The 57,671-nt window shown below is 70.5% G+C and carries 45 protein-coding genes (2 of these 45 cut by a window edge); 21 read left to right on the top strand and 24 right to left on the bottom strand.

Features of this window, described 5'->3' with window-relative positions:
• From hflX to IT371_15065, 5 genes are all read right to left on the bottom strand, one after another.
• On the bottom strand, window positions 1-435 hold the beginning of the coding sequence (gene hflX / locus IT371_15085; protein MCC6748982.1) for a GTPase HflX. It extends 1,248 nt beyond the left edge of the window; 435 of the gene's 1,683 nt are visible here — the first part of the coding sequence; it begins with the start codon at window positions 433-435; its stop codon lies off the left edge, out of view.
• A gap of 67 nt (window positions 436-502) precedes the next feature.
• Complete coding sequence (locus tag IT371_15080) at window positions 503-3,601, bottom strand: response regulator (protein ID MCC6748981.1); 3,099 nt, start codon at window positions 3,599-3,601, stop codon at window positions 503-505.
• Between the two features lie 122 nt (window positions 3,602-3,723).
• A complete protein-coding gene (locus IT371_15075) occupies window positions 3,724-4,497 on the bottom strand; it encodes a hypothetical protein (GenBank protein MCC6748980.1) in 774 nt (257 codons plus the stop codon).
• A 3-nt stretch (window positions 4,498-4,500) separates the two neighbouring features.
• The gene (locus IT371_15070) at window positions 4,501-5,145 is read right to left on the bottom strand and encodes a sigma-70 family RNA polymerase sigma factor (protein ID MCC6748979.1); all 645 of its coding nucleotides are present in this window, start codon (window positions 5,143-5,145) and stop codon (window positions 4,501-4,503) included.
• 65 nt (window positions 5,146-5,210) lie between these two features.
• Window positions 5,211-6,425 (bottom strand): aminotransferase class I/II-fold pyridoxal phosphate-dependent enzyme, encoded by a 1,215-nt coding sequence (locus IT371_15065; GenBank protein ID MCC6748978.1) that lies wholly within the window; start codon window positions 6,423-6,425, stop codon window positions 5,211-5,213.
• Window positions 6,426-6,698: 273 nt separating this feature from the next.
• Here IT371_15065 and IT371_15060 point away from each other — a divergent pair, with 273 nt between their 5' ends.
• The 7 genes from IT371_15060 to IT371_15030 all read left to right on the top strand — a co-directional run bounded on the left by IT371_15060 (window position 6,699) and on the right by IT371_15030 (window position 13,977).
• Window positions 6,699-7,805 carry a hypothetical protein gene (locus IT371_15060; GenBank protein MCC6748977.1) on the top strand — a complete coding sequence of 369 codons (1,107 nt, stop codon included), beginning with the start codon at window positions 6,699-6,701 and terminating at the stop codon, window positions 7,803-7,805.
• A 160-nt stretch (window positions 7,806-7,965) separates the two neighbouring features.
• Complete coding sequence (locus IT371_15055) at window positions 7,966-8,505, top strand: hypothetical protein (GenBank protein ID MCC6748976.1); 540 nt, start codon at window positions 7,966-7,968, stop codon at window positions 8,503-8,505.
• A 473-nt stretch (window positions 8,506-8,978) separates the two neighbouring features.
• On the top strand, window positions 8,979-9,569 hold the full coding sequence (locus IT371_15050) for an LPP20 family lipoprotein (protein ID MCC6748975.1): 591 nt from the start codon (window positions 8,979-8,981) through the stop codon (window positions 9,567-9,569).
• A gap of 59 nt (window positions 9,570-9,628) precedes the next feature.
• On the top strand, window positions 9,629-10,801 hold the full coding sequence (locus IT371_15045; GenBank protein ID MCC6748974.1) for a hypothetical protein: 1,173 nt from the start codon (window positions 9,629-9,631) through the stop codon (window positions 10,799-10,801).
• A gap of 44 nt (window positions 10,802-10,845) precedes the next feature.
• Window positions 10,846-11,463 (top strand): penicillin-binding protein activator LpoB, encoded by a 618-nt coding sequence (locus IT371_15040; protein MCC6748973.1) that lies wholly within the window; start codon window positions 10,846-10,848, stop codon window positions 11,461-11,463.
• 58 nt (window positions 11,464-11,521) lie between these two features.
• Window positions 11,522-12,907 (top strand): hypothetical protein, encoded by a 1,386-nt coding sequence (locus tag IT371_15035; protein MCC6748972.1) that lies wholly within the window; start codon window positions 11,522-11,524, stop codon window positions 12,905-12,907.
• A 20-nt stretch (window positions 12,908-12,927) separates the two neighbouring features.
• Window positions 12,928-13,977 carry a hypothetical protein gene (locus tag IT371_15030; protein MCC6748971.1) on the top strand — a complete coding sequence of 350 codons (1,050 nt, stop codon included), beginning with the start codon at window positions 12,928-12,930 and terminating at the stop codon, window positions 13,975-13,977.
• Between the two features lie 48 nt (window positions 13,978-14,025).
• On the opposite strand, the gene IT371_15025 is transcribed toward IT371_15030, so the two are convergent.
• Window positions 14,026-15,993 carry a hypothetical protein gene (locus tag IT371_15025; protein MCC6748970.1) on the bottom strand — a complete coding sequence of 656 codons (1,968 nt, stop codon included), beginning with the start codon at window positions 15,991-15,993 and terminating at the stop codon, window positions 14,026-14,028.
• A 58-nt stretch (window positions 15,994-16,051) separates the two neighbouring features.
• A complete protein-coding gene (locus IT371_15020; protein ID MCC6748969.1) occupies window positions 16,052-17,992 on the bottom strand; it encodes a serine/threonine protein kinase in 1,941 nt (646 codons plus the stop codon).
• Between the two features lie 199 nt (window positions 17,993-18,191).
• On the opposite strand from IT371_15020, the gene IT371_15015 reads away from it, so the two are divergent.
• The 7 genes from IT371_15015 to IT371_14985 all read left to right on the top strand — a co-directional run bounded on the left by IT371_15015 (window position 18,192) and on the right by IT371_14985 (window position 27,941).
• Window positions 18,192-20,282, top strand: a complete 2,091-nt coding sequence (locus IT371_15015) for an ATP-binding cassette domain-containing protein (GenBank protein ID MCC6748968.1) — start codon at window positions 18,192-18,194, stop codon at window positions 20,280-20,282.
• 96 nt (window positions 20,283-20,378) lie between these two features.
• Entirely contained in the window at window positions 20,379-22,067 is a 1,689-nt protein-coding gene (locus tag IT371_15010; protein MCC6748967.1) for a protein kinase, read from the top strand.
• A gap of 40 nt (window positions 22,068-22,107) precedes the next feature.
• Window positions 22,108-22,833, top strand: coding sequence for an HAD-IA family hydrolase (locus IT371_15005; protein ID MCC6748966.1), 726 nt, complete (start codon window positions 22,108-22,110; stop codon window positions 22,831-22,833).
• Between the two features lie 60 nt (window positions 22,834-22,893).
• On the top strand, window positions 22,894-25,125 hold the full coding sequence (locus tag IT371_15000; protein ID MCC6748965.1) for a serine/threonine protein kinase: 2,232 nt from the start codon (window positions 22,894-22,896) through the stop codon (window positions 25,123-25,125).
• A 59-nt stretch (window positions 25,126-25,184) separates the two neighbouring features.
• Window positions 25,185-26,057 carry a transketolase gene (locus IT371_14995; GenBank protein ID MCC6748964.1) on the top strand — a complete coding sequence of 291 codons (873 nt, stop codon included), beginning with the start codon at window positions 25,185-25,187 and terminating at the stop codon, window positions 26,055-26,057.
• Window positions 26,054-26,998, top strand: a complete 945-nt coding sequence (locus IT371_14990) for a transketolase family protein (protein ID MCC6748963.1) — start codon at window positions 26,054-26,056, stop codon at window positions 26,996-26,998. Before IT371_14995 ends, IT371_14990 begins: the two co-directional genes overlap by 4 nt.
• Before the next feature lie 4 nt (window positions 26,999-27,002).
• Complete coding sequence (locus IT371_14985; GenBank protein ID MCC6748962.1) at window positions 27,003-27,941, top strand: ribose-phosphate pyrophosphokinase; 939 nt, start codon at window positions 27,003-27,005, stop codon at window positions 27,939-27,941.
• A gap of 6 nt (window positions 27,942-27,947) precedes the next feature.
• On the opposite strand, the gene IT371_14980 is transcribed toward IT371_14985, so the two are convergent.
• Complete coding sequence (locus tag IT371_14980) at window positions 27,948-30,512, bottom strand: amidohydrolase family protein (GenBank protein ID MCC6748961.1); 2,565 nt, start codon at window positions 30,510-30,512, stop codon at window positions 27,948-27,950.
• 178 nt (window positions 30,513-30,690) lie between these two features.
• On the opposite strand from IT371_14980, the gene IT371_14975 reads away from it, so the two are divergent.
• The gene (locus IT371_14975) at window positions 30,691-32,445 is read left to right on the top strand and encodes a right-handed parallel beta-helix repeat-containing protein (GenBank protein ID MCC6748960.1); all 1,755 of its coding nucleotides are present in this window, start codon (window positions 30,691-30,693) and stop codon (window positions 32,443-32,445) included.
• Here IT371_14975 and IT371_14970 read toward each other — a convergent pair.
• From IT371_14970 to rocD, 5 genes are all read right to left on the bottom strand, one after another.
• Window positions 32,436-34,079, bottom strand: coding sequence for a hypothetical protein (locus tag IT371_14970; protein MCC6748959.1), 1,644 nt, complete (start codon window positions 34,077-34,079; stop codon window positions 32,436-32,438). The two genes, IT371_14975 and IT371_14970, sit on opposite strands and share 10 nt — an antisense overlap.
• A gap of 109 nt (window positions 34,080-34,188) precedes the next feature.
• Window positions 34,189-34,785, bottom strand: a complete 597-nt coding sequence (locus tag IT371_14965; protein MCC6748958.1) for a hypothetical protein — start codon at window positions 34,783-34,785, stop codon at window positions 34,189-34,191.
• Window positions 34,785-36,284, bottom strand: a complete 1,500-nt coding sequence (gene tadA, locus IT371_14960; GenBank protein MCC6748957.1) for a Flp pilus assembly complex ATPase component TadA — start codon at window positions 36,282-36,284, stop codon at window positions 34,785-34,787. The genes IT371_14965 and tadA overlap by 1 nt, the downstream gene beginning before the upstream one ends.
• A gap of 417 nt (window positions 36,285-36,701) precedes the next feature.
• The gene (locus IT371_14955; GenBank protein ID MCC6748956.1) at window positions 36,702-38,555 is read right to left on the bottom strand and encodes an acyl-CoA dehydrogenase; all 1,854 of its coding nucleotides are present in this window, start codon (window positions 38,553-38,555) and stop codon (window positions 36,702-36,704) included.
• Between the two features lie 33 nt (window positions 38,556-38,588).
• Window positions 38,589-39,791 carry an ornithine--oxo-acid transaminase gene (rocD, locus tag IT371_14950; GenBank protein MCC6748955.1) on the bottom strand — a complete coding sequence of 401 codons (1,203 nt, stop codon included), beginning with the start codon at window positions 39,789-39,791 and terminating at the stop codon, window positions 38,589-38,591.
• A gap of 177 nt (window positions 39,792-39,968) precedes the next feature.
• On the opposite strand from rocD, the gene IT371_14945 reads away from it, so the two are divergent.
• The 3 genes from IT371_14945 (at window position 39,969) to IT371_14935 (ending at window position 42,864) form a co-directional block, all read left to right on the top strand.
• A complete protein-coding gene (locus tag IT371_14945; protein MCC6748954.1) occupies window positions 39,969-40,880 on the top strand; it encodes an ArsA family ATPase in 912 nt (303 codons plus the stop codon).
• A 52-nt stretch (window positions 40,881-40,932) separates the two neighbouring features.
• Window positions 40,933-42,021 carry a hypothetical protein gene (locus IT371_14940; protein ID MCC6748953.1) on the top strand — a complete coding sequence of 363 codons (1,089 nt, stop codon included), beginning with the start codon at window positions 40,933-40,935 and terminating at the stop codon, window positions 42,019-42,021.
• 150 nt (window positions 42,022-42,171) lie between these two features.
• Window positions 42,172-42,864, top strand: coding sequence for a zinc metallopeptidase (locus tag IT371_14935; GenBank protein ID MCC6748952.1), 693 nt, complete (start codon window positions 42,172-42,174; stop codon window positions 42,862-42,864).
• On the opposite strand, the gene IT371_14930 is transcribed toward IT371_14935, so the two are convergent.
• Both IT371_14930 and IT371_14925 read right to left on the bottom strand, forming a co-directional pair.
• Entirely contained in the window at window positions 42,822-43,808 is a 987-nt protein-coding gene (locus IT371_14930) for an alpha/beta hydrolase (protein ID MCC6748951.1), read from the bottom strand. The genes IT371_14935 and IT371_14930 overlap by 43 nt on opposite strands.
• 121 nt (window positions 43,809-43,929) lie before the next feature.
• On the bottom strand, window positions 43,930-44,895 hold the full coding sequence (locus IT371_14925; GenBank protein ID MCC6748950.1) for a hypothetical protein: 966 nt from the start codon (window positions 44,893-44,895) through the stop codon (window positions 43,930-43,932).
• A 191-nt stretch (window positions 44,896-45,086) separates the two neighbouring features.
• Between IT371_14925 and IT371_14920 the strand changes: the two genes are divergently transcribed.
• Entirely contained in the window at window positions 45,087-46,766 is a 1,680-nt protein-coding gene (locus tag IT371_14920; protein ID MCC6748949.1) for a protein kinase, read from the top strand.
• A 27-nt stretch (window positions 46,767-46,793) separates the two neighbouring features.
• Here IT371_14920 and IT371_14915 read toward each other — a convergent pair whose 3' ends face one another.
• From IT371_14915 to IT371_14895, 5 genes are all read right to left on the bottom strand, one after another.
• Complete coding sequence (locus IT371_14915) at window positions 46,794-47,060, bottom strand: hypothetical protein (protein ID MCC6748948.1); 267 nt, start codon at window positions 47,058-47,060, stop codon at window positions 46,794-46,796.
• The gene (locus IT371_14910) at window positions 47,060-47,656 is read right to left on the bottom strand and encodes a metal-dependent transcriptional regulator (GenBank protein ID MCC6748947.1); all 597 of its coding nucleotides are present in this window, start codon (window positions 47,654-47,656) and stop codon (window positions 47,060-47,062) included. The genes IT371_14915 and IT371_14910 overlap by 1 nt, the downstream gene beginning before the upstream one ends.
• Before the next feature lie 159 nt (window positions 47,657-47,815).
• Window positions 47,816-49,846, bottom strand: coding sequence for an NAD(+) synthase (locus IT371_14905; GenBank protein MCC6748946.1), 2,031 nt, complete (start codon window positions 49,844-49,846; stop codon window positions 47,816-47,818).
• Between the two features lie 19 nt (window positions 49,847-49,865).
• The gene (locus IT371_14900) at window positions 49,866-51,692 is read right to left on the bottom strand and encodes a DUF885 domain-containing protein (GenBank protein MCC6748945.1); all 1,827 of its coding nucleotides are present in this window, start codon (window positions 51,690-51,692) and stop codon (window positions 49,866-49,868) included.
• Window positions 51,693-51,762: 70 nt separating this feature from the next.
• Complete coding sequence (locus IT371_14895) at window positions 51,763-52,278, bottom strand: peptide chain release factor-like protein (protein MCC6748944.1); 516 nt, start codon at window positions 52,276-52,278, stop codon at window positions 51,763-51,765.
• Window positions 52,279-52,328: 50 nt separating this feature from the next.
• Here IT371_14895 and ppx point away from each other — a divergent pair, with 50 nt between their 5' ends.
• Window positions 52,329-53,870, top strand: coding sequence for an exopolyphosphatase (gene ppx, locus IT371_14890; protein ID MCC6748943.1), 1,542 nt, complete (start codon window positions 52,329-52,331; stop codon window positions 53,868-53,870).
• A gap of 18 nt (window positions 53,871-53,888) precedes the next feature.
• Here the strand turns inward: ppx and IT371_14885 are convergent, their stop codons facing one another.
• The 4 genes from IT371_14885 to IT371_14870 all read right to left on the bottom strand — a co-directional run bounded on the left by IT371_14885 (window position 53,889) and on the right by IT371_14870 (window position 57,242).
• Window positions 53,889-54,917, bottom strand: coding sequence for an inorganic phosphate transporter (locus IT371_14885; GenBank protein ID MCC6748942.1), 1,029 nt, complete (start codon window positions 54,915-54,917; stop codon window positions 53,889-53,891).
• A 3-nt stretch (window positions 54,918-54,920) separates the two neighbouring features.
• Window positions 54,921-55,547, bottom strand: a complete 627-nt coding sequence (locus IT371_14880; GenBank protein ID MCC6748941.1) for a DUF47 domain-containing protein — start codon at window positions 55,545-55,547, stop codon at window positions 54,921-54,923.
• An 89-nt stretch (window positions 55,548-55,636) separates the two neighbouring features.
• Entirely contained in the window at window positions 55,637-56,410 is a 774-nt protein-coding gene (locus tag IT371_14875; protein MCC6748940.1) for a hypothetical protein, read from the bottom strand.
• A gap of 22 nt (window positions 56,411-56,432) precedes the next feature.
• Window positions 56,433-57,242 carry a symmetrical bis(5'-nucleosyl)-tetraphosphatase gene (locus tag IT371_14870; protein MCC6748939.1) on the bottom strand — a complete coding sequence of 270 codons (810 nt, stop codon included), beginning with the start codon at window positions 57,240-57,242 and terminating at the stop codon, window positions 56,433-56,435.
• 86 nt (window positions 57,243-57,328) lie between these two features.
• On the opposite strand from IT371_14870, the gene IT371_14865 reads away from it, so the two are divergent.
• On the top strand, window positions 57,329-57,671 hold the beginning of the coding sequence (locus IT371_14865) for a haloacid dehalogenase-like hydrolase (protein ID MCC6748938.1). It continues 422 nt past the right edge of the window; 343 of the gene's 765 nt are visible here — the first part of the coding sequence; the start codon lies at window positions 57,329-57,331; the stop codon falls past the right edge of the window.

The raw sequence follows: 57,671 nt of genomic DNA, 5'->3' as shown, positions 1-57,671 counted from the left end.
CTGCGGGTTCTCCGGGAGCAGGTGCGCGCTGTGCACGAGCGCCGGCCGGCCATCTCGGTACATGGTGATCGCCGAGACCAGATCGAAGCGCAGCAGCGCCAGGTCCGTCAGGTCGTCGTTCGAGAGCCCCTCCCCGCGCAGGTGCGTGTGCACGAGTCGCAGGCCTCGCAGGCGCCCCAGGCCCGCTCGCAGGCGTCCGATGTCGGGCATCCAGAGCTTGTTGGCGTCCCCCACGATCACGTGGTCCGGGTGCCCCTTGCGATCGAAGAGCACCCCGAGCTGCCGCCCGGTCTCGACCGACAGCGCGCAGAGCGCCGACGCCAGCTCCGGCGAGACGACCTGCGCCGGGTCCAGACGACGGCGGTAGAGGCGCTCGGCGGCACGCAGCGCGCTCGCCTTGAGCCCCGTGACGTTCCCGTGCACTTCGGCGGCCACGGTCGATCAGCCCGCAGCGCGAGGGCGCATCGAGAGTCGACTCGCGCCGCGCCGGGGACGCCGAGCGCTACGCCGAGCCCTGGGGTACGTCATCCCCGGCGCTGACCTTCTGCTGCTCCTCGAGGAGCGTGATGGCCACGGCCATGGCTCGCTTGGCCTTGTCGGCGAGCTGCTCGTCCGCCCGGATCTTTTCGTGCGCTTTCCCGAGGCGCTCCTGCAGCTCTCCAAGCTGACCCTCCTGCTCTCGCATGCGACGGTCCTGGTAGACCACCGTCTGCCGGCTCCGTTCCAGATCCTGCTCGAGGCTCCCGATGCGCTGCTGGTGCCCGCCGAGCTCCCCCTCGAGGCGCTCCCGCTCCTCGCGCCGTTCCTCGGCCAGGGCCCCGAGCTCGCCCCGATGGCGCGCGTCCGCCGTCGCCACCTCCTCGACGTGCCGCCGCCGCAGCTCGGTGACTTCCGCCTCGTTGCGGCGCCGCGCCTCGTCCATCGCCTGCGCGTGTTCGGCCTCGAGGCGTTCCTGTTCGGCCGCGTGGTCCTGCTGCTGGGCCTCGCTCAGCGCCCGATACTCGGCCTCCTTGGCCTCCAGCGTGCCACGATGCACCTCTTCCAGCTCGCGGACCTGCCGCGCGTGCTCCTGGCGCACGCGCTCGAGCTCCGCCGCGTGCTCCGTCCGCGCGTGTCCCAGCTCGCGCGTGTGCTCGTCTCGCAGCCGCTCGAGCTCCGCCGCCTGAGCCGCCCGCAGGCTCTCCTCCGCGCGTCGATGCTCCGCAACCTGCGCCGCCCGGTCCGCCGCGGCCTGCTCCGCCTGGCTCGTCAGCGCCGCCTCGTGCTCCGAGCTCAGCCGCGCGAGCTCGTCGGCGTGCCCTTGCCGCAGCGACTGGAGCTCCCCCTCGTACCGCTGGGCCTGCGACCCCAGCGCCAGGCGGTGGTTCTGCTCGAGCTGCGCCACGTGGACGTCGTGGTCGGCCCGCACCCGTTCGAGCTCCGAAGCCTGCCCGCTCTCGAGCCGCTGCCGCTCCTCCGCTCGCTGGCGCTGCTGCTCCTCCATGGCCGCCGCGTGCTCGGCCTCCAGCTCCTGTATTGCCAGGGTCTGTTCGTCGCGCAGCGCCCGGATCGCCGCCGCGTGCTCGGTCGCCAGCTGCTCGAGCTCCGCCCTCGCCTCGTCGACCGCGCGCTGGTGGTCCGAGACCATTCCCTCCACGACCTCCGCGTGCTCGCCGCGAAGCCGCTGCTCGGCCGCCGCGTGCTCGTCGCGCTGGCGCTGCTCGGCCACCCGATGCTCCTCGCGCAACGCGCGCTCGGAGGCGACGTGCGCTGCCTCGAGCTCCTCGCGCTCTCGCTGCGCCTCGTCGACGGCCTGGCGGTGCTCGCCTCGCAGACTCTCGGCCGTCGCCGCGTGCTCCGCTTCGAGCCGCTCCACCGTGGCCGCATGCTCCGCCTGCGCCCGCTCCGTGGCCGCACGGTGCTCCGCCTCCAGCCGGTTCACGCTCTCCGCGAGCTCGTCCTGCAGACGCTGCTCGGTCGCCTGCAGCTCGGCCTTCAGCCGCGTCGTCTCCTCGGCGTAGCGCGCCTTCAGCTCGGCGTTCTCCCCGTAGGCCTTGTCGATCTCGCGCTTGGCCTCCTCGAGCCGCGCCTTGACTCCCTGCTCCCTCTCCACCAGCTTCTGCTTGTCCTGCTGAAGCGCCTCCATGCGCTCCCGGACCGTCATCATCTCCTTCTCGACGACGAGCAGCTTCTCGTCCATGTCGCGCGCCCGGCGCTCCAGCTCGCGAACCTTGTCCTTGTGGTCCAGGATCTGGCGCTCCTTGGCGTCCAGGTCGTCCTTCAGGTCGAGGATCTCTTTTTCCTTCTTGTTGATCACCTCACGCAGGCCGAGCAGCTCCCGGTCCTTCGAGAAGGCGCTCCCCGCGGCGGCCCGGCTCGTCGCCGCCTGCACCTCGTCCTGAAGGCGTCGGTTCTCGCGCTGGAGGTCGTCCAGGCCGCGCCGGGCGTGCCGTTCGACCTCCGCCACCCGACGATCGGCCTCGGCCTGCACGTCCTCGACCCGTCGCCGCAACGCCTCTTCGTCGATCGCCGGAGCTGCCGGCGGCGGGGGCACGGCGACCTCCGCCTGCGAGGCCCGCTCCTCGGCCTCGGCGAGCGCGTCGGTGAGGCGGCCGCGTTCCCGTTCGAGCTCCTCCACGCGGCGACGTAGCGCCTGCTCGTTCTCCGACGGGCCCGGGCGCGCCGCGGCGGCCGCGACGGCCGCGAGCCCCTCGGGGGCCGAACCCCGCCCCACCGCCCCCGTGGCCACCCTGCGCACGGGCGGCTGGTCGAGCGCCGTCGTCATCAGCTCCATCGGCGTCTCGGCCACCTCCCCGAGGTCGAGCGGCTCCGCCGGGGCGATGACCTGCGGCTGCCCCTGCATCCTCATCCCTTCCTCGTGCGCCGCCTCCGCCGCCGTCATGACAGGCGTCGGCTCCCCTGCGCCCTCGTCGAGCCCCCCGAGCTCGAGCGCCGCGAAGGCGTCCTCCGTCTCGCGGTCGATCTCGTGGTCCACCCGCACCGCCGTCATGGCCGCCATGTCGAAGGTGCCGGTGTCGTCGACGTCGATCGCCCCCGGCACCTCGTCCGAGGTCAGCGCCGCCTCCTCCACCACCGCGTCGTCCTCGATGACCTCGATCTCCTCGTCGCTGGTCACGCTGTGCGTGCCCAGGTCGATGATGTTGGCGAGGCCGTCGATGTTGGTCGCCCCCTCGAAATCCTCGGGGCCGTCGTCCATCGACTCGCTCGCGTCGGGCAGCTCCATCAGGCGCGCGAGCTTCTCCATCAGCTCGCCCATGCCGAAGGGCTTGATGATGTAGTCCTCGGCGCGCGTCTTCAGCTTGCGGTGCTGGTCGAAGATCTCCTGCGTCGCCTCCGAGGACATGATCACGAGCGGAACGTCCTTCGTGGCCGGGTTCTTCTTCAGCTTGTTGCAGATCGAGTAACCGCTCATCTTCGGCAGCTCGACGCAGAGGAGGATCAGATCGGGGAGCGGCTGCCTGGCGCGGGAGAGGGCGTCGTTGCCGTCGGTGACGAGGTCGACCTCGAGGCCGCCGCGGCGCAGCGCGTTCTCGATTTGCGAGGCGAAAGCCAGGTCGCTCTCGACCACCATCACACGCGGCGCGTTCTTGTAGGGTGCCATGCGTCCCTGCCTCTCCTGAGGGGCCTGCCCGTCGCGGGCATCGAAAGCTGGAATTTCACGATCTTAGGTTCCGACGGTCGCGCTGTCAAACTGCGGCGACCGCGCGGGTGCGGGACGGCAGGTCAGCGCACGTGCGCGATGAGCCGCACCAGACGATGGCGCTCCATGTCCGACGCCACGGCGTAGCCGGTGCCGCCGTCCACGAACATCGCCACGTTGTAGCCCCTGACCGGGTGCCACTGGACGTCGCGCGTTCCGAGGCGCATCACCTGCCCCCCGGCCTGAGGCAGCGCCCCCTGGTCCACGATGAAGACCGACACGCGATTCCGGCCCACCAGATACGCGAGATAGGCCGCCCGGTGCTCCCGCAGGTTCGAGAGCCTCGCCCCCACGAGCTTGACCTCCGGCTCCCCGAAGGTCGGCGGGCGAATCGCGAACGGGACCTTGTTGCTGAAGAAGCGCCGCACGGACTCCATGCTGGAGCCCACCACGTCGAACGGCACCTCCTGCCGGTGCCACTGCACGCTCTCCTCGGCGAGCGACGCCAGCGCATCCACCTGCGAAAGATCCACGCGCCGCGAGAGCACCACCCCCGTCACGAGGGCCGCCGCCGCCGCCGCGGGAATGATGACGCGCAGCGAGCGCCGCGCCCAGTGCTCGCCCCCGTGCTCCTCGGCCTGGAGCGCGCGGCAGACCCTCGCCCGCAGCTCCGGCGACGCCTGCACCCCACCACCCTGCTGCTCCTTCAGTCGCGCGCGAAACCGCTCCTCGAAGCGCGCGATGCCGCGGCACCGGCAGCAGCTATGCAGGTGGGCGGCGTAGGCCACCCGGTCTTCCTCGGCGAACTCCCCGTCCAGGTAGGCGTGGATGAACTTCTGAAGCTCCTGGCAGTCCATGGCCTACTGTCCCCGCCGCCGCCGGTACGCGTCCAGGTCGGTCGGCGCGTCGGCGCCGCTCGACTCGGCGGGGGCCGGCACGATGCCTCGCTCGACCGCGTAGTGCCAGAGCGCCTTCTGCAGCAGGCGCCGCCCCCGGTAGAGCCGACTCATCACCGTGCCCACCGGACATTCCAGGATCTCGGCGATCTCCTTGTAGGAGAAGTCGTAGACGTCGCAAAGCAGCACCGCCAGCCGGAACTCCTCCGGCAGCCCCTCCACGGCTTCCTTGATCCGCTCGACCGCGATCCCGTCGAGGATCCCGGCCTCCGCGTCCTCTCCGGCCGCCGTCGCCTCGGAGATGAAGCGGTCGTAGTGCCCTTCCACCTCGGCCTCGAGCTCCACGCGCCGCACGCTCTTCGTCTTGCGAAACGTATTGTAGAAGGTGTTGGTGAGGATCTTGAAGAGCCAGGCCTTGATGTTGCTGCCCGTCTCGAAGCGGTCGTAGAAGCGGAAGGCCTTGACCAGCGCGTCCTGGACCAGGTCCTCGGCGTCGCGCTCGTTCCGCGTGAGCCGCAGGGCGAGCCCGTAGAGCGCGTCGAGGTGGACCAGCGCCTCGCTCTCGAACTCGTGTCGCTGCCGACTGGAGGAAAATACCGTGCGACGCATCTGCCTTCAGTACCCGGGCCGCGGTCGTTCTATTCCTCGAGCATGGCCCGGAAGGGGGCTGGACTTCAAGATACGCGTGCGATTCGCGATTGTTGCATGAAGTCGCCAATCGCCGCGAAGGCCCGCCGCAAGGTCTCCTCGGGGGGGAGGAACACCACCCGGAAGTGGGCCGTCCCGGGGCGCTGGCCGAAGCCGGAGCCGTGGACCACCACGACCCCCGTCTCGAGAATCAGCCGCTTGACCCAGGCCTCGTCGGGCTCCTCGATCTCGAGGCGCGGAAAGGCGTAGAAGGCCCCGGCGGGGGCCACGCACGAGACCCCCGGGATGGCGTTCAGCATCTCCACGGTGATCTGCCGGCGCGCGCGGAGCTTCGCCACCACGGTGGCCACGTGGCTCTGATCTCCCTCGAGGGCCGGCACGATGCCGTACTGCACCGGCAGGTTCGCGCACAGCCGCGCCCGCAGGAACTTGTGGATCGCGTCCACGAGCGGCCGAACGCGCTGCTCCGGGCCGCTCACCACGCACCAGCCCATCCGCAGCCCGGGACCGAGGAACGCCTTCGACATGCCGTTGAAGGTCAGGACCGGCACCTCGTCGGTGAGCGAGGCCAGCGAGACGTGCGGCAGCCGGTCGTCGAGGACCAGCCGGTCGTAGATCTCGTCGCACAGGATGACGAGCTTGTGGCGCGCGGCGAACTCCACCAGCGCCTCGAGCGTGCGGCGCTCGCAGACCGAGCCCGTCGGGTTGTTCGGGTTGATGATCACGAGCGCCCGGGTCCGCGGGGTGAGGCGCGCCTCGAGGTCCGCCGGGTCCGGCTGCCAGCCGTTGCTCTCGTCGAGGAAGTACGGGTTCTCCACGACGCCGAGCTTGTTGAGCACCGCCGAGTAGAGCGGGTAGCCGGGCCACGGCAGGAGCACGTCGTCCCCCTCGTCGGCCAGCGCCGAGAGGCAGATCTCGATGCACTCGCTGCCGCCGTTGCCGACGAAGGCGTCTCGCACGGCGCGGATCCCGTTGCGCGCGGCCTGCGCGCGAATGGCCTCGAGCGCCACGGGGAGCCCCTCCGACGGGGCGTAGCCGGTGTGGTTGTCTCGCATCGCGCGACAGATCGCGTCCACGATGTGCGGCGGCGTCACGAAGTCGAACTGGTTCGGGTCGCCGATGTTCAGGTAGAGCAGCTCGCGGCCGGCCGCCTTGGCCTGTCGCGCCACAAGCACCACGTCCCGCACCGCGTACTGGATCCGCTCGGTCCGCCGAGCCGGTTTGATCGCGTCCATCGTCATGAATTCGTCCTCTGACCGGAAGATTCTGATCCGCCGCGCGCGCCCGGCCCGCCTCGCAGCGCAGCGCGCCGCGTCGCTTTCTGGCCTCGGGTCCCTCGATCGCTACAATCGGGGTGCTTGGCCGGCCGCAAAAACTCTACCTTCGCGTACTGCGCGCCCGCTCCACGACGGGCCCGGAGCGCGCTCTGCGCCGTCCGCTCCGCCGCCGGCCTCGCGCTATCGGTGGTCCTCTCAGGAGCGACCGCGGGGAGGGCAGAAACGCCGGACCAACCCGTGTCAGCGGAGTACATCCAACGCCGCCTCCGAAGTCAAGGGAGCGCGGCCCCCTCGCCCGACGCCGCTCTCGCTCGCGTGGCCTCGCAGTACGGCCAAGCGCTCGCCGAGCTCCCCGCCTCCTCTCCCGGCCAGGCCCGGAGCTACCTGCGCTTTCTCCTCGAGCGCGAGGGGGTGCGCGACGCCACCGTGCGCGCCGTGGCCCTGCCCTTCACGAGCGCGGGCACCCTCCGCCGCGCGCTGAACGAGGCGCTCGAACGTCTCCGAGGTAACGAGCTGACCCACTTCGGCCTCGGAACCGCGGCCGCCCTCTCCGCCGCGGCGGGAGTCCCGGACTCCCGGACCGGCGGCTCCCAGCTCCTGGCCCTGCTTCTCGTGCGCCGCCGCGTGGAGCTCGGGCCGCTGAGCCCGACCGTGGGCCGCCCGCTCCGCCTCTGCGGTCGCCTGCTCCGCGGGCGCCGCCCACAGGTCCTCGTGACCTACCCCTCGGGCAGCGTTGCACAACGTCGCCCAGGCCTCGCGCACGGGCGCTTCTGCGTCGAGCTCCCCCCGGTCGAGCGAGGCGAACACGCGGTGGAGGTCATGGTGGACGGCCCCTTCGGCCCCGAGGTCGCGGCCCTCTTTCCGCTACGCGTCGGCGTCTCCGGGCCACGCCAACCGGTACAGAAGCTCTACCCACCCGAAACGACCGACGAGCCGGACACCGCGCGGCGGCTGCTCGCCCTCGTGAACGGGAGCCGCCGAGCCTCGGGCCTTCGCCCGCTCGCGTGGGCCACACACCTGGAACGGGTGGCCCGCGCGCACAGCCGGGACATGCTCGACGGCGGCTTCTTCGGGCATCGCTCTCCGCGAAACGGGGGTCTGGCAGCACGCCTGCGGGCCGCCCAGGTGGAGTACGAAGAGGCGAGCGAGAATCTGGTGCTCGCCACCTCCGCCCGACGGGCCCACGATCGGCTGATGAGCAGCCCGGCCCACCGCCGCAACATCCTGGACCCGGAGCTGACCCACGTCGGGATCGGGGTCGCCACGGAAGGCAGCCGCGCGCCCCTGCTGATCACGCAATGCTTCGCCCGCCTGACCCCGGCGCCGCAGCCCGAAGCAGAGTGACGCGCCGCACGGATGTCAGGCTGTGCCAGCTCCGCACGGCGCGCCCTGACACAACGCCCGCGAAACCCTGCGAAGTGACGCGCCGGCTCCCTGGCGCGCGACTTGCTTTGCCAGCAGTGTGATCACTGCCCCACGCCCCGAGGACCGAGGAGGGAGAGCCATGCCTGCCCGCGCGACGCTGAAGATACCGGAGAGCTTCGACCTTTCAACGGTCTACGTCGTCTCCCCGGAGCGTCGCGACGCCGCCCAGCTCCCCGGCGCGGTCTTCGAGATCGTGGCGCTTTTCGACGGCGAACGAACGCTGCTCGAGGTGTGCGCTCGCGCGCAGATTTCTGAGGCGCGCGGCCTGGCCGCCGTCAGAAAGCTAACAACGCTCGGGGTGCTGCTCGCCCCTCCGGGGAGCGCCGCCGACCTCGCCCACGCGCCCGCGCTGCCGCCTGGGACCGAGTCGTCGCACGGACCGGAGGCGCCGAGCGTGCAGCCCGAGCCCTTCTCCCCGTTCGAGGAATCCTTCTTCGCCACCGAGCCCGCCCCTCTCGATGAGGCCGACCTTCCCGCCGAGCCGCTCGCGGTGCGCCTGCGCGACGCCGTCACGCGCGTGCGTCGCCGGCTCACCACCGGGGCCGCCGCAGTGGTCGGAAGAGCTCGCTCGGTCACCTCGCCCCCTGAGCGCCGCCCGAGTCCACGATCGATCGAATAGCCCCACCTGTCCCGGCCTCGCCTGCCGCGTAAGCCCTGACCCACGGGCGGCGTTTCTGCTCCGATGCCGTCCGACCGTTCGTTCGCAAGCGCGTGCGCTTCGTCACGAAAGGAAGGTCCCTCGGGCCGTCTCGTAGGACAGCTTGCCGCTGCCATGTCGAGCACCCGACCTCATCAGAAGGCCCGCGCCGCAGTCGAGCGGCGAGGCCGCGAGGACTCACCCCGCGGGGCGAGGAGCGCGTTGACTTCCGACCTTCGACAGCCTACGCTCCTGGCAGCTTACGCTCCCCGATCGCACTGTCGAGCGACCAGGGGCGCACATGCGCCGCTGAGCTGTCGTTCTGTTCGGTTCGGACCTCACCGCGTCCCGAGCGGTTGTCCGAGCCCGGGCGGAGGTCCGGGCGTGGTCAGTGCCGGCGTGGTCAGTGCCTACGGTAGAAAGAACGCGTTCGTAACCCTAGGGAGGTTTCCAAGATGAGAGCGACCGCTATCGCAATGCTGCCCTGCCTTCTCGCCATCGGCTGCACCCACGACGGGCCGCCCCCGCAGACCGCGGCCGCGATCCACGGCACCGCCCCCGACGGCACGCCGCGCTGGGTCCGGCGCGGAAGCGGCGCCTACGACGGTGACAACGGGAAGGCCTTCTACGGCGTGGGCATCGTGCGCGGCATCCAGAACCCGTCGCTCTCCCGCCAGACGGCCAGCAACCGCGCTCGCGGCGAGGTGGCCACGCTCTTCGACGCCTACATCGCCAAGATGATGAAGGACTACCAGCGCTCCACCGCCACGGGCGACCTGCGCAACAGCGCCGAGGAGCAGGACGTGGTCTCCGCCCAGAAGACGATCACCGAGGTGACCCTCCGAGGCGTGGAGGTCCGCGACACCTGGACCGACCCGCAGACGGGTGACCTCTACGCGCTCGCGGTGCTCGACCTGAACGGCGTCATGAAGGGGATCCAGGACGCGAACCAGCTCAACGGCCAGGTCCGCGACTACGTGCGCAACAACGCCCGGCGCGCCTTCGGCGAGCTCGACGACGAGCTCCGCAAGCGCAGCAATCGCTAGCGGTCGCTGGGGCTTCCGGTAGGTCCATTTCCTCCCCTGCTCGTCGAGCGAGGTGATCCATGAGAAGGAGCGTGGTCCTGGCAACCCTGGGCATCTGGACGGCCTTCGCCGCTCCGGCCCGGGCCGACGTCGCCCCGACCTCCCACGCGAAGAAGGTCGTCGCGGTGCTGCCCTTCAGCTCGCCGAGCAAGTGGAGCGAACTCGGTCGCAATGCGCAGGAGACCTTCGTCACCCAGCTCGTGAACGCGCGGCAGATCCGCGTGGTGCAGGCGAACCTGGTGGAGCGCATGCTCAAGCGGCGCGGCCTGCACTACACCGGCACCGTCGAGCCGGCCATCCTGCGCGCCGCCGGCACCTGGCTCAAAGCCGACTTCGTGCTGGCCGGAAAGCTGCGTTACGGCGGCGACGCCTACGTCCTCAGCGCCCACGTCATGAACGTGCGCACGCTCGAGACCACGATGGCCGAGGACGTGGACTTCTCCGACCTGTCCAAGATGCGCGTCGCCGTGCGCGCCCTGGCGAAGAAGATCTCCGGGACGATCAGCGGCCAGGGCTCCTCGGGGGGTGGCAAGTCGGCCGACTTCCTCAACGTCAACGCCCGCGCCTTCTACGACACCTCCGACGCCTGCATTCGGGTGACGAAGCTCCTCATGAACCGCTTCCGCTTCACCGGAACCGTCGAGACGGTGGACGACGAGGAGAAGACGATCACGGTCAAGGGCTACGCGGGTCACCTCAAGGAGGGCGTGCCGCTCGACATCTACTCCACGGGCGGCATCGACGGAGATCAGAAGATCACCAGCGCCTGGGTCACGCGAAAGACGCCGGCCGGTTTCGAGGCCAAGGTGCGCTTCATGCCCGACGACGGGATCGAGCTGGGGGCGAAGATCACCAACTACAAGCGGAAGTGGGTCATCGCCGTCGGCAAGGTCGAGGACGAGGTCGAGGACAACGAGAAGCTCGTGGAGAAGTTCCGCGACGCGCTGCTCGAGAAGATGTCCGAGGGTGACGCGTTCGAGCAGATCGAAGGGGACACCACCGACCTCCTGGCCAAGCTCTCCAGCCGCAAGACGCGTTTCTTCGCCTTCAAGAAGCTGCACGAGCGGGGCGTGGACCTCGTGCTGGAAGGGAAGTTCTACGGCTCCTCGGGGAGCCGGCGCGCGCATTTCAAAGTGTATTCCACCGCCACCGGAAAGATCTGGGGCGAGCCGAAGTTCGAAACCAGCCTGTAGCAAGCACGAGACCAGCTAAAGACCATTCAAAGGAGCGTGTGACGATGAGCCCTATTCGTTCGAGTACGGTGTTGGCGTGCGCCGTGGCCCTCACGGCCCTCACCGGCTGCCCGAGCGGCCCCAGCACCTCGGTCGTCCGGACCAACCCCAATGCGCAGGTGGACCTGTCGGGGAACTGGAACGACACCGACGCCAATCAGGTGGCGGCGGCGATGATCCGGGACTGCCTGACCCGGCCCTGGACGAGCAAGTTCAAGGCGGAGAAGGGGCGCGACCCGGTGGTCAAGCTGTACCCGATCCGCAACCGCTCCTCCGAGCACATCAACACCAAGTTCTACACGAAGCAGGTGGAGATGGAGCTGCTCAACTCGGGGGCCGTGAAGGTGGTGGCCGCGCTCGAGGAGGCCGGTGACGCCCGCTACGAGAAGATGGAGCAGTCGGTGCACGCCTCCGACGAGACCGCCAAGCAGCACCAGAAGGAGACGGGCACGGACTTCCTCCTGAACGGCTGGATCGTGTCGCAGAACGACGCGGTCGACGGCCAGGAGGTGCGCGCCTACGTCACGACGATGGAGCTGATCAACGCCGAGACGCAGGAGAAGGTCTGGATCAAGGTGCACCAGATCAAGAAGGTCATCACGCGTCAGGGCTCGCAGTGGTAATCACCCGCGCGCGGCGGCCCCGTCGCGCGCCATCGCATCGCAATCGGAGGAACGACAGATGAGAACCCGCACCTTGGCAGTGTGGACCCTTGCCCTGGTCTTCGTCGGCTGTGGTCAGACCAAGATGGTCCAGACCACGGGCAAGATCCGCGCTCACATGCTCAATTCGAACTACCAGGCGGCGCTGGCCACGCTGCGCATCGACAAGAAGGACGCGTACAAGGAGCAGGACCGCGTGGCCTTCTGGCTGGACGAGGGGATGCTCCTGCACCTCACGGGCAACTTCAAGCAGTCGACGGACGCCCTGAGCCAGGCCGAGAAGCGCTCGATCGAGCTCTACACCACGTCGGTGTCGAAATCGATCACGGCCGCCTTCACCTCCGACGCCGCGAAGGACTACGAGGGTGAGGACTACGAGAAGGTGCTCATCCACGTGGTGAAGGCCTTCAACTTCATGTCCACGGGTGACGAGAACGGCGCCCTCGTCGAGGCGCGCAAGATCAACGAGAAGCTCGCGCTCTTCAACACCAAGTACAAGCACAAGAACGTCTACAACCAGGACGCCTTCGCGCACTGGCTGATGGGCCTGCTCTTCGAGATGGAGAAGAGCTACGACGACGCGCGCATCGCGTACGCCAAGGCCTACGAGGTCTACGGTCACGACTTCGCCGGGAACTACGGCTTCCGTCCGCCAGCGTATGTGGGCGAGGACATCGTCCGCGCCTCGATCCTCGGCAACGCCGCGGACGAGGTGGCCAAGTGGAAGGGGAAGGTCGGCGGCGAGGCCGGCAAGACGGCCGACCTGATGAAGACCCACGGCGAGGTGGTGGTCTTCCACATGAACGGTGAAGGCCCGAGCAAGAGCGACTACTTCGTCAACTGCTGGTTCCTCGGGATCGCCAACTGGCGCTGCGACGGCGAGCCGGGCGGCGAGTTCATGAAGAAGACCACGATCATGATCCCGAAGGGCGGCACGACGATCAAGGTGGCCTTCCCGATCCTGCACGTGCACGCGCCGTCGGCGCAGTACATGGACATCACCGTCGGTGGCCAGACCGGCCGCAGCCTGCCGGCCTATCCGCTGAACGAGATCGCCATGAAGACCCTCGCCGACAAGATGCACCGCATCTTCCGCGACGCGATGATCCGCATCGTCACCAAGCTCGTCACGAGCAAGGCCGCGGGGGCCATCGCCGGCAAGGCGGGGGGCAAGCTCTTCGGCTGGATCGCGGAGAAGGGCTCGAGCGCGATCATGCAGGCCTTCGAGGAGGCCGACAAGCGGGCCTGGACGACGCTCCCCGCGCGCATCGACGTGGCGCGCGTATGGGCCACCCCGGGGACCCACACCCTCACGATCATGCTGTCGAACGGCCGTCGGGCCACGATCCCCAACGTGAAGGTTGCGGCCGGCCAGAAGGTGATTCTGACCTACCGGTCCCTGTAGCCCCTACGAGGAGGTTCTCCATGAGACGGCTTGGGCACGTAATGACAGTGGCGGTGGCGCTCGGTGCGCTGGGCTGTCCACCTCCGCCACCGGCGTACCCGCCCCCTCCGGGGGGCGGTCCCGTAGGAACGCGGCCGCACCCGATGGACGACCGGCCCGGCGGCTTCGCCGAGCTCGAGTACCTGACGGCGGAAGGACGCGGAACGACCGAGATGCTGTGCGAGCAGGACGCTCGCGGGAATCTGGCGAAGATCTTCATCTCGCAGATCCAGCAGGTCTCGACCGACTGGCAGGGGCACTTCTCCAAGGTGGGGCCGATGGGCTCCATGCGCGTAGAGGCGATGAGCGTCAGCCAGATCACGCAGGTGGCCACGGACAAGACCCTTCAGGGGACGCGCGTCGTGCACCGGGGCGCGGCTCCCGAGGGGGGCGTGAAGTGCTTGGGCGTGCTCGAGCGAGCGCCGGTCGAGGCCAACCTGCGCTCGGAGATCGACCGCCTGGACGGGGAGATCGGGACGTACCTGCGCGCAGGCGACGCGGCCACGAGCGCCACGGACAAGTTCATGAACTACAAGAACGCGATGCTCGCCATGCAGCGCCGAGAGGCGCTCAACGTGGACCTGCGCATCGTGAACTCCCGCGGCGTAGGCAAGCCTCCGCCCACCGACTGGGGTGCGCTCGTGGCCAAGTTCACCTCGGCCAAGGGCAAGATCAAGATCGGTCTCATCATCCAGGGGACCGAGGCGCGGAAGATCCAGACCTGCATGGCCGAGGAGCTGACCAAGCAGGACATCTCGGTCATCGAGGGGTCGAGCGACGTGGACATCATGGTCCACGGGCAGCTCAAATACGCTCGCGCGGGCTACGTGCTGGGTTCCGAGATGGTGCGGGCGGACATCAACCTGCGCCTCGCGGACATCGAGAACGGCAAGACGCTCGCGGCGTTCACGGACTACGTGAAGGTGGGGCGGCCCGAGCTGCAGCAGTCGGTGCAGCTCGCCGTGGCTCGCCTCTGCATGCAGGCCGTGCCCCAGCTCGTCTCGAAGGTTCGCGCCGCGCTCAGGCGGTAGGACGCAGCGCGCCAAGCCCCGCGACGCCCGTCGCGGGGCCTCCCTGGGCTACTTGCACATCACCGTGAGCTCGGTCATCCGGCCCGCCTCGACCTGGGCGCGGAAGGCGCCGCCCACGCCCGTACCCCAGGCCTGTAGCGGCTTGCAGGTCAGGCCGGCCTTGCCGGGAACGACCACGAGGTCGTAAACGCTCGGCGGCACGTTGGTCCACACCAGGACCCCGGCCTTCCCCGCCTTGGTGAGCGACTTGTCCGGCGCATTCTCCTCGGTGAGGAAGAACGGGCCGTCCGCCTTCGCCCCGACGAGCGTCGCCGTGGCCCCCTCGAGGCCGGAAAGATTCCCGCCCACGACAGAGAGACGCAGCTCCCCGGTCCCTTGCTTCGGGCTCACCCCCGCCTTGTCGTAGAGCGCCTTGTGCTCCGCGTCGCTATGCATGAAGACGACCGAGGAGGCGTCCTCCTGGTGGACGCCGAGGCTCACCAGGGTCTTCGCGAACCCCTTGAGCTCGACGGAGACGAGCTGGTCGGTGGTCACGGGTACCCCGGGCAAGGTGAATCGCCCGTCGGCGCCGGTCTTCACGCAGGGTATGGAGCTGTTGCCGTAGAGGCAGGCCTCTGCGTCGGCCATGGGCTTGTTCTTCCCGCTCTCCGCAAAGACGACAAAACCCGTGGCGGTCGCGACGGCGACGAGCGAGAAGAGGTTCGTGCCAGCCACGCGCATGAAGATCCCCGTGGCGGGGTCTTCGTCGGCGCCGAGATAGGCGGCCGCCTCGAGCGGCGCCTCCCCGAAGTGCTCGGCCGCCTTCACCCCCGCGGGCAGCCGCGGCAGGACGAGGGAGGTCGTCCCCGGCCGCAGGAGGATCCGCCAGACGGGCACGCCGTCGCGATAGATCACGAGACCGGGCGGGACGGTCTTCTCCGTCGCCTCCCAGGCCAGGGGGCTGTGCAGGAGCGACGCAACGGCCGGGTTCTCCGGGGTCTTGAGGACCGGCACGCCGAGGAAGCCCTGCACCGTGGCCCCGTTCTCGGGGGGACCCTTGCGCGTGACGATGGATTGGGCCCCCGTGGGGAGCCGCAGGCTATACTGCGTGACCAGCGTCTTGGCCGCCGGCACGTTCACGTACTGGCCCTCGTACGCGAAGGACTTGCCCGCCGTGAGCGTGCACTTCGTGTGGACCCCCTGCATGAGCCCCATGAAGGTCTCGAGGCTGGAGACGCGCACGCCCATCGTCGCGCTGTTGATGAGGCTCTCGTCCTGGGTGGGCAGGTTGAGGGTGCCCTTGAACGTGGTCGGCGTAAGCGGCTTGCCGAAGTCGAGCTCGACGCCCGTCGGCCCCGTCACGGCCGCATGGTCGAGCATCGCCCAGCCCTTGACCTCACCCTCGAAGTCGCGCGGGTTGGCGAGCTTCTTGATATCCACGACGAAGCCGAGGAGGGTGAAGGGCTGCCCAGCCTCTACCTTGAGCTCGAAGTCGGTCGTGGCCCGCTCGTAGAAGCTAAAGACGCGCGTCGATGGGGTCACGACGAGGAACCCCGGCGACGCGTTCTTGGTCTGGCCGCTAATCGTCGCCGCCGCCGCGGGGAGCTTGAAGAGGAGGAGGTCCTGCTTGCTCTCGGCCTGGGTCAGCCCCACGTACGAGCCGAGCGAGTAGCCCGCGAGGTAGGCCGTGGCCGTGGCCGTGCCCTTGCTCCAGTCGACGGAGGTGAAGACCGCCTTGCCGGCGGCGTCGGTGGTCTGTTCCACGCGCTTTCCGTCGGGGAGATCCACCGTGACCGTCGCGCCCGCGAGGGGCGCCTTCGGCGCGGCGCCGTCGAGGCCGAGCACGGTGATGGTCAACGTGCCGAGCGGCGGCGCGGCGTCGGACCCGACGGCCGAGTCCACGACGCGCGAGTCCGCGGTCGGGCCCGAATCCGCGGCGGGACTCGACGACGAGCCGCAGGCGAGGAGCGGTGAGACGGCGAGGGCGCAGAGGAGCCCACGCGCTAGGCGCGGGCCCCGGTGAGAGGGGGCAAACATGGTCGCAGCTCCTTTCGATGGAGCGCGGAGTCTAGCCCACGGGTGGCGGCGGCGGAATCTAGAACGGCTTGCCGGAGGGCGCCCCGGGGTCCGAACCCGGGATACCGAGCGCCCCGCCCGCGAAGCCCTTCTTCAGCTTCACGCGCATCGTGCGGTCCTCGTCGTTGGCCGTCACGGTGACCCACTGGTCCTTGAAGCCGGCGCGCGCCACCATCACGCGCACGCTCTCGCCCGGCTTCAGCTTGAAGGGCATCGGGGTCCGGCCCACGCGCTGCCCATCGCGGATCACCGCCGCGTCGGAGGGGACCGTTGCCAGCGTCACCGTGGTAATGCTCGGCTTGGGCTTGGGCGGCGGGTCCTTCTTCTCGGCCACCTCCGGCTTGGGCTCCTTCTTGGGCTTCGGCTCCTCGCCCTTCGGGGCCACCTTGGCCAGGACCTTCTTGGTCTTCGGCTTCGGCTCTTCGCCCTTCGGCTCCTCGCCCTTCGGCTCTTCGCCCTTCGGCTCTTCGCCCTTCGGTTCTTCGCCCTTCGGCGGGTCCACCTTGGCCACGGGCTCTACCTTGATCGCGGCGTCGGGCGTGGCGCTGGCGACCTTGCCCGCGTCGGGGGTCGTGGCGGGGGGGGTCGTGCCCGTCCCCGTCCCGGCCGCGATCGGCTGATCGGTCTTGCCGGTGATCTTGTCCCAGAAAATGGCCGCCGCGGCCGCGCCGCCGCCGAGCACCACGACCACGGCCACGATGGCGATGATGAGGCCCGTGTTGCTCTTCTTGCCCGACGAGGACTGCGCGCGCGCCGGCATCGGCTGCGGTGCCGGCCGTCCCGGCGGCGGATGCACGGGCACGGCGGGCATGGCGGGCGCGGACCCGGCCGCGCCTCCGGCGAACACGGTTTTCGGGATCGCCGCTCCGCTGTCCGCGGGCGACGCGACGGGCGCCGGAGGGAGCGACGGTCCCGTGCTCCCGGGGGCTGCCATCGTGGGAGCCATCGACCCCGGCATCGCCGCCGCCATGCGCGTGGGCTGATACGCGGCCTGCGCTGGCGCCGAGGCAGCCAGTCCGTGGCTCACCGCGAGGAGCGCCTCCTTGACCTCCTGCATGCTCCCGAAGCGCTGCGTCGGGTCCTTGGCCATCGACTTGAGGATGATCTCCTCGATCGGCCTCGGGATGGCCTTCCCCGGCGAGACGGTGCTCGGCACGGGCGGCGGCTTCGTGATGTGCTGCGAGAGGATCCCCATGAAGGACTCGGCCTTGAACGGGACCTGGCCGGTGAACATCTCGAAGAGCATCACGCCCACCGAGTAGATGTCGGCGCGGTGGTCCACCTTCTGGCCGAGGGCCTGCTCCGGGGACATGTAGTGCGGCGTGCCGAACACGGTCCCGGTCTTCGTCAGATTCTGGTTCGCCTCGGTGCCGGAGACCTTGGCGATGCCGAAGTCCAGGATCTTGGCCACCTCGCTCCCGTCCGAGCGCCGCGTGAGGAACACGTTCTCGGGCTTCATGTCCCGGTGCACGATCCCCTTCGCGTGCGCCGCGCCGAGGCCGTCGCAGACCTGCGTCATCACGCGCATCGCGCGCAGCAGATCCATGCCGCCCGGTTCTTGCATCGCCTCGGAGAGGCTCACCCCCTCGAGGAACTCCATGCACAGGTAGACGCGACCGTCATCCATCGTACCGAAGTCGTCGATGATCACGATGTTGTCGTGCCCGATGCTGGAGGCCGACTGCGCCTCCTGCTGGAACCGCGCCACCGCCTCCGGGTTGGAGCTGATTTCGCCGTGCAGCAGCTTGACCGCGACCCGCTTGTGGATGTGCACGTGCTGCGCGGCGTACACCTCGCCCATCCCCCCCGCGCCGAGGAGCTTGGTCAGCCGGTAGCGGCCACCGATGACCTGACCGACGAGCGAGCGCAGAGGCTCCCCATCGGGCAGGAGGGCCGTGCCGTCCTTCGGGCAGAAGGTGCCTTGATCGAACCGTCCGTTGCACGTCGCGCAGAAGGGCATCGCTCTACCTCGAGGGACCGAGAGGGTCTTGGGCCTGCGTGCTGCATAGTACCGCGAGTTGCGCCGCGAGCCCTATGCTAGTAATACGTCACGGCTTTGTAAATCGTCGTGCGGTCCGCGCGCGCGCCCGCGGACGCGTTCCGCGCTCGCCGGTCGAGGCAGTGGTCAAACCGAATACCGCCCGCTATAACAGCCGAGCATGAGTCTGATTGTCCTCGAGCAAGGGGTCCTCTCCTTCGGTGGCCAGGAAATCCTGCGGCACGTCAACCTCCGTGTGGGCGAAGGTGAGCGCATCGGCCTCGTGGGGGCCAACGGCTCGGGCAAGTCCACGCTGCTGCGCGTACTCGCGGGAGCGCAGGGCCTCGACGGCGGGTCGGTGCGACCGCGACGCGGCTGCCGCATCGGCTACCTCCCGCAGGACGTGCTCGAGCTGGCCGGCGAAACGGTGCTCGGCTCGGTCCTCGCCACCGTCCCGGGTCGCGAGGAGATCGCGGGGCGCCTGGCCGCCGCGGAGGAGGCGCTCGCCTCCGAGACCGACGAGGAGGAGCAGCTCGAGCTCGCCCGGCACCTCTCCGAGCTGCAGGAGCAGGTGGATCACTTCGACACCTACTTCAACGAGCGACAGGCGATCCGCCTGCTCGTCGGGCTCGGCTTCCGCGAGCAGGATCTCGGACGGCCGACGCGCGAGCTCTCCGGCGGGTGGAAGATGCGGGCCGCGCTCGCGGGGCTGCTCTTCCAGAACCCCGACGCGCTCTTTCTCGACGAGCCGACGAACCACCTGGACGTGCCGTCGGTGCGCTGGCTGGACGGCTTCCTCGCCACCTGCAAGAGCGCGCTCGCGCTCATCTGCCACGACCGCCAGTTCCTGAACCGCCACATCCACCGCGTGGTCAGCTTCGAGCCCGAGGGGGTGAGGAGCTACAAGGGCAACTACGACGACTACCTCAAGCAGCGCGCCGCGGAGGAGGAGATCCTCGAGGCGCGGGCCCGCAACCGGGACCGCGAGATCCGCGAGCTGCAGCGCTTCGTGGACCGTTTCAAGGCCAAGGCCAGCAAGGCGAGGCAGGCGCAGAGCCGCGCCAAGCAGATCGAGCGCATGGAGAAGGAGATCGAGCAGCCGGTGGCTCGCCCGCGGCGGCTGAACTTCCACTTCCCCCCGACGACGCGCACCGGGCGCGACGCCATCATCATCGAGGGGCTGTGCAAGAGCTACGGGGAGCTCCGCCTGTACGAGAACTTCTCGCGCACGGTCCAGGCGGGGGACCGCGTCGCGATTCTGGGCGTGAACGGCGTCGGCAAGACCACGCTGCTCAAGATGCTGGCCGGCGAGCTCAAGCCCGACGGAGGCACGATCCGCTTCGGCGCGAACGTCGAGGTCGGCTACTACGCACAGCACCACACGGAGCTCCTGGACCGTAAGCGCACCGTGCTCGAGGAGGTCTGGCGCATCGTGCCGAACCTGGGCGAGAGCGCGGTCCGCGGCATGTGCGGCTCGTTCCTCTTCTCGGGGGACGACGTGGACAAGGCGGTCGGGGTCCTCTCGGGGGGCGAGCGCGCGCGGGTCCTGCTCGCGCGGCTCCTCGCCAAGCCGGGGAACCTGCTCCTCATGGACGAGCCGACGAACCACCTGGACATCGCTGCCTCGGAGGCGCTGGCCGAGGCGCTCGCCTCCTTCGACGGCACGCTCGTCTTCGTCTCGCACAACTCGAGCTTCCTGAACCGCCTGGCGACCAAGATCTGGGACCTGACCGGCGACGGCCAGGTGGTCGAGCACCTCGGGAACCTCGACGACTACTTCGCGCGGACGCAAGCCGTGGAGCCGGCGCCCGCCGGGGGCAACAACGGCCGGCGGCCGGCGCCGGTCAAGGGCGACGCGGGTCGCAAGGGCGCGCCGAAACCGCCCGACAGCCCACCGGCCCGCGCCGAGAACCGGGCATCGGCATCGGCCGAGGAAGACGACGGAGCCCGCCGCGAATCCAGCCAGGAGCGCAAGGAGCGCAAGCGGCGGGAGGCCGACCGGCGCAACGAGCTATCCAGGCATACGGGTGAGGCCCGGAAGGTCCTCGCCTCCCTCGAGCAGCGCATCGGCGCGCTCGAAAGCGATCAGAAGGAGCTCGAACCGAAGCTGGCGGACCCCGAGCTCTACACCCACAAGGAGGTCTTCCGGCAGACCATGACCCGTTACGAGGAGAACCGGCGCAAGCTCGAGGAGCTCTACGGCCGCTGGGAACACCAGCAGGCGGAGCTCGAGCGGCTGACGGCCGAGGTGAACGCCGCCGCCGAGAGCTGACGGCTTCCCGCCGGGGGGGCTCGCGCGGCCCGTCTCGAGCGGCCCAACTTGAGCCCGTAGCGTCGCCCGTGCGACAATGGGGCACGAAACGCCGAGATGCCCCAACTCGCCCCCAACACCGAATTCGGCGCCTATCACATCATCCGCCCCATCGGAGGCGGCGGGATGGCGCAGATCTACCTGGCGAAGGCGCGCGGCCTGGCCGGCTTCGAGAAGCTCCTCGCGCTGAAGGTCATCAACCCCGAGTATGCGGGTGAAGACCGCTTCATCCAGATGCTCATCGACGAGGCCAAGATCACCGTCGGCCTGTCGCACGTGAACATCGCCCAGGTCTTCGACCTCGGGCAATCGAACGGCATCTATTACATCGCGATGGAGTTCGTGGACGGCTGCGACGTGCTCGAGCTCGTCAACGGCCTGCACTCCGTCGGCGAGCGACTGCCTATCGAGGCCGTGGCCTACATCGGCCGCCAGATCGCGGCCGGCCTGCACTACGCCCACACGCGCAAGGACAAGACCAACCAGCCGCTGAATATCGTTCACCGAGACATCAGCCCCCAGAACATCCTGGTCTCGCGCGCCGGCGAGGTGAAGGTCGTGGACTTCGGCATCGCCAAGGCCGCGAACATGAGCACCAAGACCCAGGCCGGGGTGATCAAGGGGAAGGTGAACTACATGGCCCCGGAACAGGCCATGGGGCAGAAGGCCGACCGCCGCACGGACATCTTCTCGGTGGGGATCGTGATGTGGGAGATGTTGACGGCGCAGATGGTCTACGCGAGCGGCAACGTGGGCGAGCTCGTCGCGGCCGTGCGCAAGGCCGACATCCGCCCCCCCTCGGCGGTGCGCAAGGAGATCCCGCCCGCCCTCGACCGGATCGTCTTGAAGGCGCTGGCCGCGCGAACGACCGAGCGCTACCAGACGGCCCACGCGCTCCAGGTGGACCTCACGCGGTTTCTGTCGAGCACCGCCCCGGACTACGGCGGGTCGCACCTCGCCGTGCTGGTGGAGCGCGCCATCGGCCAGCGTCGCAACCGAAACGCGGGTCTCGAGGCGGACCACCTGTCGCGCGAGGACCTCCTCGCGGACCGCAGCAGCCTGCGCAACAGCCTGATCCACGACCTGCAGCCGGCGGCGCAGGACCACGCACAACTCGTCGTTCGCACCGATCAGGGAGAGAAGCTGTTGCCGCTCGACCGCGAGCTGATCATCGGGCGCGCCGGGCAGCTCGCCATCTCCGACGCCCGCGTCTCCCGACAGCACGCCCGCATCTATCACGAGGAGGGCGAGTACCTGCTCGAGGACCTCGGCAGCTCGAACGGCACGTGGCTCAACGGCGAACGGATCTCGGAACCGCGTCGGCTCCAGGACCGCGACGAGGTCCGCATCGGGAGCTGCCACATCCGCTTCGTGGCCGGCCGCGGCGCTTCTGCCCCTCGTCCGGCGGCCGAGGCGTCACGGGAGCCCGACGGACCGCCCAAGCTCGTCATCAACTCGGGCGGGGAGCTCAGCGAGCAGCGCATCGACCCCTCGGCCGAGGTGAGCTTTCGCGTCCAGGTCGGCCCGCTCCGGCTCTACGGCGTCTCCGGTCGGCTCGTGCGACGACAGGACGGCGTGTGGCTCGAGCCCGAGGCTGGAAGCCGGCTCCCGGTGCGCGTCAACGGTGATGAATCCTCGCGCCCCGTGCGCCTGAGCCCCGGCGACACCGTCGAGGTCGGCCCCGTCTCCTGCCGCCTGGCGCACGAGACCCGGCCGTTCGAACCCGCGGCCCGCAACCGCCACTGACCGCTACTGACCGCCGCGCACCGCGCGTGCACCGCCGCCCATGACTGACCAGCCGCGCATACGGGCCGTGATCCTCGACGCCGGTGGCGTGATCGTGCACCCCGACATGGACTGGATCGCCGCCGGGACCCGTGCGTACGGCGCGCCCCTGGACGTGCCCACGCTCTACCGCGCCTACTACCGGATGGCCTTCGTCGTCGACCAGACGCCGAACCTGGACCGCCACGGCTTCGCCCTCACGACGGTGGACGTGCGCGCCTGGATGTTCTCGCACTGGCTACGCGGCGCCGGTCTCGCGGAAGAGTCGGTGGAGGTCCTCGCGCGGTCGCTCGCCGAGGCCGCGGCCGAGACCTTTCCCCGGGAGAGCGACATCTACTACTGGGCCCGGCCAGGGCTGCGCGCGCTCCTCGAGGGGCTCCGCGCGCGGGGGTTTCTCCTGGGCTCGGCGTCGAACAACGACGGCGCGCTCGAGGCGCAGCTCCGCACGGTGGGCGTCCTCGACCTCTTCTCGGCCTACCTCGACTCGCGACTGGAAGGGGTCTCCAAGCCGGACCCGGAGCTCCTGCTGCGGACCGCGCAGCGCCTGGGGGTCGCGCCGGCGGAGTGCGTCTACGTCGGCGACCTCGACCGCGTGGACGGAGAGGCGTCCCGCGCGGCGGGGATGCGGTTCGCGCTCCTCGACCCGCTCGCGCAGCCTCGACCGAGCGGGGCGCTCCTCATCCCCGAACTCGACGCGCTCGCGTCGCACTTTCGCGCCGAGCCGTAACCCACCTCCGACGGGTGGGCCCCTGTCGCGGGGGTCTGGGCATCGGGTATACTCCGCGAGGTGGCGCAGATCGCCTTCGGCAAGTACACCCTCCTGAAGCGCCTGGCCCGCGGCGGAATGGCGGAGCTCTTCCTGGCGCGCTCCAGCGGCCTCGCGGGAGTGGAACGGCTGGCGGTCATCAAGGTCGTGGCCAAGCGCTTCGCCGAGGACCGCTCCTTCGTCGACATGTTCCAGGACGAGGTGCGCATCGCCGCCACCCTGAACCACCCGCACATCGGACAGGTTCTCGACGTGGGGCAGGTCGGCTCGTCCTTCTACCTGGCCATGGAGCACATCCACGGCCACGACCTGCGGGCGATGGTGCAGCGCAGCCTGAAGGACCGGGGCGCCGCGCTCCCCCCGGCGTTCGTCGTCTCCGTCGCCGTGCGCATCTGTTCGGCGCTGCACTGCGCGCACGAGGCGCGGGGCCTCGACGGGCGGCCGCTCGGGATCGTCCACCGGGACGTGAGCCCGAGCAACATCATGGTCACCTTCGACGGAGTGGTGAAGCTCGTCGACTTCGGCATCGCCAAGGCGGCGAACCGCATGAGCCTCACCCAGCCGGGGCTGATCAAAGGGAAGGTGCGCTACCTCTCCCCCGAGCAGGTGCTGGGCGACGAGGTGGACCGCCGGAGCGACGTCTTCACCCTCGGCACGACGATCTGGGAGAGCACCGTCGGGCGACACCTCTTCGACGGCGATCAGGACATCCAGGTCTACGAGGCGATCAGCAAGGCCTGGGTGCGCCGCCCGTCCGCGCTGATCCCGGGCTACCCGCCGGGCCTCGAGCAGGTCCTGCTGTGCGCGCTGGCGCGGGATCCCGCCCAGCGCTTCCCGAACGCCCAGACGATGCAGCGCGAGCTCGAGCGCTTCGCGCAGAAGCAGGGCTACAGCCTGAGCGACATTGAGCTCTCGCGCCACGTGCGGCGGCTCTTCGGCGCGGAGTACGAGGCGTGGCAGCAGGCGGAGCAGCGCGGTGAGAGCCTGCTCGACTTCCTCTGCCGCGAGGGTGCCGCGCCACCCGAAGACCTCGGTGAGGCGTTCGGTGTGACCGACGGGGATCCGACCGTCGCGCAGCAGCCGGAGGCGCCCCCCGAGGCCACGCCCGGCCTGCAAGAGCGGCGCACCGTCATGTTCGGAGAGATCGTCACGCCGCAGGTGGCCGGGCCTGCCGCGGCGGTGGTGAAGCCCAAGGCCTCCGCCACCGGGCCGATCACCCTGGGGCACGCCATTCGCGAGGAGAACGAGCCGCGCGGCGTCGCCGAGGCGCAGCCCGAGCGGCGACGACCACCCAGCTCGGGCCTCTTTCGCGTCGGCGAGGGGCAGGCCGTGAAGGTCACCGCCGACGGACACGCGGACGTCATCGCGGTGATCGGAGACGTGGGCTCCGACCCCGGCGCGGACCGACGGCCGACGGTGATGGACCCCCGGGTCTGGACCGCCGCCCCCCCCGCCGGAGCCGCGCCCGTCCGGCTGGTGCAGGCCGAGAGCCGCCACCCGAGCGCCGAGGTACCCTCCGCCGTCGAGAAGCAGCCCGAGGCGGACGCGCCCCCGGCCAGCCAGAGCGACCGCTCGCGCACGGCCGACTGGTCCCACTACCGGGGAGACGGGACGCCAGCGCAGCGGCCAGGCACCCACCCCTACTTCCAGTCCGCCGGCGCGACGGTAGCCCCCGCGGACACCTCCGCCCTGTCGCTGCCGCGCAGCAAGACCCCCTTCGTCGTGCTCGGGATCGTCGCGGTGCTGGTCGTCGCCGGCGCCGTCGCGGCCTACCTCGGGCTCCGCGGGCAAACGAGCAGCCGAGATCAACGCGGCGCCGACGCCGGACGCGCGGTGGGTGGCGGCGGGTTCGCGGCCACGCGCGGGGAGGCCGTGTTGAGAATCACCACGAGCCCTGCAGGCGCCACCGTGTACCGAGCCGCCGACGGCGTGGAGCTCGGCAAGACACCGCTCGAGCTGGTCCCGGGCAGCGTGAAGGGTGAGAAGCTGGAGCTTCATCTCGCCGGCTACGAGGTCACCTCGCTGAAGCTGGAGCGCTCGCGCCACACCTACGAGGTCACGCTCGCCCCTGCCACGACGGCCGCTGACGCTGGGCCGCCTGACGCGCAGGCCCCGGCCGTCGAGGCGCCGCGAGCGACCGAGAGCCGCCGCCCCGCCCCGGTCGCGCGTCCCCGCCCCCGCCGACCGCGCCCGAAGGCGGCCAAGACCCCGCGCCCGAAGGGCCGCGACGATCTGCTGGACCCGTTCGACTAAACAGGTAGATTACATGCCCCATGCGCGATGATCCGCTCATCCGGCCGAGCCCCCTCGCGATGGAGGCCTCAACGCCCTCCGCGCGCCTCGGCCCGATCCAGCGCGACCCTGCCGAGCTCGTGGTGCTGGCGCGAGAGCTCCGCATCCTGACGCTGAAGATGATCTCGCACGCGCGCTCCGGGCACACCGGGAGCTCCCTCTCCTGCATGGAGCTTCTCACCTGCCTCTACTTTCACGAGCTCCGGCACTTCCCGGTGGAGCCGTTCTGGAAGGGCCGCGACCGCTTCGTGCTCAGCAAGGGGCACGCCGCCCCCGCGCTCTACGCCGTCCTGCATCGGGCCGGCTACATCACGGGGCGCGACCTCCTCCGCCTGCGCCAGCTGGGCAGCATCCTGCAGGGACACCCCGACTCGCGCCGCTGCCCCGGCGTCGAGGCCTCTACGGGCTCGCTCGGCCAGGGCCTGAGCATCGCGCACGGCATGGCCCTCGCGCTCCGCGACCATCCCGAACGCCCGCGCGTCTACGCCCTGCTCGGGGACGGAGAGCTGCAGGAGGGGCAGGTCTGGGAGGCGGCGATGAGCGCCGCACACTACCGGAGCGCGAACCTCTGCGCGCTGATCGACGCGAACGGCCTGCAGATCGATGGGCCGGTACACACCATCAAGAACGTCGAGCCGGTCCCCGCTAAGTTCGCCGCCTTCGGCTGGCAGGCCCTCGAGATCGACGGGCACGACGTGAACGCGATCCTCTCGGCGCTGGCCCAGGCTCGGCAGGTGACCGACCGGCCGACCGTCATCGTCGCGCGCACCGTGAAGGGCAAGGGCGTCTCGTTCTGCGAGAATCAGGTGGGGTGGCACGGCAAGGCGCCGAACGCGCGCGAGCTGGAGCTGGCCCTCGCCGAGCTCGGCGAACCCTCCCCCGCGGATCGATGACCAGAATCCTCTCCACGCGCGAGGAATACGGCCGCACGCTGGTGCGCCTCGGCGAACGCAGCCGGGACGTCGTGGTGCTGGACGCCGACCTCTCCGGCTCCACCTGCACCCAGGCCTTCGCCCTCCGCTTCCCCGACCGCTTCTTCAACATGGGGATCAGCGAGCAGGACCTGATCGGCACCGCCGCCGGGATGTCGATGGCGGGCAAGATCGCCTTCGCCTCGAGCTTCGCGATCTTCATCACCGGCCGCTGCTGGGAGCAGGTCCGCAACGCCGTCGCGCTGCCGGGGTGCAACGTGAAGATCGTCGCCACCCACGGCGGGCTGACCGTCGGCAAAGACGGCGCGTCGCACCAGGCGCTCGAGGACATCGCGGTGATGCGCGCGATCCCGACCATGACCGTGATCGTGCCGGCCGACGCCGTCGAGACGCGCAAGGCCGTGGAGGCGGCAGCCTGGTACGACGGCCCGGTCTACATCCGCCTCACCCGCGAGAACCTCCCCGTGATCTACGCCGACGAGCGCCCGTTCCGCATCGGCACGGGGTGGGTGGTACGCCCCGGCACGGACGTGACGCTCTTCGCCGTCGGCCTGATGGTCCACGTGACCCTCGAGGCTGCCGAGGCCCTCGCCGGCGAGGGGATCTCGGCCCAGGTGGTGAACCTCGCCACGGTCAAGCCCGTGGACGAGTCGCTCGTCACCCGCTGCGCCGAGGAGACGGGGTGCGCGGTCACGGCCGAGGAGCACAACGTCTGTGGCGGGCTCGGCGACGCCGTGGGGGAGGTGCTGCTGCGGCGCCGCCCGATCCCGATGGAGCGCGTCGCGGTTCGCGAGGCCTTCGGACGCTCGGGGGACCCGGCCGAGCTGCTCGAATACTTCGACCTCACCCCGCACGCCGTGGCCGCCGCGGCCCGACGCGCCCTCTCGCGCAAGGGAAGATGACATGCTGCTCTCGCTCAAGCTCTTCGCCGGCAGCTCGAACCCGGACCTGGCCCACCGGCTCGCGAAGGAGCTCGGCGTCCCGGTGGGAAACGCCGACATCCGCCGCTTCTCCGACGGCGAGGTGGACGTCCGCTTCAACGAGAGCGTCCGCGCGCACGACGTCTTCCTGCTGCAGTCCACCTCGTATCCCGGCAACGACCACCTGATGGAGCTCGCGCTCATGGTGGACGCCTGCCGCCGGTCCTCCGCCGGACGCATCAACGCCGTGATGCCCTACTTCGGCTACAGCCGGCAGGACCACCAGACGAGCCCTCGCGTCCCCATCTCGGCGAAGGTCGTGGCCAACTTCCTCTGCTCGGCGGGGGTCGACCGGGTGATCACCGTCGACATCCACGCCCCCCAGCTCCAGGGGTTCTTCGACGTGCCGGTGGATCACCTGCACGCGAGCCACCTCCTCGTGGAGCGGCTGCGCGCGCTCGCCCTGCCCGAGCCCGTCATCGTCTCTCCCGACCTGGGGGGCGTGGACCGCGCGAGTCGCATGGCCCTCGGGCTGGCCGGGACCCTGGCGCTCATCGACCGACGCCGCGCCGCCCCCGCCAAGGCCAAGGCGATGCACCTCATCGGCGACGTGGAGGGACGAGACTGCGTGCTGGTGGACGACATCATCGACACGGCCGAGACGCTCACCGAGGCGGCCGACCTGCTCAAGACCCACGGAGCGCGGAGCGTGCGCGCCGCCGTCACCCACCCCGTCCTCTCGGGCACGGGGGTCGAACGGCTCAATCGCTCGAAGATCATCCAGCTCATCTGCACCGACAGCATCCCGCTCCCCGTCGAGAAACAGATCGACAAGATCACGGTCGTGTCGCTCGCCGAGCGCCTGGCCGCCGCCATCCGCAACGTGCACGCGGGCGGGTCGGACGGACAGCTCGTGGGGGAGTGAGCTCGGCTACGGGGCGGGAGTCAGGTCGGCGGCGCTGCGCGGATCGAGCGTGTGGTCGCTCTTGAAGCCGTTGATCACCCCCACCACCGAGGTGAAGGCCTGGCCCGCCGTGACCGCCGGCTGACCGTTCACGGTCCCACCGTCGAAGAAGAAGTCCGAGACCTTGGTGCAGGTCGGCTTGGTCCCCGTGCAGTTCCCCCCGGCCGTGGTGAGCCAGAAACTATCGCTGGTCCCCGCCGCGACCATCCCCGCCACCACCACGGTCGAGACCTGCACGAGCTGGCTCTCGAGCTCCTCGGCCGTCGCGCTCCCCGGCTGTAGCTTCTCCGGCGTCACGACCACCGGCGTAACGTCGCCGCTCCCCGAGACGGTGACCTTGCTCGGGGTCTTGAGCTGGTCCATCTGCGAGTAGACGTCCAGCACCCCCTCGAGGCTCACCATGTCCCCGACCTTCAGCAACTGCGCGCCCTGGTCGGCGGGCTTGGCGTTGTCGGTGTAGATGAAGAGCGCCTCGTAGGGTGCTGTCCCTTCGCGTACGTAGTAGCCGAAGTTTCCGGCCTTGGTGGTGCGGATCCCCACGACCACCACGCGCTCCAGCTTCACCGCCGTGCCGACGCCGGGACGGGCCTTCAGGGCCGGGTCCTTGAGCTCCTTGATCGTGAGCGGACACGCCGTTCCCCCCGGGTTGGGCTTCGCACAGAGGTCGCAGAGGTCCCCGATCCCGTCCAGGTCGGCATCCTTCTGGTCGGCGTTGGCGATCTCGGGGCAGTTGTCCTTCTCGTTGAGCGCGCCGTCCCCGTCCCGGTCCGACGGGTCGAAGGCCTTGCGGCACTTGCCGGGGTCGGCGTCGAGCGGACAGGGGTCGCACGCATCTCCCAGCTTGTCGCCGTCGAAGTCGGTCTGTTTGGCGCCGTCCACGGGGCGCGGCGGGTTGAAGTGCTTCGGGCAGTTGTCGTCGGCATCGGGCACGCCGTCCCCGTCGCTGTCGGTGGCAGATACGGTCCCGTCGTACGAGCTCGGGCGCATCGGCTTGCAGGTGGGCTCGTCGGCCGGCGTACCGCAGAAGAAGAGCTCGTAGGTCGAGGTCCCCACGCTCGTCTTGAGCGCGTCGAGGTTCTTGCCGATCTCCTTCGTCAGACAGACGCGCTTCTTGACCTGGCAGACGTCGAGGGGGTCGCAGCCGTCGGCCTTCAGATCGGTGAGCAGGGCGTCGTCGCCGTAGAGGACCTCCCCCCCGCGCATCACCAGCACGACCCCCTGGATCTCCGCCCGCAGCACCGCGGCGAAGCTCTTCTGCTTGCGCCCGTCGAAGATCGCGAGGTCCGCGAAGGCCCCTTCGGTCAGAACCCCGAGCCGGTCGGAGACGCCCGCCGTGGCAGCCGCGTTGACGGTCGCCATCTCCCAGAGCTGCCGGTCGGTGAAGTACTTGCCGTAGTAGGTCTGGTTCAAGCTGTCGGCGCAGGCCAGCTCCCGGAGCACGTTCATCGACCCGCTGGCGGTCCAGTCGGTACCGAGGGATATCTTCACCCCGAGCCGATGCAGGGTCGCAACCTCGGCGGTCATGCCGTAGAGGCTGATGTTGGAGCGGGGCGACCAGACGACCGCTCCCTGATCGCGACCGAGCCCCTGCATGTCCGTCAAGGTCAGGCCCACGGCGTGAATGATGGCCGTGTTGGCGGAGATGACGTCCACCCCGCCGGTCTGCTGTCCGCTCAGGCAGAGGAACTCGTTACGAGCGGCCTGGTTGGTCCCCTCCGCGATGTGGGGGACGTACGCGCGCAGCGGCTTGATCTTGTCGGGCGCGGGCAGCCGTGGATACGTGCACTGCTGGGTGAGCATCTCCCCGCGCGAGTCCCCGAGGGGGAACGTCGGCGTGTTGGCGGCGTCCACGCCGAGGCCGCCGTTGTCCCCGCCGTCCAGATTCCGCAGCAGGCCGTTCGCCGTCTCGGAGCCCATGATGGAGGTCGCTCCGCCGAGCAGCATGCGGAGCTCGCCCCACTTCTCGCCGTCTCCGTCCTTGGCCTTGTTCCCGGACACGTTGATCCGCGGCTTGCCGGGCCCGGCGCCTTCGCGCCACTCGTGGCGGTGGTCGTAGCGAACCTGCGTCGGACGGGGGCGCCCCTGCGCGTACCCGATGTGGTCGTGCGGGTTGATGAGTCCCGGCGAGACGACCCCCTGCGGACACTCGACAACGGTGGCCTGCGCGAACGACGGGTGCTTGCTGCAGTCGCAGCCCACGCAGGCGAGCTTCTTCCCCTCGATGAGCAGGTGCGCGTTCCCGAGCACCTTGTCCGGCAGGAGCAGCGTCGCCCGGAGGAGCACCGCCCCGGTCCCGGGCCGGGTTACCCGGCAGACGCCGGGCTCCGCCGAGGCCATCGGCGAGTTCGGGCACCGCTCGACGCCGGGCTCGACGCCTCCGTCGCCCCCCGGAAGCCCCTCGCCCCCGCCGCCATCACCGACGCTCGCGTCGGCAACCGCACCGTCGGAGGGTAGCACCCCCGTCCCACCACACCCCGCTGCGACCATGATCGATAGGAAGGAGACGGAAACCCAGAGACGGCTAACAACCACGCATTACTCCAGCGCTGAAGGATGGCGCAGTCTATCGGGGCCCCGGGCCACCTGCAAGCGTGGCGAGTGACGGGCGTCACGCAGGCGGCGACGCGGCCCCTGCCATCCCCGGGAAGTCGCTCCGTCGACGAAGGCGTGCGCTATGATGGCTTCAGCACCCCCAACGGAAGGACCTGCCGTGACACGAACCGCGATCTTCAGGCTCGCCAGCTCCTGCGTCGTCGCCCTCGCCGCCTCCCTCGCGTGCGAGGCGCACGCGGCCACGTACTACGTCGCGACCACGGGCAACGACAGCACGGGGACCGGCAGCACGAACGCCCCCTGGAAGACCATCGGCCGGGCGTCGGGCGAGCTCGTAGCCGGAGATATCCTCGAGGTTCGTGCGGGCACATACACGGAGCAGGTCAGCCTCGACAACGGCGGTAGCGCGGCGAGCCCCGTGACGGTGCGGGCCGCGGCCGGGGCCACGGTGGTGATCGCCGGGCGGCGCACCACCACGCCGCACCTCCCGACCACCGCGGACCAGGCGCTGGTCCAGATCACCGACGACTACATCACCTTCAGCGGCTTCGAGGTGCGCGACTCGTGGGGCCACGGCATCGTGGTGGACAACGCGAACGGCGTGAAGGTGCTCGACTGCCGGGTTCACGACAACGGCGGCGAGGGGATCATGTTCACCGCCGCGGCGGCCGCGCCGATCGCGAGCGGCACGATTCAAGGGAACACCGTCTATCAGAACGTCCAGAGCAACGCGGCCCACGCGACGAACCCGCCGCTCCACGGCATCACCCTCGACTACGCCAACAACGTGCAGGTGCTGAACAACACCGTCTACCAGAACCACCACACCGGCCTGTACGTGAACACGAGCGCGGGCGCCGTGCTGCGCGGCAACACGATCTACGACAACGTCCACCACAACCTGTACGTCGACCATGCGACCGGCGCCTCGATCGCGCAGAACCGCGTGTACTGCACCACCGGCGCGGGGTACGACTTTCAGGGGCACCGCGCCAACGGCATCGCCGTAGAGGACGGCTCGACCTCCACCGGGCACACGGTGATGAACAACCTGGTGCGGAACTGTGCCAACAACTTCTCGTGGATCAACAGCGGCGACGCGGGCACCGGCATGAAGAACGTGGTGGTGGCCAACAACACGCTCGTCCACGCCGAGCTCCTCGGCATGTTCATCGACACGGGCGCGCACTCGGGCAGCAGCATCGTGAACAACCTCGTGCTGCAGACGGCGACGGTGGGGGACACGATCGACGTCTCTACGCCTGCCACGGGGATCGGCTTCTCCCACAACAACTGGCGCGGGGGAGTGAATCCCGTGGCGTCGCCCGACCCGCCCGTCAACCCTGCTACTGACGTGACCGCCGACTGCGGCCTCGCGAACCCGTCCACCCCGGACGCGGCCAGCTTTCGCCTCGGGGCCAGCTCACCTTGCGTGAACCGCGGCACCGCCTCGGCGCGCGTGACGACCGACTACTTCGGCACCGCGCGCCCGCAAGGCCCCGCCTACGACATCGGCGCGCACGAGGTGGTGGGGGCCGTGACGCCCGACGCGCGGGTGGCCGACGCGGCCCCGAAGAAGGACGCCGCGATCGCGCGAGACGGCGCGGTGAAGAAGGACGGCGGCGTGAAGACCGACGGAGGCCCGGCGAAGGACGCGGCAGCGCCGAGCGAGGGAGGGCTCGTAGGCGATGGCGCGGCGACGCGCGACGGCGCGCCGACCGGGGACGGAGCGACGCCGACGGATGGTGCGCCCGCGGGAGACGGGCAGCCGGCCGGCGACGGGGGCACCTCCGAGATCTTCGGCTGCCACTGCCGCGTCGGCGCGGAACCCTCGTCGGCGTGGGCCGGGCTGGGAGCTCTCGCGCTGGCCCTCGCGCTCGCGTCCCGGGCCCGCAGAAGGCGTCAGAAGTAGAAGTCCTGCTGGATCCGCTCGAGCTCGCGCTTCGGCACGACCACGCGCTTGATGCGGCCGCCGCGTCGGAGCTTGATGGCGAGCTGCCTGGCTCCCTGAAGGTCGCCCCGCACGCGGACCACGTCCCCCATGGTGCGCAGCACGACGCTCCCCACGTGGAGAACCTCGTCCCCTTCCTTCACGCCCAGCCGCTCCCAGATCCCGCCCGGCCGTAGCCCGGTCATCCGGTAGCCCAGGTTGGCGGGACCCGGCCGAAGCGGCGTGAGGGTGGCCGACGTCAGCACGGCAGCGTACTGCTTCCCGGTGGGGCCCGCCCCGCCGAGGCCCCCGACCGGCCTCGGCCCGGTGCCCAGGCCACCGAGTCCCCCCTGCCCGCGAAGACCTCCGAGGATCCCGGCCGTCCCGCTGCCGGCCCCCACGCCGAGAGCCCCGAGGCCGTAGCCCCGCCCGGCACCGTAGCCACCGCCATACGAGGGACCCTGCAGCTGCGACGGCGAGACGAGGTCCCGGATGAAGCTGTCGAACTTCCCATCGACCGAGATGCGCTCGGTCCCCGAAGCGACCGTGACCTTGAAGGTGCCGGCGAGCCGCCCGCCCCGCCTGCGCTCGAAGGTCGAGAACTTGATCTCGCCGGTGGGCGCTACGCCGAACTCGCCGAACTCGCGGATCTGGATCGAGAAGAGTGCGTCGGTGCCGAAGCGCACCGTCGCGCTGTCGGTCGGCGGAGCCTTGAACTCGAACCGCACCTTCGTCCGCTGCTCGGGCGCGTAGTAGCCGTAGCCGGCCATCCGGCGGTAGCCGTAGGGATGGTAGTCGCACAGGGCGAACAGCGCCGTGTCCCCGGAGTCGGGGCCCACCGCGCCAAAGCTCGCGCAGTCGAGCTTCACCGACGGAAAGGGCACGGGACGCGACGAGCTCTCGGCCGTCAGCGTCAGCTCGAGAGTGGCCGGCTGGCTCTCGACGGCCAGCTTCTTCACCTCCCCCATCGCCGAAGCCCAGCGCCGCACCTCGCCCTTGCACTCCTCGCGCTCCTCGGGACGCCCGAGCGCGCTGCACGGCTCGTCGCTCTTCATGAGCACGGCGCGACAGCGCACCTCCTCGCGCTCGTTCTTCGAGCCGCGACAGAGGGCGGGGTCGCGCTGCGAGAGCGCCAGGCAGTACCCCTCACGCCCCTGTCGTCCGGGGTAGCCCATCGGGCAGGCGTCGGGCTTGCGGGCGTAGATCGCCGCCATCTGCTCGCACCCGCGCTTCATCGAGTAGCTGAGAATGCGCGCGCAGGGGAGCGTCGTCCCTTGCGCCATCGCCTCGCGGGTCCGACAGAGCGCGTCGGGCACGTTGTAGAAGGCCAGCATGTCCGCGCCGAGGTCGGGCGGAAGCGCCGCCTGCAGTCGCTCGAGGCACTTCTCGTAGCCGGGGTAGCCCTTGACCACGTCCTCGAGGGTCGCCGAGGCCCCCGCGGCCCGCTTCAGACCGAGGAGCTCCGCCCAGCCTCCCCCGCCGCTTCCCGACCCGCTCCCGGCTCCAGCGCCGGCACCCGCGTCTCCCTCGGCCTCGGACGGGCCGACCCCCGCTTCTTCCTTCTTGCACCCCGCGAGCGCCATCCCGAGCACCCACGCCGCGATCCAGACCCGCATGCTGCCACTCCTTCTTCAAACCCGCGCCACGGAGGGGTATACGCCCCGCTCGGGCTCCCCTTCCGGCCCACACACCGACGACGGGCGCCCGCGGGGTCGATCCGATCGATCAGCGGAGCTGCTGGAGGTTCGCCTCGAGAGCTACCGGCCCCTCGTAGGGACAGAGGCCGCGCCACTCCCAGATGCCGTGGCTGGCCGCCTCGACGCGCACGCGAATCGGGCGTCCGCGACACGGCTCCTGGCTCGAGAAGGGCGTCGCGCCGCGCAGGGCATCCTGTACGAAGACCCGCGCCCCCGACGGATTCGACCGCACCGTGAGGGGGGCCATCCGCCAGACCACGTCCCGCGCCCCCGAACGCAGGCGCACGACCGCCTGCCGGCCCGCGTCGCCGAAGAGGACGAGGGCCGCCAGAGCCAGCGCGAGACCCGCCGCGAGCCGCAGGACGCGCTCGCCCGCCGGCCGAGGCCGCGCCAGCCGCCGCTGCACCACCGGGGCCACCTCGTCCTCGGCGACCATCCCCTGCCCGAAGAAGAGCCCCGACCGCACGTCGCTCGCCTCGTGCTCTTCGACGGGCAGCGGCACCTCGCCGGTCGCCGGGTCGCCGCGCCGCGTCCGCAAGCGGTCCACCGTGATGGGAGCGTTTCGCACGCGCGCCGACGGTGCGACGACGTGCCTTCCCGACCCGTTCCTCGTCTCGTCGACCATCAGCGCTCCTCGACCACGCGCGAGAGCTCGGCCAGGCTCAGGTGACCCCTCCCCGCCTCCGCGAGCCCGGCGGCCATCAGGCCCCCCGCCGCTCGCCGGTCGAGCGCAGCCGCCAGAGCCGCGGCGGGAGCCCCGTGCTGCAGCGCACGCGCGAGCTCCTCGTCGCGGCGCAGCGCCTCGAAGATCGGGTGCCGACCCGCGAGCCCGGTGTAGCCGCAGGCCTGGCACCCACGCGAGGCGTAAAAGACCGCGTCCGACGAGACGCCTCCTACCGTCATCTCGTCAGCGCTCGGCCGCGCCTCCACGCGGCACGCCGGGCAGAGCCGCCGCGCGAGCCGCTGTCCGACGGACAGGAGGAGCGTCTCCCCCACCGCCGTGGCGCCAGCGCAATCCACGGCCTTGAGGATCGCCTCCCTCGCATCGACGGACCCCAGCGTGGCGAGCACCAGCCGCGTCCGCGCGGCCTCAACGACCATCCGGACCGTCTCCGCCTCCGCCGCCGGCCGCACGAGGAGCACCTTCGCCGGGCGGGCGAGCACCTTCTCGAGCACGCGAGGCGCATGCCCCCTCCCGAGCTCCGTCTGATGCGCGAAGGGGAGCGCGTGTCGGACGGTCTCCTCGAGCGTGGCGATGAGGCCCGTCCGCTGGCGCTCGTGGTTCACGTGGTGCAGCGCCGCGTAGAGCGTCGTCCCCACGCCGTGGCCGGCTGGACCACTGACGAGCACGAGCCCCCGCGTCGCCCCGAGGGCGCGCACGAGCTCCTCGTGCACTGCCGGCGGCAGCTTGAGCTCGTCGAGCGTCAGGGTCGCCCCCGCGCGGCCTAGCACCTGGACCCGCATCACGGTCCCCTCGGGTCCCGAGCGCAGCACGACGCGGAGCTGCTCTACCGCGTCGGCGGAACGCAGGTCGAGCTGCCCCTCTCCATCGCCCGCGAGACCGAGGACGCGTCGGAAATGGACCAGCACCTGGGCGTAGAGCTCGCGGCTCATGGTAGTCACGGTGACCCGGTCCATCGACATGCGCAGCGAGAGGTCGACCACCATCGGCCCAGGCTCGAGGACCAGCTCGCTGGCCCCCACGTCGACGGGCGCACCCAGGAGGACGTCGGCCACCCGCTCCACGCGCGGGTGCGTTCGCGTCAGCTCCGGCTCGAGGAGCGAGCGCGCCCACCGGACGAGCGCGCGATCCTCCAGCACGCCGACCTCGCGCGCCGGCAGCGCACCAGCCGCCTCCTCGCGCTCGTACCTGCGCGCCGCCCGCCGCGAGACGACGAGCCAGGCCAGCGTCGCGACTCCCGCGAGGATCGTAGCCGGCAAGGCAAGAGGGTTCTCGCGCAGCTGCCGCACCACGTACCACCGCACGGCCAGCCCGAACTCGAGCCAGCTCTCGGGGGCGCTCCCCACCACGAGTGAGACCGCCCCCGCCACCACCAGGGCCCCGGCCGCGCCGAAGAGCCAGTTGGAGACCCGTTCGCTGGAGGCGCCCTGCAAGCCCATCATCCTGCCGATTGCTCCTGGGTAGGCTATTCTGTGGCCCGTGCCGCCCTGCCATCAACCTGTTTCATGAGCAAGCTGCTAGCCGGCGCTCTGCTGGCGCTCCTCCTCCTCCTCCTCGCGCCGACGGGTGCGAGGGCCGAGTCGTGGGGAGGGGCCGACAAGGGGGCCCACTTCGGGGTCTCGATCGCGCTCGGCCTCGGCAGCTACGGAACCCTGTGGCTCGCCGGGAGCGACCGCCCGGCGCTTCGACTTGCGGCGGGCTTCGGCCTCGCGCTCTTGCCCGGCCTGGGGAAGGAGCTCTACGACGCCGGGCAACCCGGCAATCACTTCTCGGGGCGGGACATGGTCTGGAACGCGCTCGGCGCGCTGGTGGGAACGGGGACGCTCTGGCTGGTCGACACCCTCCTCGCCCGACGACGACTACTCCCAGACCATCTCGGAAGCGCTCGCGTCACCGCTCTTGATCGCCGCCGCCGTGGCATACACCTGCGGCAGCTCGTGGGCGCAGAAGAAGCGCGCGGTCTTCACCTTGGCGTCGTAGTAGCGCGCCTCCGGGTCTCGCTCGACGAGGGCCCGCACGGCCTTCGCGTCCCCGAGCTCGACCCCCGCGGCGTCCGCGATGGCCTTCAGCTTGTCCCACGCCACCGCCGCCTGGTCGGTGAGCAGGTAGCCGAGGACGAGCTGCCCGCAGAGCCCGAGATACTGGCTGGCCGTCCGCAGGGGCAACATGAACTGCCCGCTCGACGCCGCCGAGGCGAAGAGGGCGTTGATCTCGCCCCACGCGTCCCGCGCCTTGGCCACCTGCGCCACCTGCTCCTTGACCCCCGCGTGGTTGCCGCGCCGCTCGATGAACTGCGCTAGCACCCCCATCAGCGCCATCACGTTCGCGCCGCCGTTCATGCTCAGCTTCCGACCGACGAGGTCCAGCGCCTGGATGCCGTTCGTCCCCTCGTAGAGCGAGGCGATCTTGCAGTCCCGCATGTACTGCTCGGCGGGGTAGTCGTGAAGGTAGCCGTACCCACCGAAGGTCTGGAGCGCCCACTCGGTCAGGCGGAAACCCATGTCCGAGCCGTACGACTTGCAGATCGGCACCAGGATCTCGACCGTGGACTGCAGCCGCGCCTTCTCCGTCGGGTCCGTGGCGATCTTGGACCGGTCGAAGAGGTAGACCGTGTAGAGCATCAGCGAGCGCAGCCCTTCGCCGTAGGCCTTCTGCCGGGCGAGGTTCACCTGGACGTCCGGGTGCCGCACGATCGGCACGCGGGGGGCGTCGGGGTCCTTCATCTGGCGCAGGTCCGGGCCCTGCATCCGCTCTCGCGCGTACTGGAGCGCCGCCTGGTACGCCGCGTTGCCGATCGCCGCCCCCTGCAGCCCGACGGCGATGCGCGCCTCGTTCATCATCTGAAACATGAGGCGCATCCCCGAGTGCTCCTCGCCGAGGAGCCAGCCCCAGCACCCGCCGTTCGGTCCGAAGCTCATCGAACAGGTCGGGGAGCCGTGGATCCCCATCTTGTGCTCGATCCCCGTGCAGTGCACGTCGTTCGGCGCCCCCGGCGTGCCGTCCGCGTTCAGGCGGAACTTGGGCACGATGAAGAGGCTCAGGCCCTTGGTCCCCTTCGGAGCCCCCTCGATGCGCGCCAGCACGAGGTGCACGATGTTCTCCGTCAGATCGTGCTCGCCGAAGGTGATGAAGATCTTCTCCCCCTGGATGAGGTAGTGGTCGCCCTCCTTCTTGGCCCGCGTCGAGGCCGCCCCCACGTCCGAGCCGGCCTGCGGCTCGGTGAGGCACATCGTGCCGCTCCACTTCCCCGAGAAGAGGTTGCGCAGGTACAGCCGCTTCGACTCCTCCGTGCCGAAGTTCTCGATCACGTGCGCCGCCGCCGGCGTGAGGAGCATGCCGAGGTTGAGCGCGATGCACGCGCCGAAGAACATGTCGTCCACGGCGAGCCGCAGGAGCTCGGGGGCCCCCTGCCCACCGTAGGCCGGGTTGCGGTTCAGGCTGAGCCAGCCGCCCTCGATGTAGCGCTTGAAGGGCTCGCGATAGCTCGGCGGCACCGTGACCCGACCGTCCGCGAAGGAGCACCCCTCCTTGTCCCCCTTCGCGTTCGCCGGGCCGAGAACCTCGCGGCTCATACGATAGGCCTCGTCGAGGATCATCTCGTAATCGTCACGCGCGAAGCCGGCGTAGCGTTCGCTCGCCTGCAGCGGCGCGAGGTCGAGTTGCTCGAAGAGCACGAACTTCAGGTCTCGAAGGTCAGCCACGAAATCAGCCATGGAAGGACTCCTTGAGGTGGTGGGACGGGGGTACTAGTTACCGAGCACGCGGGCCAGCCGCTCCACGGCCCAGTCGATTTCTTCACGCGTGATCACGAGGGGCGGCGCCAGCCGAATCACCGACTCGTGGGTTTCCTTGCAGAGCATCCCCTCCGCCATGAGCGCCTCGCAGTAGCGTCGCGCTCCGCCCGCCTCGGGCTTGAGGTCCACGCCGACGAGCAACCCGCGCCCGCGGATCTCCTTGATGTGTCTCGACGAGAGCTGCCGCAGCTTCGCCGTGAGGTACGCGCCCATCTCGGTCGCCTTCGCCGTGAGGTTCTCGTCGACGAGAGCGTCGAGCGCGGCGATGCCGACGGCGGCCGCCACCGGGTTTCCCCCGAAGGTCGAGCCGTGCTGCCCCGGCCGGAGCACCCCCATCACCTCGTCGGTGGCGGCGATGGCGGAGACCGGGTATACGCCGCCGCCGAGCGCCTTGCCCATCACGATCACGTCTGGGCGCACCCCTTCGTGCTCGCAGGCGAACATCTTGCCGGTCCGCCCGAAGCCCGTCTGGACCTCGTCGCAGATGAGGAGCACGTTCCGCTCCTTGCAGAGCTTGGCCACGTCGCGGAGGTAGCCGTCGCTCGGGATCAGGATCCCCGCCTCGCCCTGGATCGGCTCGACGAGGAACGCGACGGTGTGGTCCGTCATCGCCGCCTCGACCGCCGCCAGGTCGTTGTACGGGACGATCGAGAACCCGGGGGTGAAGGGACCGAAACCCGCGCGGTACTCCGCCTCCGTCGAGAAAGAGACCACGGTGATCGTGCGGCCGTGGAAGTTGTTCCGGCAGGCGATGATCTCGGCCCTCCCCTCGGGCACCCGCTTCACCTGATAGCCCCACTTGCGGGCCACCTTGAGCGCCGTCTCCACCGCCTCGGCCCCGCTGTTCATGGGCAGCACGCGCGGCAGGCCGGTCAGCTTCGCCACCCGCTCGTAGAACTGGCCCAGCTTGTCGTTGTGGAACGCCCGCGAGGTGAGCGTGATCTCGTCGGCCTGCGCCTTGAGCGCCGCGATGACCTTCGGGTGCCGATGCCCGTGGCTGAGAGCCGAGTAGCAGCTCAGCATGTCCAGGTACTTCTTCCCCTCCACGTCCCAGACCCAGACCCCTTCCCCCTTCACGAGCACGACCGGGAGCGGATGATAGTTCGCCGCGCCGTACGCCTCGGTTTGAGCAATGATCTCCGCAGTGCTAGCCATCGTCGGTTCCCCTGCCACAGGTGGTGCCTGGTTCTATCCCGGGCTCTCCGCCCAAGTCCACGTCAAATGACTTGCGCGGGGAAGGCCGCGCGCGCAAGCTCCGCGCCCGAGGAGCCGCATTTCTCGACGGACGCACGACGCGGACCGACCTCTGACCGAGGCTTCTCGCGCGACGCCATGGCCGATCTCTGTCCCGTGATGCTCTTCTCCGGCAAGGGTGGCGTGGGGAAGACCACGCTGGCCGCCGCCACGGCCGTGCGCCTGGCCCGCGGCGGGAGCCGGGTCCTCATCCTCTCCACCGACCCCGCGCACAACCTCTCGGACGTCTTCGACACGCCGCTCTCGAGCCGACCGCGGGAGATCCTGCCGGGGCTCGACGCGATGGAGCTCGACGCCCGCGGCCTCTTCGCGGAGGCGCTCGGCCCCGAAACCGAGGGACAAGGGGGGCTGAAGGGGCTCATGCGCCTCGCCACCGACGCCCCCGGCATCGACGAGTTCGGCGCGATCGAGGTGCTCCTCCGCGTGATGGAGCAAGCCGAGCACGACCTCGTGATCCTGGACACCGCCCCGACCGGTCACACGCTCCGCCTGCTGATGGTCCCCGAGCTCCTCGACGGCTGGTTCGGCACGATGCTGGAGCTTCGCGACCGCATCGCCCGCGCCGGCCGACTCCTCCGGCGCTTCCTGCCCGGTACGAAGGCCCCGAGCGAGGGGGACCTGGCCCGCGACCTGGAAGGGGGCCGCAAGCGCATCACCGCGCTCCGAGACGTGCTCACCGACGACCAGAAGTCGCAGATCATCCTGGTCACGATCCCCGAGGCGCTGAGCGTGCTCGAGACCACGCGCACGCTGCAGATGCTCGCCAGCCACGCCATGACGGTCGGTACGATCGTCGTGAATCAGCTCCAGCCGGCGAACCCCGGCTGCCCGCACTGCGCGCGACGGCGCGAGATCCACGAGTCCGAGCTCGCGCTGATGCGCCGCAACGCGGGCGCCACGCCGGTGCGCGTGGTGGAGAGTCAGCCGACGGCCATCCGCGGGGCCGACGCGCTGGAGGGGATGGCGCGGCTGCTCTGGGGCGACACCTAACGTTGGCGCCCGGAATGGACCGCTGGGGGCACTCGTGGCAGAATCGACTGGCGTGCCGGTAAGATGCGTCCTGTATAGAGGCCCCCGCTTCGCGCCGCCGGCCCTCCTGTCGTGGCCGAGGCGACGCGTCTCCTGCCACGGCCTGGCGGGGGTGGTGCTCGCGCTCGCCCTCGGCGGTTGCACCGTGCGCGCCCCCTGGGCCGGCGAGGGGCTCGAAGGAAACGCCTGCTTCCCCGACCAGACCTGCGACCCGGGCCTGCGCTGCGTGAACGCGCGGTGCACCCGCAACGGGAGCGCCTCCGACGGCGGTGGTTCCGGCGACGGAGGGGTGAGCGACCTCTACACGGTTGATCAGCCCCCCGGCTGCACCGGAACGACGGTGCCGACGCCGACGCTGGAACCCGTCGCCCCCTCGACGCAGCACCTGCGCGTCGCGGTGAGCGGGCGCGCCCGCGGGGCCCGCGAGCTCGAGGTGCGCGGGGGCGGCAAGACGGTGCGCATGACGCTCGCCGGAGAGCGTTTCTGCCTCGAGGTGGACCTCCAGCCGGGCGTCACGAACAGCTTCCTGGTCGTCGCGGTGAGCGACCGCGGCTGCACGAGCCAGCCGGCGAACTTCTCGATCGTCCAGCAGCCTACGACCTCCCCGAACCGCCTGCTCGGCAAGCGGCCCGAGAGCAACGTGGTGCCCGACAAGCCGCTCACGCGGCTCACCGACGGGCTCTACGACCAGAGCGTGCGCCTGAGCTTCTTCGACGCGGACCCGCCGGGGAGCGCCGTCTGCAACGACTACGCGTACCTCTGGTTCCGGGTGAGCAATGAGCTCCAGACCATCGACCAGGTCACCGTTAGGTACCCGTCCAGAGGGAACTTCTCGAGCTACGCGACCTGCTGGACCCTGCTCGGCAGCGAGCTCAAGGACCCGCCCGCGCCGAACCCTTCGCTCCCCGATTGGGCGGTGCTCGCCAAGGCGACGACCACCTCCTCGGGCACGCTCACCATCCCGGTGCCGTCGGCCAAGGTCCGGCACCTGGCGCTCCTCCTCTTCGAGGACGGGGGGAGCGGCGTGTACGAGACCTTCGAGCTGACCGAGGTCGAGGCGCGTGGGGGCGGGGACCTGCCGCCGTACCAGGGCTGCAAGTAGCCCCGCCGGGGAGGCGTTCCCGAAGGATCACCGCCGTCTTGACAGGCGCGGAGCCATCGCCACCTTGATCTCGCGCATAAACGGCAGCGCGGTGGGGTTGCTCAGATAGTTGCGAACCGCCGGTGCGAGACCCGCGGCGAGGAGGAAACGATGTTCTTCGATCCGGTCTACCTGCTCTTCCTGGCGCCGGGGCTGGTCCTCACCCTGTACGCCACGATCAAGGTGAAGGGGACCTTCGCCCGCTACCGCGACGTCCCTACGGCGAGCGGCCGCACGGGGGCCGAGGTGGCGCAGGAGCTCCTTCGGCGGAACAACGTCCGCGGGGTGCGCGTCGAGCCACACGAAGGATTCCTCTCGGACCACTACGACCCCAAAGACAAGGTCGTGCGCCTCTCGCCGGACGTGTACTACGGGCGCTCGATCTCCGCCGTCGGCGTCGCAGCCCACGAGTGCGGGCACGCGCTGCAGGACGCCCAGGGCTACGCCCCGATGGCGATCCGGCAGAATCTGGTCGTCCCGGCCAACTTCGGCTCCACGCTCTCCATGGTGCTCATCGTGGCCGGCTTTCTCCTGCACGCGACGAAGCTCGTCTGGCTGGGCATCTTCGCCTTCTCGGCGGTGGTGCTCTTCCAGCTCGTCACCCTCCCCGTGGAGTTCAACGCCTCCTCGCGGGCACGGCTGCGCCTGGTGGCCGACGGCCTGGTGAGCCGCGAAGAGGAGACGCAGGTGGGGAAGGTGCTGAACGCCGCAGCGCTCACGTACGTGGCCGCGCTGATCACGAGCGTGCTGACGCTCGCCTACTACATCCTGCGCGCCACGGGCTCGTCCTCGTCCGACGACTGAGCCGCCGCCACGAGCGGCACGGGCAGATCGCCGAGCTGGCCCTGCGTCGCGGGGTAGATCGTGCGCGCGAACTCCACGAGCCAGCGGTTCACGAGCTCGGGCTGCTCGATGAGCGCGAAGTGGCTCCCCCCTTCCACCTCCCGGTAGTCGGCCCCCGCGATGCGTTCCGCCATGTACTTGGCCACGCGCGGGGGGGTGACCGTGTCGCGGGTCCCACAGATCACGAGCGTCGGGCAGGTGACCCCCGACAGGACGTCGGAGGCGTCGTGGTCGGCGAGGCTCAGGAGGGTGCGCATGTAGGTCCGCTTGTCGGCCCCCGCCACGCAGCGCACGTCGGCCGCGAAGACCGCCGGGTCGGCCTGCGCGCTGACGAACGTCACGGTCGAGAGCAAACGGAACGCCGCCCCCGGGAGCGCCACCGCGAGGTCGAGGAGCTTCTGCGAGAGCTCGGGGTACTTGCCGAGGAACGCGAGCGCGCGCTCGGCGATCAGGGCGACCGGCTCGGGAAAGGCGGTGCGGAAGGGGATGCCGTAGCTCCCGAGGAGCGCCACGAGCCCCGTCATGCGCTCCGGGGCCAGGCGGGCCACCTCGAGCGCCACCTGCACCCCCATGCTCCAGCCCACGAAGACCGCCTGCGAGAGGCCCAGGTGATCCAGCACCGCGAGCGCGTCGCGCGCGTGCCGCGGCATGGTCACGTCGCCGAGCGGATGCCCGAGGACGCTCTGGCCCATCCCGCGGTAGTCCCAGCAGATGACCTGGTGCGCTTCCCGGAGCGCCTCGATCTGGCGCACGAGCCCCGGGTAGCGCACGCCGATGCCGTTCGCGAGCACCACGGGCGGGCCGGCGCCGAAGCGCTGGTAGAGGAGCTGCGTTCCGTCGTCGGTGACGACGCGCCCTTGGTCCATCGGTCCCAGCGCGGCAAGAATCTCGGCCGGCAGTAGCATGCTGCACACCCCTCGGTAGCCCCGTCGAAGGTGTAGCGCAGAGCCGAGGGCGGCTCAAGCGCCGCGATGCTCACCCACGACGGTCGCGAAGGACTACCGACGGAAAGCTACTGATTGAAGACTACTGATTGCTCGCCGCCGCGTCGACCGGCGCCGCGTCGGGCACTCGGGCGTCGGGCACTCGAGCGTCGGGAACCCGAGCGTCGGGTAGACGGGCGTCGGGCACGCGCGCATCCGGGATCGGCGCGCAGCGGTTGTTCGTCCGGTCGCAGGTGGTGCCGGCGCCGCAGGCCGGGCCTTGCGCCGTCCCCGCGAAGGTGCCGCAGTTGCAGATCCCACCCGTCTGGCAGCTCTCGTTCGCCCCGCAGGTGGAGTCCCCGTCGCACGCGCAGCGCTGGTTCTGCACGCAGCGCGGGTTCGGCTGCTGACACGCGGGGCCCGTCGTGCTCGTCGTCGTCGCGCAGGTGCAGCTCCCCGCCGAGGTGCACGTGTCGCCGGGGCCACAGGAGATCTTGCCGCCGCAAAGGCACTGCCCGTTCACGCAGCGATAGTTCCCGGTGCAGCCGGTGTTCGTGCCGCAGACGCAGCGGTGGGTTCCTGTGTTGCACGTGTTGCCGTTCGTGCACTGGCCCGGTCCGGTGCAGCCGTTCACGCAGGCCGTCCCGCTGCAGTAGCGACCTGCGCCGCAGATCGCGGTGGCCTCGGGGTCCTGCGCGTCGTCCAGACCGTCGCAATCCACGTCCTTGCCGTCGCACCCCTCGCCACCCGGCTGGATGACCTGCACGCAGCTCGCGACCCCGGCCTCCGAGCACGCGGCCTGGCCGTTTGCACACTCGCCCTTCGCGCCCGGCACGGTGCAGCTCGTACCCGACTGACAGGAGCCTCCCTGGTCCCCGGGCCGGCCGTCACCGGGAGGGAGGCCATCCGTCTGGCTCGCATCCACCACGGCTCCGTCGCCTGCGCCTCCGTCCGTCGCCGGCTTGGTGGTCAGGCTGCCGATGTCCAGGATCGCCTGGCACGCGGTGGCGGCGAGCAGCAGCCCCGCGAGAGCGGCACCGAGCCGCAGCACCTGGAACCGGGTCCGCATCGTGCTCCTCCTCGAGTCGAAGGGTAAGTCCTATGGATCAAGACTAACCGACGAAAGCCGCCCGGGACAACAACGCTGCACGCGGACTACGGAGCAGCCCACCCCTTGGTGGCCCGGGGCCATGGGTGATACGCTCGAGGAAGCGCAGCGCCGCCCGGTGTCGAGGCGTCGCTGCCCGCGAGCTCTCGTCGATGCGCGTCTGCCCCGGCTGCCGAGGAACCTTCGGTCAGGACCAGGCGAGCTGTCCCCAGGACGGCCTGCCCCTGCTCGAGCTCAGCCGCACCTTCGCGGGTGCCGACGCCGGCGGCTACGCTTCGAAGCCCGACGTGCCCCTCGAGCCCGGGATGCTCGTCGCCGAATATCGCGTGGAAGGGCTCCTCGCCGTCGGAGGGATGGGCGCGGTCTACGCCGCCATCCACCCCGTGATCAGCAAGCGGGTGGCGATCAAGGTGCTCAACCGACGCTTCGCCCAGGACCCGAAGGCCGTGGCCCGGTTCGTCCTCGAGGCGCGGGCCGTCAACCAGATCGGCCATCACAACATCGTGGACATCTTCGCCATCGGCGAGCTCGACGACGGGCGAAACTATCTGGTGATGGAGCTCCTCGACGGCCTGGGGCTCCACCTGGTGCTCGCGGGGGCGCAGCGACTCGAGGCCGGGCACCTGCCCCTCCTCTTCGAGCAGCTCTGTGACGCCCTCGACGCGGCGCACGCCAAGGGCTTCATCCATCGCGACCTGAAGCCCGAGAACGTCATCGTGCTCCGACGGCCGCCCCACCCGCTGATCAAGATCCTGGACTTCGGCATCGCCAAGCTGCGCGGCGGCTCGCCGAGCGAGGAGACGCAGGCCGGCATGGTGCTCGGCACCCCCGAATACATGGCCCCGGAACAATGCCGCGGGCTCGGTCTCGACGTGCGCGCCGACGTGTACTCGCTCGGGGTGATGCTCTTCGAGCTGGTCACGGGGCGAAAGCCCTTCGTCGACCCGAACCCGGTGCGCGTGATGACGATGCAGCTGCGCGACAAGCCGCCCCGGCCGTCGCAGCTCGCCCCGGTACCGGCCGCCCTCGAGGCCGTGATCCTGAAGGCCATGGCCAAGCGGCCCGCAGAGCGGTATTCCAGCGCCGGCGAGCTGATGGAACACCTTCGCGCCGCCGTCCCCGACGTGCTGCCGTGGAAACCGCTCCTCTCGCGCGCGGAGTCCACCCTGGCGGCGCAACGTCCCCGCGCGGATGCTGCCGCCCGTCGAGCCGCCTCTGCGAAGGAGACGCCGCTCCCGGCCGATCCACCGGGCGACGAGGCCGACCCCACCCTCCCGTCGGTCGCCCCCTCCCTCGAGGCGCCGGGCCTGCCCGCCCCCGGCACCCCGCCCGCCAACGAGGCGAGCGCCGCCGAACGCTCGAAGGGGGGCGAGGCCGGGCCGGCCGGCCCACCTCCCAGCCGCCCGAACCCTCAACGCGTCACGGTGCTCTCTCCGGTCTCGCTGACCGGCGAGATGGAAGGCCTCGGCCCGAGCCCGTCGACCGCCCACGGCGTCTTCGACGACGACGGCGAGACGCTCATCTCCGACCGCCCCGACCGACCCTCGCGCACGGACGTGATCCGCGCCGAGCTCGGCATGGAACCGGACGAGCTCGAGAACACGCAGCTCGACTACGAGTTGCCGGCCGGCGTGCGCGAAGCCTCGAGGCTCGCCCCCGACGCGGCGGAAGCCTTCAGCTCGAGTTCCTTCGCGGCGCCTGGGGAGGGCCGCTCCGCGCGCACGGCTCCTGCTCGGCAGAAGCCCCCGGGCCGGCTGCTGGTCCTCGCGGCTCTCACGGCGCTGGCGGTGGTCATCGCGACGGGTCTGCTGGTGCTGCTGCTCGCGCGGTGAGGCGCGCGGCGCCCGGACACGAAATGACTACTGTGCGTCCTCGCACACGCACCTGAGCGCCCGCAGATCCGGAGCGCCGCCGGCCACTCCCGGCTCGACCGAGAGCGTGACCACGCGCTTGCACCGCCGGCACTTGAGCTCGATCTCCCCCGCCAGGAGGCGCGCGAGCAGATTGCCGCAATCGCAACGCAGGTCCTCCGTGAGGGCCCGTTGCGGGGCCCCCTGTACGAGGCGCGGCCCGGAGAGAGGGTCGCCCGTGCCGGCCCGCGGCCGCCGCAAGACTGAGGCGTTCATCAGCTCGAACTCCCATCAGGGTGTGAGTGGTCGCAGACCGATTGCAGAGCCTCGCCCGCCAGCGTATCGCCGCGATCGAGGAGCTCGCAGACGCAGCCCTCGGCGCACGCGGCGCAGGTGGAGGGATCGGTGGTGCACGGTTTCGCGAAGCGCTCCCAGCTCGGCAGGAAAGCACGCGCCGCGGGGTCACCGGACTCGAGGAAGCGAAGTAAGGCGGCCAGCCGTCGCACCGTGACGTTGCTCAGCAGGTGCTCGATCTTGCACGTGTCGATCTCGGCGCTGGCCGTGGGCACCTGCAACACCTCTTCCAGGAATCGCCGGAGTACGACCTGCTTGGCCTGCACCGCCCGCGCGATCGCCTCGCCCACCTCGCTCAGCAAGAGAAAACGATTCTCGTCCTCCTGCACCAGCCCGCGCTGCTTGAGCGCCTTGAGCGTCAGAGAGGCGCTGCCTCGCGTGATGTTGAGCGACTTGGCCACGTCGGAGACTCGGGCGTAGCCGTGCCGCTCCCGAAGGGCAGCGATCGTGACCAGGTGGTGGGCCACGGAGTGCGAGATGAGGTTCTGGTCGAACTGCTTCCAGACGTCCACGCTCATGAACCACGTATAAGACAGCAGCTTCCGATAGGCAACAGAAGATATGTGGCCTATTCAAAAAACTCTTATGCGCGACTTTTGTTTGTGCACTAAATCACGCACCGCGTTATCCGGCTTCGCAATTTATTTCAGATAGATAATTTCCGCGAGGAGGACCGCTCAGGCCCCGGCGTAGCCCCGCACCTCGTCCAGCCAGGAGCGGACCTGGGCATCCGAGGGCATGCGCCAGTCCCCCCGGGGAGAGAGGGCCACCATCCCCACCTTGGGGCCGTCGGTCGCGCAGGAGCGCTTGAACTGGTTGCCGAAGAAGCGCTGCAGAAAGAGCGCGAGGCGGGACTTCATCTCCTCGAGGGCGTACCGACCGGCGAAGGCCACCTGCGCGAGGTCCAGGATGCGGGCCGGGCGCGCCCCGTGGCGCACGAAGTGATAGAGGAAGAAGTCGTGCAGCTCGTAGGGCCCGAGGGCCGCCTCGGTCCGCTGCGCGATCTGCCCCGCCGCATCCGCGGGGAGCAACTCGGGGGAGATCGGCGTCTCGAGGATCGCGAAGAGCGTGGCTCGAAGGGCCTGCGGATCGCTCACGCTCCAGCTCGCGAGGCGCTCGGTCGCGACCCACCGCACCACGAACTGAATCAGCGTCTTCGGCACGCCCGCGTTCACGTCGTACATCGCGATGTGATCCCCGGCGTAGGTGCACCAGCCCAGCGCCTTCTCCGAGAGGTCGCCGGTCCCGACGACGATCCCGCGGTGGAGGTTCGCCATGGTCATGAGCACGAGCGTGCGGAGGCGGGCCTGAATGTTCTCGAGCGTCACGTCGCCGAGCTCGGGGCGGCGGCGGAGCGCCGCGAGGAGCTCCTCCACGGTCGACGCGTCGGCGGCCGCAGGGTGCCCGACCCCCTCGAGGAGCAGCCGCGTGGCCTCCGCCACACCCACCTCGAAGAAGCGCGCGCCGAGGGCGGTCGCGAGCTCCTCGGCGTTCTTGCGGGTCCCCGAAGAGGTCCCGAGCCCCGGCATCGTCACGCAGAGCAGCTCGTCGCGCGGGCGTCCGGCGAGATCCAGCGCGCCCGCCGCCACCAGCGCGGCCTGTGTCGAATCGAGCCCCCCCGAGAGACCGAGGACCAACCGCGGCATCCCCGTGGCCTGCATGCGCGTGAGGAGCGCGTTGGTCTGGATCTCGAAGATCTCCCAGCAGCGCGTGGCCAGCGTCGCCGGGTCCTTCGGCAGAAACGGGTGCGGCGTGACCTCACGCCGCAGGGGCGCGAGCGACGCCCCCGCCGAGGCGAAGGGGACGCGGCGAAAGGGACGGGCATTGACCCGTGCGCAATCGCCGAAGCTCGTGGTCACGACGCGCTCGTGCACGAGGAGCTCGAGGTCCAGGTCCACCGTCACGAGCTGGTCCTCGCGCGAGAAGCGCTTCGAGGCCGCCAGCTCGCGCCCGTTCTCGCAGATGAAGGCATCCGCGTCGAAGGCCAGGTCGGTGGAGGACTCGCCCGGCCCCGCCGCCACGTAGACATAGGCGCACTTGCCCCGGTCGGAGACGGAGCGCGCGAGGAGCCGCCGCAGGTCCGCCTTGCCGATGGTGAAGTTCGACGCCGACAGGTTGCAGACCACCGTGGCGCCGGCGGAGACCTGGAACATGCTCGGGGGGAGCTGCACCCAGTAGTCCTCGCAGAGCTCCACGCCCAGCACCAGGTCCGGCTGGTCCGTCGCGGCGAAGAGGATGTCGGTGCCGAAGGGGACCGTCTCGCCGAAGAGCTCGACGGTGGAGCCGGGAGGGACCTCCGCTCCGGGCCGGAACCAGCGCGCCTCCTCGAACTCACGGTACGAGGGGAGGAAGGCCTTCGGCACCACGCCGAGCACTCGACCGCCGGCGAGCACGGCCGCCACGTTGTAGAGGCCCGAGCCCACGCGCAGGGGGAGCCCCACGATGGCGAGGGGCCGCAGCCGTCGGCCGGCCTCCTTGAGCTGCCCGAGCGCGGACCGCGCGGCGCCCTGCAGGTGCTGGTCGAGGAAGAGATCGCGCGCGGTGTAGGCCGTCAGCCCGAGCTCCGGGAAGGCCACCAGGGCGGCGCCCTCCTCGTGCGCGCGCGTCCAGAGCGCGAGCGTGGCTTCGGTGTTGGCCGCCACGTCCACCACGCGGCAATGCGGGACCGCGGCGCAGGCTCGAACGAATCCGTTGAGGCTTGGGGGCATGCGTACTCCGTCTGAGGGGTCACGAGCTCGGCGCCCGACGCCCCTCGGCGCGGGCGATCCAGGCGTCGATCAGGGTCGAGAGAATTTCCAGCGGCACGGCGCCGTGGCGCAGCGCCTCGTCGTGAAATGCGGCCAGACGAAAACGGGGCCCGAGCGCGCGCGTAGCCCGGGAGCGGAGCTCCTGGAAGGTCAGGCGACCGAGGAGATACGCGAGCGCCTGGCCGGGCCAGTTGATGTAGCGGTCTATCTCGTTCTCCACCTCGCGCGGCGTCAGGGCCGTACGCTCCTGCATGAAGCGCAGCGCCCGCTCCCGCGACCAGCCGAGCGCGTGCAGCCCCGTGTCCACCACCAGCCGGGCCGCGCGCCACGCCTGGTAGTTGAGGTAGCCGAAGCGCGTGGCCGGCGAGCTGTAGAGGCCGAGCTCGTCGGAGAGCACCTCGCTGTAGAGGGCCCAGCCCTCGACGAAGGCGGTCTGTCCCTCGTGGCGCCGGAAGAGGGGGAGGCTCGCCTGCTCCTGTGCGAGGGCGATCTGCAGGTGATGCCCCGGCACGGCCTCGTGGTAGGTGAGGGCCTCCAGGTTGTAGAGCGGCCGAGCCGACAGGTCGTGGACGTTGAGGTAGAAGTAGCCGGGGCGCGACCCGTCGTCGGGGGCGGGGTAGTAGAAGGCCGCAGGGGCGTCGGCGGCCCGGAAGGCCTCGATGGGCCTCACCCGCACGGGCCGGCGTGGAAGGCGTCCGAAGGCCCGAGGGAGCGCGGCCAGCGCGCGCGTCACGATCCCGTCGGCGCGCGCGAGGAGCGCGGAGGTCTGTTTCGCGTACATCTCCGGGCGCGACCGCAGCCAGGCCATGAAGCGGGGCAGGTCCTCGTGGCCCGCGAGCTTTCGCGCGATCTGCCGCATCTCGCCCTCGAGGCGCGTGAGCTCGTCGAGGCCGATGCGGTGGATCTCCTCGGGCGTTCTGGTGGTCCCGGCGATCTGGCGCGCGAGCGCCGCGTAGCAGGCCCGGCCGCCGGGGAGCGCAAAGACCCCCACCGAGGAGCGCGCGTGTGGCCGGTACTCGCGCCGAAGAAAGGCCGCGTGAGCCCGCAGTGCGGGGTACACGGTCGCCTCTACGCGCTCGACCAGCTGGCGCCGAAAGCGCGCGGCGTGGTCTTTGCCAAAGCTCGCCGGCAGGACCACCGTGGCCACGAAGGGGGAGCGGTCGGCGGGGAGGGCGAGCAGGCGGTCGAGCTGGCCGAGCACGCGGTCCACGATCAGCGTGGGAACGGCGTACCCCTCGAGGAGCCCTTCCGCCAGCGCGCCGCGATAGCGCTCGAGGAAGGCCGGGATCTTCCGGTAGCGCGCGAGGAGCGTCGCGGCGTGTTCGGAGGTGCGAATCGCGTGGTGCTTGCTGAGCTCCGCGAGCCAGACCTGCGGGCCGTAGAGCGGGTCCAGGTCCCAGAGGACGCGCCGACAGGCTTCCTCGGCCCGCGCGCCGTCGATCGACCAGAGGAGCACCGCGCGGGTCACCCGCTCCTCCTCGGAGAGGCCGCCAGGCTCGAGCGCCTGCACGCCGAGACGCAGGCGCTCCAGGTCGACCACGAGTCGTCGGCGCGCCTCGACCGACGGATCGGGCAGCTCGGCGTCGAAGCGGCGATCCCCGAGGTAAGTCGCGCGCTCGGGGGCGGCGCGCATCAGCCGGTCCCAGTAGGCCTGCGCGAGGCGGCCGAGGGGGGTCCCCACCGCGGGCGCCGACGGACGCCGCAGCTCGGGGTGCTCGAGCGCGCAGGTGCGACCGCGAGGCCGACAGGCGGCCGCGAGCGACAGCAAGAGCACGGGGGCGACGAGGCGCGAGGCGAGGCGCGGCATGACGGCGCAGCATACCCTCGGCGGCCGCGCGAGTGAACCGCGCGACGGGGCGAGGTGTCGGGCGAGCAGCTCACCGCAGCGGATGCAGCCCCAGCTCGGCGCGTAGCCGGTTCACGGTGGCGGTCACCTGCGGGTCGGCGAGGAGGAGGCGCGAGAGACTCGCGGTGCTGACCCCGAGCCTCTCGGCCGTGTCGCGCACCGACCCGTTCAGGGCCGCGAAGAGGTCGAGGAGCCCCTGGAGAGCGCGGAGGTGCGTCTCGCGGGTCACCGAGGAGCGCGACGCGGCAAGGAGCGCGAGCAGCTCTGGCGGGGGCGCGTAACCCTGCAGCACGAGCGGGCGCCGCACCTCGAGGGCGATGCGCTCGCGCAGGCGTCGCAGCCCCCGACGGCGGTTCTCGTGCTGCGAGCGACTCTCGGTCGCCACGACCTGCAGCCCCGTCGGCAGGTGGCGGAGCCGGACGGCGCTCTCGGTCTTGTTGCGCTTCTGCCCGCCGGGTCCGGAGCCGCGGTACCTATCCACCTCGCACTGCGCGAGCAGCTCGGCGTCCCCGAGGCAGAGGTAGTCGCTCTTCGTCGGTCCCGTCACCCTCGGAGCATCGCACGGGCCGCGGCCGCCGTGCTACGGTCCGGCCCCGCATGGCCCGTCGCGCCTCCACCCCCGTCGGCCTCGTCACCGCCGCGCCGGCCCGCAGCGAGGGCGACACGATCGCCGGGGTGGATCTCGGCTCGAACAGCTTCCACCTCATCGTGGCGCGCGTGGTGGGGGGCCACTTCGACGTGCTCGACCGCCGACGAGAGCGCGTGCTGCTCGGCGCCGGCCTCGACGACGAGAGACGCCTCACGGCCGACGCCGAGACGCGGGCCCTGGACTGCCTCTCCCGCTTCCGCCAGCGGCTGCGAGACCTCCCACCGGCCATGGTGCGGGCCGTCGGCACCAACACCCTGCGCCAGGCGCGCGACGCCCGCGCCTTTCTGCGCCGGGCCCGGCGCGCGCTCGGCCATCCCATCGAGGTGATCTCGGGACGCGAGGAGGCGCGGCTCACCTACCTCGGCGTGGCGCACGACCTGGCCGAGGAGCACGGTCGGCGCCTGGTGGTGGACATCGGCGGCGGCAGCACGGAGGTCATCCTCGGGGAGCGGTTCGAGCCGCAGCTCACCGACAGCCTCTACATGGGGTGCGTGGGCTATACGCAGCGCTTCTTCCCGACAGGGCGCATCGGCCGCGCCGAATTCGCGCAGGCCGAGATCGCCGCCGGACAGGAGCTGCAGCCGATCCAGCGCCCCTACGGAGCCATGGGCTGGCGCACCTGCGTGGGCTCCTCGGGCACCATCGTCACCATCGGCCAGATCCTGCGCGCGACGGGTTGGGCCGAGCGCGACGTCACGCTGAAGGGGCTCCGCAAGCTGAAGAAGGCGCTGCTCGTGGCCGGTCACGTGCGTCGGCTGAAGCTCCCGCTGCTCCACGCGGAGCGGGCCTCGGTTCTGCCGGGAGGACTCGCCATCCTGTGCGCCGTCTTCGACGCGCTCGGAATCGAGGCCATGCGCCCCTCGTCGGGGGCCCTCCGAGAGGGGCTGCTCTACGACCTCCTCGGGCGCATCCGGCACGAGGACATCCGCGACCAGACCGTCCGGCGCTTCTGCGAGCGCTATCAGGTGGACCTGGAGCAGGCGGCCCGCGTGGAGGCCACCGCCCTCGCCTGCCTGGAGCGCGTGGCCCTGCCGTGGAGTCTCTTCGACCCGTCGGCGCGTCGCGCGCTGAGCTGGGCCGCGCGCCTGCACGAGGCGGGGCTCTCGGTGGCCCACGCGGGGTACCACAAGCACGGGGCCTACCTGATCAGCAACGCCGACCTCCCGGGCTTCTCCCGCGACGGGCAGGCCCTCCTCTCGGCCCTGGTCCGCGGGCACCGGCGGAAGTTGCCCCGGCCGCTTACGCCCGGGGCGTCTCCGGAGCTCGCACGTCAGACGCTCCGCCTCTGCGTCCTCCTGCGACTGGCCGTCCTCCTGCATCGCGACCGCGGCCCCCGCCCCGCGCCGCAGCTCACCCTCGTACCGAAGAAGGAGAGCCTGACGGTCGTCTTCCCGCCGGGCTGGCTCGAGGAGCACCCGCTGACCCGGGCCGACCTCGAGGAGGAAACGGCCCGCCTGCGCGTGGTCGGCTTCAAGCTGAGCTGGACCTGACGACGCCGCGCCGGGCCCTCACGCACCGCGTAGCAGGCGCAAGAGGTGCAGCGTCAGGAAGGAGACCGCCGCCGACGCCGGGATGGTGAGGAGCCAGGCCCAGAGGATGCGCGTCGTGACGCCCCAGCGCACGGCCGACAGGCGTTTGGTCGAGCCCACGCCGACGATGGCTCCCGTGATGGTGTGCGTGGTGGAGACGGGGATCCCCCCGTGGGTCGCGAGAAAGAGGGTGAAGGCCCCGGCCGTCTCGGCGCAGAACCCGCCCGCGGGCTTCAGCTTCGTCACCTTCATCCCCATGGTCTTCACGATGCGCCACCCGCCGAGGGCCGTGCCGATCCCCATCGCCGCGTGGCACGAGAGGATGATCCAGATGGTCCGGCTGTCGCGCAGCGAGAGGTCCACGTGCGGGTCGAGCGCCCCCGCGGCGACGAGGAGCGCCACGATGATACCCATGGTCTTCTGCGCGTCGTTGCCGCCGTGCCCGAGGGAGTAGAGCGCCGCCGAGAGAAGCTGCCCCCGGCGAAAGCTGCGATCCACCCGGGTGGGCGACCAGCGCCGGAAGATCCAGAAGACCGAGAGCATGAGCGCGGAGCCCAGCACGAGCCCGATGAGCGGAGCGAGCGGGATGAACTTCACCGTGCTCATGAGCTTGTCCCAGCGCAGGGCCTTCCAGCCCTTGTGCGCCACCCCGGAGCCCGCAAACCCGCCGATCAGCGCGTGGGAGGAACTCGTGGGGAGTCCCCACCACCAGGTCAGGAGGTCCCAGACGATGGCCCCGACGAGCCCCGCGAGCACCACGTAGACGTAGACCGGGTCCTTGGGCTGCACCTTGACGATCTTCGAGACGGTGTCGGCCACCTTCGGCGCGAAGATAAACATCGCGGCGAAGTTGAAGAAGGCGGCCCAGAGCACGGCGACTCGCGGGCTCAGCACGCGCGTCGAGACCACCGTGGCGATCGAGTTCGCCGCGTCGTGGAAGCCGTTGATCACGTCGAACGCCAGGGCCACGAGGACGGTGGCGATGACGAGGTACCAGATGGGATCCATGACTCAGGCGCTCTCGAGAACCACGCCCTCGAGCACGTTCGCCACGTCTTCGCAGCAGTCGGAGGCGTTCTCGAGCTGCTCGAAGATCTCCTTCCACTTGATGACCGAGATGGCGTCCTTCTCTTCCTTGAAGAGCCGCCCGAGGGCCGAGCGCAGCACGGCGTCCCCCTCGTTCTCGAGCCGGTGGATCTCGACGCAGCACTTCAGCACCCCGTCGCCGTCCTTGCCCGACCGCAGCGCCGCCAGGCCCTGCTGGATCACCTCGGCCGACCGCACGATCACGTCGGCGAGGTCCCGCGCCTCGGCACGCATCTCGGGCACCTCGTAGACGGCGAACCGGTCGCCCGCGGCCTCCACGTAGTCCATGATGTCGTCCATCTTGGACATCAGCTTGTGGATGTCGTGCCGCTCCATGGGGGTGATGAAGGTCTTGTGCAGGGCGGCGATGCAGCGGTGGGTGAGCACGTCGCACTCGTGCTCGATCTCCTTGATGCGCTTGGCCTTCGCGGGGATGTTGGCCCCCGTGGAGACCAACGACAGCATCTCCTTGGCCCCCTCGAGGGTCAGGGCGGCATGCTGCTCGAAGTAATCGAAAAAACTGGTCTCGCGCGGCAAGAGGCGCTTGAACATGGACCCTCCGTCTCGGGAGTCACAAACGACGGCGGGGGGTCTTCTGTCAACTGCTTTTTGGGTGGCGCGCCCGAGCCCAGCGACGCGCCTCAGGGACAGGGAACGTACGGTTCGGTGCACGAGCTGCATCCCGTGGCGCACCAGGCGTCCTTGACCAGGTTGCCGTCCACCGTGCAGAGGTACCAGCACGCGACGCACCGCCCGACCCCCACGCCGCAGTGATTCGGCGACCAGCAGGTGCTCTCGCTCGGCTTGAGATACCCCCCGTCGGCGGACCCGCTGCACGCTCCGTATTCGCACCTCGCGTTGCAGGTGCGCTCGCCGCACCCGTTCGGGCAGGCGCGCGTGCTCCCCGGCTGGCAAACGTCGGAGGCGATCTTGCACACCGGATCGTAGCCGGAGCAGTCGGGCTTGCAGGTCTGGGTACCCCGGCTGCAGCTTCCGCACGGCCGCGTCGTCCCCGCGCGGCACGCGCAGGTGCCGAGGTCCGAGGCCGGCCCCTGCACGTCACGCCCCGGCCCCGGCCCATCACGCCTTGGGCCCTGCGTGTCGCGCACGGGCCCTTGATCGATCGGCGCCACGGCCCCGTCGCCTGCCGCACAGCCGACGGAGACCTGGCTCCACGCCAGCTCCCCGCCCGTCTCGATGCAGGTCCAGCGCACGCCCTCGCACACCTGCTGCTCGCACCTTCGATCGGCGTTGCAACAGACCGTCGTCCGGCTCTCGCACCCCGGGACGCGCTTGCAGGTGGGGTCTACCGAACCCGACTCCCCCGGGCACCCGGCGACGAGGACGGGGATCGTCGCTAGCAGGAGACGCCAACCGCCCATCCGGCGGTCGAGACGAGGGGCAACGAAAGTCACGCGCGACGATCCTACCACGGACTCACGGCACCAGACGATCGGCGAGCGGCTCCTGAAAGAGCGCGCCATCCTCGAGGCGCACCGCCGAGAGAGTCCTCCCCCACGCACACCCGGAGTCGAGGGCGAGAAGGCCTGGCTGCCGTCGCAACCCGGCTGCCGCCCAGTGACCGCACACGACGGTCGCCTCCGCGCTCCTCCGGCCGGGCACCTGGAACCAGGGGTACGTTCCGGCGGGGGCCTCCTCGGGAGGGCCGGTGAAGCCGTCGTCGAGGACGCCCTCACGCGTGCAGCAGCGCAGGCGCGTGAACGCCCGGGTGGCGTGGAGCAGCACCTGTCGCTCGTCAGCCGGGTTCGCGACCTCCTGCCCGCGACGGCTCTCGACGGCGAAGGTCGCCCCCTCGGCGACGGTCAGACGCGCGCTCGCCCGCACGGCGAGGTCGGCCGCCTCCGCGACGCTCCACGCCGGAAGGAGTCCCGCGTGCACCAGCACGAACGGCTCGGCACGGTGGAGCAGCGGTCGCGTGCGGGTCCATTCGAGCAGGGCCTCCGCATCCGGCGCGGAGAGGAGGGCCTCCAGGCTGTCTCGCCGGCGCGCCCGGGCGAGCCCCGCCGCGCGCGCGAGCAGGTGCAGTTCGTGGTTACCGAGGACGGTCACGGCCCGTTCGCCGAGCTCGGCCACGTAGCGCACCACCTCGAGCGAAGCGGCCCCACCGTTCACGAGGTCCCCCACGAACCACACGCGATCTCGCCGCGCCGCGTGCCCCGCCCGCCGCAAGAGCGCCCTGAGCGTCCGATAGCAGCCGTGAACGTCTCCAACCGCGAAGGTGGCCATGGCGTCGATTCCGGCTCCGATTATCCGTCGCAGCGGGGGGGTGCGGCAAACTCGTTGGCCCCCCCGAGTCGCGCTATACTGCGCGCGTGAATCGCCCGAGTCCGCATCGACGGCAACCGACCGTGCTGCTCTTCGACATCGACGGCACGCTCATCCACTCCACCTCGGGCATCGGCGCGGGTCGCCGGGCCTTCGAGCGCGCCGCGGACGACCTCTTTCGCGCGCGCGAACATTGCCGCTTCTCCTTCAACGGGCTGACCGACCGCTCCATCGCCCGCGCCGTCGTCACCGCGGTGCAGGAGTTTCCTCCCGGCTCGGAGGGACCGGTCCCCGCGGCGGAATCGGCGGTCGAGGAGCTCCTCGCCCGCTACCTCCTGCTCCTGGAAGAGGAGCTCGACGGGTTCGCCGACTACGAGCTCCTCCCGGGCG

The organism is Deltaproteobacteria bacterium (assembly GCA_020848905.1).
In the GTDB taxonomy this organism is placed as follows: domain Bacteria; phylum Myxococcota_A; class Polyangia.
This window is presented reverse-complemented; position numbering and strand designations above follow the sequence as displayed.

Bases quoted from the DNA above. Each gene is read 5' to 3' on its own strand.
- IT371_15075 (MCC6748980.1), bottom strand. From the start codon at position 4,497: ATGGACTGCCAGGAGCTTCAGAAGTTCATCCACGCCTACCTGGACGGG.
- IT371_15065 (MCC6748978.1), bottom strand. From the start codon at position 6,425: ATGACGATGGACGCGATCAAACCGGCTCGGCGGACCGAGCGGATCCAG.
- IT371_14870 (MCC6748939.1), bottom strand. From the start codon at position 57,242: ATGGCCACCTTCGCGGTTGGAGACGTTCACGGCTGCTATCGGACGCTC.
- IT371_15080 (MCC6748981.1), bottom strand. From the start codon at position 3,601: ATGGCACCCTACAAGAACGCGCCGCGTGTGATGGTGGTCGAGAGCGAC.
- IT371_14915 (MCC6748948.1), bottom strand. From the start codon at position 47,060: ATGAACGCCTCAGTCTTGCGGCGGCCGCGGGCCGGCACGGGCGACCCT.
- IT371_14880 (MCC6748941.1), bottom strand. From the start codon at position 55,547: ATGTTCAAGCGCCTCTTGCCGCGCGAGACCAGTTTTTTCGATTACTTC.
- IT371_14905 (MCC6748946.1), bottom strand. From the start codon at position 49,846: ATGCCCCCAAGCCTCAACGGATTCGTTCGAGCCTGCGCCGCGGTCCCG.
- IT371_14995 (MCC6748964.1), top strand. From the start codon at position 25,185: ATGGAGGCCTCAACGCCCTCCGCGCGCCTCGGCCCGATCCAGCGCGAC.
- IT371_14910 (MCC6748947.1), bottom strand. From the start codon at position 47,656: ATGAGCGTGGACGTCTGGAAGCAGTTCGACCAGAACCTCATCTCGCAC.
- IT371_14990 (MCC6748963.1), top strand. From the start codon at position 26,054: ATGACCAGAATCCTCTCCACGCGCGAGGAATACGGCCGCACGCTGGTG.
- IT371_15015 (MCC6748968.1), top strand. From the start codon at position 18,192: ATGAGTCTGATTGTCCTCGAGCAAGGGGTCCTCTCCTTCGGTGGCCAG.
- IT371_14955 (MCC6748956.1), bottom strand. From the start codon at position 38,555: ATGGCTGATTTCGTGGCTGACCTTCGAGACCTGAAGTTCGTGCTCTTC.
- tadA (MCC6748957.1), bottom strand. From the start codon at position 36,284: ATGATGGGCTTGCAGGGCGCCTCCAGCGAACGGGTCTCCAACTGGCTC.
- IT371_15035 (MCC6748972.1), top strand. From the start codon at position 11,522: ATGAGAACCCGCACCTTGGCAGTGTGGACCCTTGCCCTGGTCTTCGTC.
- IT371_14900 (MCC6748945.1), bottom strand. From the start codon at position 51,692: ATGCCGCGCCTCGCCTCGCGCCTCGTCGCCCCCGTGCTCTTGCTGTCG.
- IT371_15025 (MCC6748970.1), bottom strand. From the start codon at position 15,993: ATGTTTGCCCCCTCTCACCGGGGCCCGCGCCTAGCGCGTGGGCTCCTC.
- IT371_15040 (MCC6748973.1), top strand. From the start codon at position 10,846: ATGAGCCCTATTCGTTCGAGTACGGTGTTGGCGTGCGCCGTGGCCCTC.
- IT371_15070 (MCC6748979.1), bottom strand. From the start codon at position 5,145: ATGCGTCGCACGGTATTTTCCTCCAGTCGGCAGCGACACGAGTTCGAG.
- IT371_14930 (MCC6748951.1), bottom strand. From the start codon at position 43,808: ATGCTACTGCCGGCCGAGATTCTTGCCGCGCTGGGACCGATGGACCAA.
- IT371_15010 (MCC6748967.1), top strand. From the start codon at position 20,379: ATGCCCCAACTCGCCCCCAACACCGAATTCGGCGCCTATCACATCATC.
- IT371_14945 (MCC6748954.1), top strand. From the start codon at position 39,969: ATGGCCGATCTCTGTCCCGTGATGCTCTTCTCCGGCAAGGGTGGCGTG.
- IT371_14920 (MCC6748949.1), top strand. From the start codon at position 45,087: ATGCGCGTCTGCCCCGGCTGCCGAGGAACCTTCGGTCAGGACCAGGCG.
- IT371_15005 (MCC6748966.1), top strand. From the start codon at position 22,108: ATGACTGACCAGCCGCGCATACGGGCCGTGATCCTCGACGCCGGTGGC.
- IT371_14935 (MCC6748952.1), top strand. From the start codon at position 42,172: ATGTTCTTCGATCCGGTCTACCTGCTCTTCCTGGCGCCGGGGCTGGTC.
- IT371_14965 (MCC6748958.1), bottom strand. From the start codon at position 34,785: ATGGTCGACGAGACGAGGAACGGGTCGGGAAGGCACGTCGTCGCACCG.
- IT371_14925 (MCC6748950.1), bottom strand. From the start codon at position 44,895: ATGCGGACCCGGTTCCAGGTGCTGCGGCTCGGTGCCGCTCTCGCGGGG.
- IT371_14885 (MCC6748942.1), bottom strand. From the start codon at position 54,917: ATGGATCCCATCTGGTACCTCGTCATCGCCACCGTCCTCGTGGCCCTG.
- IT371_15045 (MCC6748974.1), top strand. From the start codon at position 9,629: ATGAGAAGGAGCGTGGTCCTGGCAACCCTGGGCATCTGGACGGCCTTC.
- IT371_15020 (MCC6748969.1), bottom strand. From the start codon at position 17,992: ATGCCCTTCTGCGCGACGTGCAACGGACGGTTCGATCAAGGCACCTTC.
- IT371_14970 (MCC6748959.1), bottom strand. From the start codon at position 34,079: ATGCGGGTCTGGATCGCGGCGTGGGTGCTCGGGATGGCGCTCGCGGGG.
- IT371_15055 (MCC6748976.1), top strand. From the start codon at position 7,966: ATGCCTGCCCGCGCGACGCTGAAGATACCGGAGAGCTTCGACCTTTCA.
- rocD (MCC6748955.1), bottom strand. From the start codon at position 39,791: ATGGCTAGCACTGCGGAGATCATTGCTCAAACCGAGGCGTACGGCGCG.
- IT371_15030 (MCC6748971.1), top strand. From the start codon at position 12,928: ATGAGACGGCTTGGGCACGTAATGACAGTGGCGGTGGCGCTCGGTGCG.
- ppx (MCC6748943.1), top strand. From the start codon at position 52,329: ATGGCCCGTCGCGCCTCCACCCCCGTCGGCCTCGTCACCGCCGCGCCG.
- IT371_15050 (MCC6748975.1), top strand. From the start codon at position 8,979: ATGAGAGCGACCGCTATCGCAATGCTGCCCTGCCTTCTCGCCATCGGC.